Genomic DNA, 57,671 nt, shown 5'->3' with positions numbered 1-57,671 from the left:
CAGCGAAGTAGCGCACTTGCAACATCTGGCCGACTTTTTCTTCAAGCGATAGGGTCCGCATCGTTTGCACAGCCCACGATGTTGGTTCTGCGCTTCTGTTCCGTTTTGAAGATTCTTCTTCACCTATTCCAAAGACGGCTAACAAGCAAGTAGTTAACGCCAAGAAAATTACTTGGCTCCGGAAAGTGTGCCGGAATGTAGATGGGAATCTCGAGTGCTTGTGATCGCTGGCGGAAGGAGCCAGCCTCTGCTTATAGAGAGCGCCAAATTTCGTAATCATGGTTTCATTGATTTCGTAGGAAGGACTTGAGGAAGTCACAAATGAATTACATCGCGAGCAAAGCATTGCCTGCATCAGGGAATATGCTGAGTCGAGTGTTCGATGATGCCTAGGGTTGCAGAATATATGTTCTAATCCGAGAGGATTACATCCTTCCTAGTCATGTCGTTCGCAGTTTGCAGGTTCGCGCGTGTTAAGGTTTCAGGATTAAGGGCCCTGAATTTTCGGGTAAGCGTTGCTGAACTATGCTAGACGGCACAACCGCGCGCTTTTGCTTCGCGCCACATGCGATCTCGGAGCTCTTGCAAGCAGCAGAATTCCGGAATCGGTGGGCGAACCATCAAATCGACTTGCCTTCAAGTTGTTTTGGTTCCGCCGAGTTGAACAATCTCCAGAATGAGAGAGTCGGCCCTCGACGAATAAACCGCAGCAGAATGATCCAAAATATCTGTTAGCGGCTGGGCTTCTTGCCATTGATGAAGTCTTTCCACCGTAAAACGGCCGATCACACCGTCTAGCTGCAAAGCCGACAATATCTGGGTTCCGTTCTGCATAGAAAGGAATAGTTAGGGTTTTAAGGATACGCGAGCGCCATGCTTTCAATCGACTGTTGAAGAGTATCCGCTGCCTTCGACATTGGATAGGGTGTAACGGTCAGGAGAAAAATGTGGTCGTGGGTTTCCGCAACATATCCGAAAACTTTGCTTTGGCTTTTTGGATTCAGTGCCGTCAGCCTATAAGCCGGAGCTTTGCCAAGCCCGATTCTTGCTCGTTAGGTACTCCTTGGGGAGTTTCCACCCGGCCAAGAAAATTGTGCCAATAGGTCGTGTCCCTGGAACTGAAATGAAAGCAATATCGATGTCTTCGTTGCAAAATGGACCCTTACAATTTGGATCAGCCGGGCGGGGCGGCGACGGTGTCAGCCCGAATCTGCTTTGCATTTCGGGCGTGAAGAATTCCCAATGCTCCGGTAAATTGATTCTCATCCCCAACACTGGATTCGTATAGATGTGATCGCCTGAAAGTGCTCCTTTTCCCACATCGCTGCTGTGCATAGCGAGGGTGACTCCAGAAATGAACATCACCAATGAGACCGTCATTCCTACCATACTGTGCAATTTGATGCGCCTGGGCTGGGGATCGGCGTCTCCCCTGAGGTCTATTCAGCGCAAATTTGTCTCTCGGCCAATATCAATGCGTTATGGCACGAATGACATGGTGTCGTAAGGCAGCTGCCAGTGGCGATGCAAGCTGTGTTCATCATCAAGGTCAAAGTGTTCTGAGATTTTTACCTGGAGTGGTGGGCGACGCAAGCCCTGCTACGCACAATGAGGCTTTTCCGTGTTGGTCGAAGCTGAGCGCTTAAGGAGAAACAAGAGTTTCCCTTGAATCTTTCCGGCCAATTCGTGTTCTCCACATCTCAGAAATAGCTGTTTAGCTTGCTCATAGCTCTTAATTGCCTCCAGCAGTTCCCCCAAAGTTTCAGACGCAGAGGCGAGAGATGACATCACCACCGCGCGAACGCGGTCCGATATAGGACTTTCTGCAAAGAGTTCCCTCGCCTTGTTGAGGGAAGTCTTTGCCTCGTGCGGCATGTTAAGGTGCAGCTGGATAAATCCGATCGACGAGAGTTGCTGAACCTGCATCTCAAGGTTGCGGCAGTGCTCATAATGTGAGAATGCCCGCATATAATAATCAAGTGAACCGCGAAGCTCGCCGCTGCGATACAGCACTGTCGCTATAGCGGAGGTCAAGCGTGCAAGGAGCGAAGGATCCTCGAGAGATCTAGCCAAGCCGTAGGCTTCTTGATAATCGGCAACGGCTTCATTCCATCTTTTTAGTTCGTCGTGGACTCGCCCAAGATTTTGCAATGCATTTACTTCGCCACGAATATCGTGCTCCTGCTTTCTAAGAACGAGTTCATCCCGGATAAGCTCGATGCACTTATTGAGATTACCGGCTTCGAACTCCTTGGAGACCATCCGGCTTATCGCATTTGCCTTCCTAATTGATTCGAGCATTTGGGCGCTTTCTTGCTTGTTGCTTCGGCTATTCTCGTTCCTGGCGAACTTAATCAACTCTCCTCCAAACAGATCTCATGCCAGACACCTGGAATACCTTTGAGTCTGTACAATTCGTCTCCACCGAAATAGAAGCCTACATTCGAGACTTTAGCCTTCCTTCCAGAATATCGCAGCTGGTCCGGTTGCAATGGATTGTGATACTTCCAGTTCTTCATGAATTCCAACAGAAATTCCTTATCTTTAACTCGCACCCTACTGCCAACCGGAAACTCGGCTACATTCGGTCCTTTCTTAGCTCCCATTTCGTTACCCCCATCAAAATGGAGTTGGCACGAAGGAACCCGGAGGGATCGGCACAGGATTGTAGAGTTGAAATTGTAGAGACCCCCCGCTGGTGACTGGGCCTCCCTCGGGAATGAACAGATTGGTCTGTGGTGTCTGAAATGTCACAGAAAAATCCCCCTTTCCTGGATTAATCTCCAACAAAGATTGAACATCCATCGGACTCGAACCGGGTGGAATTTGAGATGGTAATGTAACGTAAGACTCAGCATTGATTGCTCCTGACTCTTCTATCAGGGCAGCCGTTCCCTCAGTAGTGTAATGGGTAACAGTAACCATCGTACCGTCCGCGATCGGTGAGACAGCTGTGGTTGCCCCAGCCAAGCCTCCCATCATTCCAAGCCCAAGTCCTGCGACCCCCAATGTAGCGTAGCCAGCTGCATTGCCAGCACCGGCGGCATTAACCCAGGTGCTTCCACAATTGGGACAAGACGGACTGTTATGAAAGATATCAAGGGGAATCGGAGGATCATAAGATGGGGGGGGGCTTGACGATGTGCCACTGCGGGTAGTAGTTCCCCCACCAATAACTTGGCCGTTATAGATAATTGTAGTCGTGGTTGATTCTGTTGGTTGCGGCCCGGGATTTGGGCTGAAGAAATTGCCAACCGCGCCGCTGACAGAATTCCATACATTCGAGAAGAATCCTCCTATGGACCCCCAGAAGCCATGGCTGCCGCCATCGGAAGATGAAGTGTCGTCTCCGGTTGGATCCTCGTTTTCGATCGGATTGTCAAGGGCATAAACATACTTGTTCAGCGATTGAGGATTGGAGAGGTGACCTGACAGCCGATCAGGGCTTGTGAATCTAGCAAACTGGCTGCTCAGCATGCGAGCGTTGGCGTTCTCCAGACCCGACTCATCGTCATGTTCATATCCGGTGAACTTGTAGTGACTTGTTGTGAGCTGCGGATTGTATTCGTAACCAAACGGCAAGTACGTTGCTTGCCAAATTGGGTAGCCGTTGCCGGATGTCATCATCCTGGCAGAGCCCAGATGATCTCCGTGGTAATAAGCCGTGGTTAGAGCCGTATTGCTACCCTGCCCGGAGTAGATGTCGATTTGATGGCCGAGACCTGTCTCCCCGGAAGTTCCGGCAACCGAGCCGATCGGAGAGCTGGATTGCCCGGTGTAGAGGGATCTGACCGTGCCGTCAGAGCTCTCTAGAGCGATTTGCCCGTACATGATGATCCATGAGCTTGTGTCTGATCGTCGTTCAGGTAATAGCCATCCTGGTCCTTCACCGTCCAGCCAGAACTTGTACCGTCACCGAAGGAAAGAATCATTCCTCCCTTTGCACCCGTGAATTGATATTGCCAGAGGTAAAGTTTGTCACCTGAACGAATCGTGTAATTATTCAGAGCACCGGGGTTTCCCCAATAGAAGAAGGCATATTGACCGCTGGAGTTAGCGGTTCCATAGATGCGCAGATTCTGCCAGTAATCATCCGCACGAGCCAGGCGACGATTGCCCAAGAAGATGTAGTCAGACCAGCCCTTAGCCGGGTCATTCTCCGCGATAACATTGCCCCCGACGCGAATGTACTCCGTGTAAGTCGAACCGGTATCCTTGCGGACGCGCACGTTACCGTAATCATATGTATAAGTACCTACGCCCGCATTTACGGACGTTAACTGGTTGGCGGCATTGTAGGCGTATGTATTCATGCCGTCTGAAGTCAGGTTGCCGGCGGCATCATAGGAGAAGCCGCTATCGGCAATCTGATTCTTTGTATTCACGAGGACACTCAGGCCAGGAGCAGTGCCCGCAGTCACATTTTGCTGCAACAGATTGCCGTAGACGTCGTAAACGTAACCAAGTCCCCAATTGGTTTCGTTAGCTGTGGCCAATCGATTTAAAGGATCATATGTAAAAGATTGTGTCCGTGCGGAGCTCAGGTTATCCGCTACGCTCATCACATTGCCATCGTTGTTTCCAGACGCATCCAGGTAACTCAACGAGTGGCTCATGAAAGTTGTTGAAGCGGTTCCCAGCTGTTGGGAGATCATCTGAAGGCGATTGTTGTAGTTGTAAGTTTCGCTCAGTCCCGAGCCGCCATTCAGCGGTAATCCTTTCGCGGCTCCAGTCGGAGCGTAGGTTAGACCTGAGGCGTACGAATAATTTTGCCCCGAACCATGGATAGAAGTTTGGGTGACTGACGAGACTCTTCCCGCATTGGTATAGGCATATGTAATCTGCCGGGTACTCGGATAATTGATCGTAACCAGATTACCGCCCGGACTGTAGGTCAGAGTTGTCGTGAACGCCGCTATCCCGCAATTCGAAGGCAGACACTCTGTTTGACGCACAATGCGTCCAACTGTGTCGTAGCTGAAAATCCTCTCTGATCGGTTGCCGGCTACTGCTACATGGCTCAACCGACCCTTCGTATTACTAAGCGGGACAGTCCACAGTGAGCCCTGATCATATTCATAGGTCACAGTCGGAGTGCCATCGGAATAGCTTTTCTGTTTGATCCGATTCAAGGAATCGTATGCATATGTCGTCGTTATGCCACGCGCATCTGTCTGGCTGCACGGATTGCTGGGATTGCCGCTGCACAGGCTGCTGCCGCTGACGTAGGAAAATGTCGTCGTGCCGCTCTCCGGGATAATGGAAGACGTGACCCTGGAGAGACCGTCATAGACATACGTGCGGCTCTGGGCCTGTTGCGCGATAGCTTTGAGGTTATTCAAGCCGTCATACTTGTAACAGGTGGCTACATTGAGTATTCCTGAAGAGTTTGGCTCATCGACTTCGATTATCTTGCCGAAGCCGCTATACCACGTCAGTCTCTTTTTACCCGCCTCATCGCTCGACAGCACTGGATATCCAATGCCGTAAGTCCCGATGGAGCACAGCTGTGAAACCGAACCTGCAGCGGCTCCGTATGAAACGTTTACAGCGTTGTTATCAGGCCGAATGATTTGGGTGACACGGTCGAGACCGTCGTATATAGAAGTTGTTGTCCCATAAGTCGACTCCGTGGTGCTTCGGTAGGGGTTTGATACTGCTCCAGCACGACCGTTTACGTCGTAGCTCGTGTCTGTCGAGGTAGTCCCCTCGGGATCGCTCACGAGAGAACTGCGGATCTTGCGGGCAACACCGTCAAAAATGGTTTGGTCGTGGCGGCAACTGGTGCAAGCGGTTGACGGTGTTGCATCATTGATGCCAGTGTACGTGTCAGTCTGCGTGGCGGAGGTATAGGAAGTGTCGACCCAACCCCCAGCGGAATCGGTGGTGATCGTCCGACGGTTAAGAGGGTCCAGATAGTGGGAATACGAAGTCGCTCCATTTTGGTCGGTGCTGAACGCGGCGCCACCATTCCCGAAATAGTATCCTGCCGTTTGCGCGCCAATTATGGGAAGCGTAGTCGTTGTGGGATAAGCGTTCGTCACTCCCGAGGGGGCGTAGCCGGGCGGTGGGTTAGCGCCCGTATCCGTATAGAAATTATCCGCATAGCTGTAGGTGGTGATATTGCCGGCCGAATCAGCGCTCTTGGTGACGTGTCCGGTTATGTCATACCAGTATTTCCACGTCAGGTAAGTGCTGCCCGCCACCCACTTCTGGACTGTGGTGACGTTCCCACGCGTGGATCGCGAGATGTCGAAAGCGCTGTCATGCTGAACAACGCCAGGTACATCTGACAATCCGGTGAGATCGTAGCGGTCGTAGGTATAGAGTGTCTGCGCAAGCTGTGTTCCTGCGCCGTTCTTCACAGTAACCGAAGTGGGAAGGTTCAGCATGTTCTTGGACAGGTGAGCGTCGTCACTCACATAGGTGATGTCCGTCTCTCGGTCTGGAGTGGTGCCTGGCGTACCTGTATAGAGGTTCCAATCCTTCACCGCGGTCACAAGCGTGTTCCAGGTAGCGTTATAGGAATATTCGGTTTTCTTTGTGACCGTACCCGTGCTGCTGTTCAGGCTGGTCGTGTGCCGTGACTTCGTGACATATGCAGCGCCGTTGCATCCTGTGCACGTCTTGGAAAGATCGTAATCGTTGGTGACCGTAGCAAGTTGCGCTCCGGAGTGGTCGTAATAGACCGCCTGACTGTTCCAGGCGCCCCCGTTCAGCGTGAAAGTGTATTGAATCGAATCGTTCGAGGGCTTGGTTACAACCACTTTCTGCTGACAATTCTGCGAGCCACCACTGCAGCTAGAGATCACGCTTGGTGTGTAGGACCAAGTGCCGCCGACAGTCGTACGGCTGCTGATCCAGCGGTTTTTTTGGCCGTAAGAATCGACAAAATTCGTGTAGCCGTAGGAGAGCAGCCCTCCTGTCGGCAGAGTCACGGTAGCAAGTTCACCGTAGCTGTCATAAGTAAATTGATAGCTAGTGCCGTTAGGAAGCTGAACCGAGGAGAGGACCTGGATGCTCCCCGAGTATTCCGTCACTCCAGATTGGCTAAACGCGGTGTTAACAGTGATGTTCGAGTAATTCAGCGTGTAGCGATTCGTCGTATTTTGTGATGAGAGCACGTCAAGGAACGTTTGATTGCCAACGACAGTCGTTGTAACTGGAACACGATTCAGAGTATCAATGGCGTCTCCATTGCCCTTCTGGGTGACGTAGTTTCCATTGTTATCGCGCGGCACGTCATAAAGCTGATTGCCGGTGGTGTTAATAACGTATGCCTGGGTGAAATTCGACACCCACATGTGGTATCCGGAAGCGTCACTGGCAAACGCATCATTCGAGGAAACGTCGGCGGAGCAGCCGCTCTTGGTCTCTACCGGGAAAGGAATCTTTGTTCCGTCAGGTGACGTCCACACGAAATTGGTGTAGTCCGTATAGGTGCCTGATTGTCCATTCGTGCAGTTGTAAACGTTGGCGTCGTAGGTTACCGTGCCGGACTTGCGAACGTGCACAAATCTCCATCCGGAATTGGAGTTCATTGGCTGCCAAACCTGCGAAGTCCCGTTGTCGACCGGCATCCACATCCTGCTGTCATAGACCAGCTTTTCGCCGAGGACGATGTTGCCCCGCTGTGGTGGCGAAGCGATTGGAATCTCCAAATGCAGGTTGCCGTTCGAGACGTTGACAAAGCCGAGTTCGACGGGAAGCGAAGTCGTGAATGTCGGCGCCCCGGTGCCATTGACGTAGTCTTGCGCCAAGGTTGATTTAGCGCCAAGCAGGAGAATTCCGAGGGACAGAAGAAGCCGGAAAAATGATTTTGAACGCAGAATTAGCATGACGATACTCTTCATAGGGTGATTCATTTTGGTATTCGATCCGGATTACTGCAGTTGGAAATCGCTATCGGAAAGACCGGTGTCAAACTTGATGTCGGTGATCTGTAATGACCATACTTTTTGGCCGCCGACGTATTCGGAAACGCTGAACGGCACCATGATTCCATTGACCGGGCGGTAGTCCCCAAAGTAGACCGAGTGTGCGACATCTACTGTCATGGAACGCGTGGGATGTGTCTGATCGTGAATACCCACCAGCAGATGTGTACTCGGTTCAAAGTAAAAGTCAGCATCCATCAAACGATTGCCAGAGCCATCAGGGTCCTTTTGAAACAGATTCTTGTGCACTCCGAGATGTTCGAAGCTTGAGTTCTCTATGCTCGACGTGCCTCCGTAAGTCAAGGAAGCAGTGTTGTCGATGCTGAGGGACTGCAAGCGGGCAGCAGGAAAAATCAGATTTCCGAGCGTGATCGCATTATGAAAAGGAATTGATGTGATCTTGCCGTTGGTATCGCGCAAGCTGCCAGAGCCCGCATTCACTGCCCACGAGCGTGTGCCGTTAGCAAGTACAGAGTCAAAGCGCAGTTCGTTAAGGCCTTTTCCGCGGACAGTTGCGCTGCCCTTCTCTTCTGTGCCAGCCCAGTAATAGGTGATATCGCCGGTTGCAGTGAAGTCCTGCACGGCCAGGCTTTGAACACCCCCCATGGCGGCCGCTGCACTGGCAACTAAAGCCGCCGCCTTGGGGTCAGTCACCTGGCTAGGAGCGCTCGTTCCACTTGGCTGAGCCGGAGCAGCCACAGATACAGGCGCCTGAGCAGCTGGTATCCCGATGCCTGAAGACGTTGTGGGCTGAGTTTGAGCAGCGGAGTGAGCCGCAAGGAGGCAAGTGCAAATGAGAAAGGGCAGATAAGGTTTCATGTCTTTGGAAAAATGTTTCTTAGTAAGGACCTGGTCAGAGTAGAGGCTGGACTCGGCGCAAGTAATAGGGAAAAAGCCCCAACTGTCTTGCTAAGCGCTCTTAGTACCATTTGAGGAATACGTAATCATCCCGAAAAGGGAAAGCGCATTAACAGTTTCTGATAAAATTGTCAAATGTGAGTCTCTGGATTAAGGGCTTATCGAAGAGAATTACGAAATTTTCAGCCACCACCGTCAGATCATCGCCGGATTCGCGAAGAGTATCCTCTGCGCTCTAATGGATCTGTATCCACCTTGAAATCCACGAAGGACCATAATGAGACAGATTAATTCGTTTGCAATTCTCTGTTTGTTGACTGTCAGCATTCACATTTCGGCGTTCGCCCAGAGTTATCAGTCAAATTTGACCGCCACCGGCAATTACGTTGCAGGGCAGCAGCTTCCTGACGGCGCGATTCTCTACACCACTGATCAGATAGATCCTTATTTCGGAAACCTTGCGGCAATCGGATGGCTCAAGGACAACTCAACGAACCGGATTCCTGCGGTCGAAGCATGGATGTCCTGGTACATCAATCACTTTAACTGGCCCGACTACAGCGGCATCTACGGCACCGTATACAACTACAACGTAAGCAACGGAATAGAAACTCCCACGCAGAGCTACGATTCCGCGGATGCTTATGCCGCCACTTTCCTCACATTGGCAGAATCGCTTTGGAATACCGGTGACGCAGGCGCGCAGGCCTATTTGAAGAACATTGGTTGGTATGACTTCAATGTGGTCGGTAACGTAGTCACGAATCTGCAGCAAAGCGACGGCCTCGTCGTGGCAAAGCCTGACTACGCGATCAAATACACCATGGATAATGCGGAGGACTATCGAGGATTATCTGATCTTGCGGCTCTCGCGTTGCAGGCATTCGACGATTCCGGCTCGCAAAATTGGTACAACGTTCACGCGTCCGATATCCAAACCGGCATGCAGACGTATCTGAGGGTTCCCGGTGGAAACGTTTATTACGCGTATCTCGGTGCATCGTCTCCGGATTTAACGAAGTGGTATCCGGACACTGTTGCTCAGCTGTGGCCGATCAACAATGGGGTCATCGCACCTGCGAGCGGTCAGGCCAAAAGCATCTATTCGCAGTTCAAGACCGCCTGGCCTACCTGGTATGACCTGTCGTTCAATTCACAGGATTCCTTCCCATGGTGTGCGGTTTCATATGCTGCCTTGCTTGAAGGAGATCGAGCAGGAGTCAACAAATATATTGTGACCATGCAGAACAAGTACGTGAATGTAAATCCTTCCTTTCCATGGCCATTTTATTCGGGGGAAGCCGGCTGGTTTATGCGTACGAATGCAGCACTGGGTAATTTGCCATAACAGCGTCTCAATCCCGTCCCTTCATCCGGACGGGATTTGCTTTTTACTCAGCTCTCTGCCGCAACAGCACACCAAGCACTTTGAGGTTTTCAAGTGTGATACGAGCCACCGAGGCTAGCGCTGGATCTGGAAAACAGATGAAGAAGCGCTACCTTCAAATTTCTTGGGGAAAGACTTTCGCACCGAAGGCCGCATGTATCTAGCGGCCAGAATCGCGGACAAAGACGCGACCACCGCAAAAGTCACGAAAACTTCAGGCGATGTCGTTGACGAGAAAAGTTCTAAAATCGTCCTCTAGGGCCGACCATTCTTTCTCTCGATTTCTCAATTGTTTACGCCGCGCACGCGGCACCGGCGCAATGCGGATCACGTATTTCACCAGCAGTTCCTTCTTGTTCTTCTGACCATTGACGAGCGTTGTGAGTCGCTTCTGCCCAAAAACAACAGCGGTGTAATGGAAGCTATCCGAGCACAATTGACAAAGGCGAAGAAATCATTGCCACCCAAATCGGCAGACCCGAGTGAGGAGTTGAAGCCGGCAATACGATCCGATGCCAAGAACAGACGAGAGGAATTTAACGAAGACGAATTCCTTGGCTTCGCAAGTCCTATCTCTCCGAAACGTTCCCCAACCCTCAGCGCATCGATTGCCCACGTGATTCCGATCTGCAGCGCATGGCCGAACATCCGGTTCCGGAACGGGACAGGAGGTGAGAACATCTTACCGGCTGTTCACCCTGCTTCAATCGCTATATGGAAATTTTGGCTGAATTGAAGGGCAGGAAAGCCGGACAGTGCGGAGCTGTCTTTGAATTCCTCAATGATTAGCTAGCGCCAGCGCTCGGGCGTTTTTGCGCCAGAACAGAATGGCGTAGTTCACATGGTCAGATTTGAGCAATTCTGGCCGAACTTGCTACCAAGTTGCCATCAGCTTTATCTGGCGGATTCGCCTGAGGGTGCTTGAATGCATTCGTAAACCGAACGCGAGCCAGCCAGAAGAACCAGCATTACCAACGGCAGGACACGAAGCACAAAAAGTGGGTTTCTTTGGCTTCTGGAATCCTGCCGAGAGCAAGCATTGCTTCGGATCTGCCCTCGTATCCCATAAACGGAAGCCGATATCTGCATTTGCACTGGCTAGTCTCATGGCTCGATCAAAGAATCGAAATGCTTCCGCGTACCGATGAACGTCGTTGTAGACGGGACGGAGTCCGACTAACTGCGCATCGGTTGTGCGCTCTGTTGTCTTTGCGTCAGTTTGCTCATCGTTGTTGTCGCCTTTCGTGCTGCGCTTCCTTCCGACCATCAGCGCGAAAATCATGATGCCTTTCTCGCCGCGTCTGACTCTGCGCCCAAGCTGATTCTACAAGTACATGCCTGCGACCCGAGTCGCATCCCGTTCTGCATTGTAATGGGAAGAACGTTGCCGAAGCTGTAGTAATGAAACTTCGCCATCGCTGAGAGGTAGGAGGTGAGAACTTCGCTGTGACCCGATTCCAGAGCACCGATGACGACGCCGATGCTGGCATCGATGAGTTCTTTGGTTGTAGTTGTTTTGGCCCCAGCTTCGAATCGGGTGCCATGCTGGCGAAGGTGAATGCCACCAAGGCGATCGACAAAATCCGCTTCAGTTCCTCGGGAAAAACGAACTGGTCATCGCCGGCATACATCGTCTGCTGTCAGCACATCGGGCAGCAGTCGTGGCTTCCACTCGTGAGCGACTCAGCTTCGGCCTGCGTCACGCGGCGACATCAAGGAAGAGTACGTGTGGCCACCGCTTATTTCCGAAATTGTTCGCATCCCCAAGTTAAGGTTGTAATGGCTCACGCGCAGCTTGGCTGACACCAAGCTGCGCGTGAGTGCTCGTCTGGTAAAGCCAGGAACGCAGGTTCTAGGCTCCAGCAAGTCCCTTATTAACCAGAACCTTTACCTCAACCCGACGGTTTTCGGCCCGGCCTGCCTTCTTCTCGTTCGAGGCCTTTGCACCGTACTCGCCCATCGCGCCGGGAGCAACGATGTGCCGAATTGGAATTCCACCCTGCTGCTGCAGCCAGGTTACGACTTGCTTGGCGCGATCTTCACTCAGCTTGGTGTTCATGGCCGCAGTGCCGGTAGCGTCCGCATAACCGACTACTTCGACTATGTAACCGGTGAGTCCCTTCGCCGTTTGCGCCAGCTGATCGAGCTTTGCAGCGTCCGCCTTCGAGACCTTGCTGCTGCCGACTGGGAAATTGACCGTAGCTTCGCCTTTGACGTCAAAGTCTGTTAGAGAATTAAAACGCTTCGTCTGTGCCTCGATGGCGCTGATGTTCTGCTGAATCTGTCCTCTATTAGAAGCAACCCCTTGTTGATTGGCAGCGATATTTTGCGAGTGTGCGCCCAGCTGTTCATCGTGGGCTCCCAGCCTTCCATTGTGCGCGGCGAGGGTGTCCACGTTCTTTGCGACTTGATCCGCCGTTGGAGTCAAGCCGGCCTGGATCATCTGCGATGCTTCCAGATCGTCGCCGTCGGTAACGATCTCATTGGCTACGACGCGGCCCTGGTCATCCGGGGTTCCCTTGACTGACACCTTCAGGCCAGGTATCAGGACGGTGGCGCCCAGTTGTTGTTTGTCGAGGCCGAAGAGGCCTTTTTTGTCTACCGTCTTGGTGGTTTCCGTGAGAACGACGGTGACATCGGTCCCCCCGTCGGTCGCGACGACCAATGTTTCTCCGGTTCGAGTTTTGATAATGCCATTGACGTCATCACCGGCAAACGCGCCTAAGCTTGACACCAAGGACAAAGCCACTGCACCAAACATCAATCTCTTATACATATTTTCTCCATTCTGAAATCTGAATCTTGTCGATTGCTGCGAACTCACTGGACCGCGTCGCCGTGTGTTTCCAATTTCATGGCCAAAACGGATGCCGATACAAAACGGGATCCAGGGCTGAGAATGCATCCAGAGAGTACGGGACGCTACTGTGAGAAATAGCAGTGCAAGGTAGGAATTTGGGAGATGGAATTAATCGGTTCAATTTAGAAGAACGCGTGTTTGTGCCCAGAATGGATGTCGAAGTGACGACCACCTCTAAGGTGCTAAATGTCTGCCGAACGCAAAGTTCAAATGCAATAGCATAAGCGCGGGGCCAGTCGCTCTATTACATATCAATTGGCTGGATTGCCCGATCGTGTTCGCGGTCGTACGGGATAGAGATTTGCTATCGAATACGTCGCTCCCACGAACACGTGCAGACGTGGCGCGCCGGAAGTGAGTCCCGATTCGAAACCGCCGTCAATCACCAGCCGTGGAAAAACGGTGTATGTCAGCGCCCACAGCGTAGAAGCGAACGCAGGGGACGTTTGGTTGAGTTCTGTCTGACCATAGAATTCCCCAGTGAACTGGAGACTGCGGTAGATGAAGTGTGAAAACGCGAGATTCAGTTGCTGGTTCCGATCAAACCCGGACGCATTCGGGCGTCCGATCAGGAATTGGCTGGCGTTGAAGTCCAAATGAAAATGCATGAGGTCTTTTCCCGCCAAAAAAGTAAGTTGGTGATCCACGCGTCCCGTTCCTAAGCCAGCTGCCGTGCTGGCCGATGGTATTTTGACCGCATAGCTGAAGGCCAAAGTGGGCACTCGTTTCGTCTGCCGATGAACTCGGATCTGCGGGCCAAGCCAATTGTCTCCAAAACTCTGGTGTGTGCCACTCGCACCAGTCAGCGACAGGAACGAGGTTGTGCCCCAGCGCAACTCAACGTCGCACAGCATCCCAAACTTCACAAGACCACCAACCGACTTCCTTCGAGAATCTTCTTCAGTCCAGAACCGATCCCAGCCGTACTCTACTTCCAATACGCCGTATTGCGTGATGTCAGCAGGATTCGCGACCGTAGGCCGGTTCGGATTTGCGACGATCGAATCTGCATAGCAACCGGTCTGCGTTCCCAACCATTGCCCAAACGCGAGATTGCTTTCGGCAAGACACACTGCCAGAGTCATAACCGTGCATCGCAAGAAGTAGCACACCCGTTTTTGGCAAACGGCATATTCGATCAAGGCGCCACCGGTCCGGAATCGCCATCGGAGTGATCAGGAGCGAGAAGCTTGGCGCGCTTTTTGCTTGTGAGTGCGCCTTACAGATCAGACGCTTTCCATATTCTCGCTAAGAGGGTCCACCGAAGCCAAGTAGTTCTCCTACTTACTTTCCCGCACGACGCGATTGTGCAGCGGCTGGATGGGCCGCGCGTTGCGCGGATAGATGCTGGCGAACTTCTCAATCTGCGCTTTCGAAAGTGACAGAGGTGTCTCGAGTACGTACCAGCTAACCCCTTCTGTACACGGAGGCGTAGTCAATGAGCCGTCGAACGTGTAGTAGTTGTGGTTTGACGGCAGCAGATCGGCAACATGCACTTCGACGGACTTCCGCTCAAGCTCTTTGTTCTTGGTAGGCGGCAGATTGTTCCACAGTGTGCTGATGAGCGGGTTAGGATCGCCCTCTTCGATCAGCACCGCGACCACCGCAAGCTTGCCCTGACTATTCTTATGTACGAGGTGAGCCACCATTGCGTAGCGTTTGCCAGTGATCTCCTCTTCGCTGGGATGGTGAAAGTGGAACTGCACCAACTCGTAGGTCTTGCCATCGAGACCAATGGTGTTGCCGCGCGCGTAGTTGACCTGGATGGTATGGCCGTTGTCAATAATCTTCAACGGCGAGGCAGAGTAAGCGAAGTGAATCGGCGGAAGCTGCGCGACATTGGGATGGGTGATATCGATCGGCGACTGCGCCTGGCCGGCGCCGCAGGCAGCGAACTCGGGACTGAGATCGCCCCAGTGCTCCGGCCCACGTTCGCCGAAATACGTCCAGCTATGCGCTGGATCAGCGTGGTGGTCCTGCGCCAGCATGACCGTTGCTGCAAGAGAGCAGATCGCAAACAGAAAAACCCCAGCCCACCTTCGCGAGGCTTTCTCCAGGGCAGCCTGTTTCGGAATTTCCGTTTGCGCCCGCATTCACACACCAAACTGACGCTGAGAGCAGACACAGCGAAAGTCCAGAACTCGCGACTCGTATCAAACCGAGAGCTCGCACGGCACGTGACCATCTCGCGAGGCACTACGATAACTGGTGCGCCAGAGCAAATTGCCTGTTTGGTGCGGTTCAATCGTTTGAGATTATGAAATTGCTCAGCTTCCAGGGGTTCTGATAGGTTTCGATCTCGATCTGCTTTGTCTTCTTGTTCACCCTCAGTTTGCATGCCGGCAGCACCGTGCCGGAGCCCTTGCCGTCTGGGGTGAGCACCAGCTCGATCGCTCCGACACTGTAATCCCGGGAGCGCGTCCCGTTGTACAGTTCGCCGAACGCGAGATTGCGGTCGGTGATGAGACGCAATTTGCGCCCCTTGTCGGAGGGCAATTCGATGATGTATTTGACATCATTGCCAACGCCGCCACTGGCGAATCTGACCCGGCCTTTGGGCTTCATGTCCTCGAGAACATCAATAAGTCCATCTTGGCCTGAGCGCTTGAAGGCAGCGATTAACGTCTGCTGATCATCCGCGGTGGAAAACTTCTCGATCAGGATATTCACGTTGTACAGCCTGCCCAATTGCGTGCTCGTTCCCATGGCGGTCGCCTGGATCGTCATGCGTCCCTGAGCCTGGACGATTGTGCCGACGACTATCAATAAAAAGAAGATGGAACCTGTGAGGCCCTTACAGAGCAACCTCTCTATGTCTCGCATCTGTGCTCTCCTTTTGTAATACCGCGCACCGATTTGGCCGAACCAGCCGAAGACCTCAGTCTCAGAAACTACCGATCCTTAATACGCTGGAAAACTGCCAATTAAAACAGGGCCAAGCGAATCCTGCGGGCAACAGGCGTGTCCCGGCAATCCACTGATCCGAACTGTCGGTTGATATTCACGTCATTTGGGGGCAGATCCGCACATGACCTCACCTTGTCCACTGCGGCGCCCCGAAAGGGAGCAATCGGACGATGCGCAGAACGCGCACTGACTAAGTTGCAATGCTCCGAAAACCAGCTTAGATAAGCCACCATTGCGCCGTCGCAGGCGCAGGACCTGGTGATCCACCCCGTCCTGGTAACCAACGGTTGGTTACATTCGTAAGGAACGCCGGTCAGCAACTTGGAATAGTATGCACACTGCTGATTTGTGTCTTCATGCAATGAAATTGCGCATCATAGTGGCGGACGATAACCAGAAAATGTTGGATCAAATTGTGTTGCTGCTGCGAGCTCACTTCGATGTTATCGCTACCGCCACCGACGGCACTGCCGCGCTGGAATGTATCCAGCGCTACAAGCCCGATGTCGCTGTGCTGGATGTCGTAATGCCGCGAATGAATGGAATCGAGCTCACCAGGGAATTGTCCCGGAACGGGCATTCGACACACGTTGTTATCTGTTCTGTCGAGAATGACCGGGAAACGATTGACACCGCGCGCGCAGCGGGGGCTCTGGGCTATGTGTTCAAACCGCGAATGGTACGAGACCTAATTACTGCGGTGAAGTCGGTTGCCGCCGGCCATCCCTTCACGTCGGCTGAGTAAACCTATGCTGTTCGTTTGAGTTTCCGACGACAGGAACTGTCCAATGTGCCACTCCGCCTGTTTGCGGGACTCAAAGAATTCACAAACACGCAAGCAATATCTTAATCTGACGTTAACAAATCTTCTTGGGCCATCTCCCTTTTTGGGAGTATCCTGTCCCTCATTCTTGAGAGATTAGACTTTCAAGAGTTTCACCGGGTTGTCGAGAGTTCTCGGAATGGCAAACCTTGCGCAGTTTTTGTTATCGAACCGCGCTCTTTCACAGAGGGCGGAGGTCAGACCGCGAACTGCGGTTGCCGTTCTCCTGCACCTGCAGGTTCCCTTTCTAGCACTCGCTACGGCACTCGCCTACTACTTCGGAACAAAGCTTGGTTTTCTATTAACGCCCGCAAGCACGCCGATCGGCACGTTGTGGCCGCCGAATGCAATCCTGCTGGCCGTGCTCTTGCTAACTCCGACTCGAATTTGGGTCTTCCTGTTGGTCGGGGTTCTTCCGGCTCACCTCCTCGCGCAATTGGGCGCAGGAGTGCCTCCGGCTGGGGCGATCGGTTGGTTCTGCAGCAATGCAGGCGAAGCTCTGGTTGGAGCAGCCTGCATACGCCGGTTCGGATCGAAACTGCGACCACTCAGTAGTCTGTTTGACACGGTGATCTTTGTGATTTTCGGCGTGTTTGTCGCCCCAATCGCCACGTCGTTCCTGGATGCAGCAGTTGTGGTGCTCACTGGGCAAGGAAGCGGCTACTGGATGCTATGGACCACACGCCTCTCTTCGAACATGATCTCCGAGCTGATATTCGTTCCAATCATCGTGGTGCTTGGTGTGCGTCGGTTGTCATGGGTTCGCGGCCTGAGTTTCGCAAGATTGCTGGAAGCAAGCTTCCTCTTCCTCGGCACAGTGATTGTGAGCCTATTGATCTTCGGGACGCAGAATCTGATAAGTAGTATCCCGGCGCTCATCTCTGCGCCATTGATTTTCCTATTATGGGCGGCGCTGCGGTTTGATTTGAGCGTACTGAGCACGTCACTCTTAGCGGTTGCCTTGATCTCGATCTGGAATGCGATGATCGGGCATGGCCCTCTGCCAAGAGCGTCGATGACCGAGAACGTACTTTTTGTTCACTTCTTTCTCCTGGGGTTCACTTTGCCGTTGGTACTGCTCCAAGGTTTCAAAGTGGAGCAAGGTCGAGCTTTGGCATCGTTAACCGAGACCCGCAAACGCTTGATCAACTTGGAAGACGAACATCGCCAGCGCCTGGGAAGAGAACTCCACGACAACATCGTGCAGCGGCTGGCGTTAATTGCGGTCGAGATTGATCGATTGGGATCGGGTGGGCTTTTGCCGGGTGATGCCGATCTTAAGTCTCTCTACCGAGAAGTTACGCAGGTTTCTGAAGCGACCCGTCAGTTGTCGCACGAAGTACATCCTTTTGTTCTCGAGTATGCCGGTCTTGGGGCAGCGTTAAGGACTTTATTTCAGCGCGTCGTGCAGCAGAGTGGCATTCAGATTGGCTTTACCGAACATGAAGCTAAGAAAATCGGAGAGGATGCTTCGCTTTGCTTATATCGTGTTGCTGAGGAGGCCGTGCAGAACATTGTGAAGCACGGCCGCGCGCGCAACGTGACCATAGATTTGGCAGTAAGTGAGGAACGTGCTGTCCTGCGCATTGGGCATGATGCGATTGATATCGGGAATGAAGAATATCCTGGTCAGGGGATCGGGCTTGCGAACCTACGTGAGCGTGTGACGGTGCTGAATGGTAATTGCAACATCCTCTCTGCGAGCGAGAGGGGAACGATGATTACGGCTACAATTCCGCTTCAAACTGAGGCTCATCTTCAGCAAGAGAACTAGCTCGCAAACCACGGTCGGTTAGCCTTCCTTGTAAGTCAACAACAGCGCCCCGATCAGCATGAAACAGAGTGGCCACATCTGACCGGGAATCCTTGAGTCCGGCCGGGGGAGACGCAGCTCGAGCCACCGCATGCAGCCTGCGAGAACGCCCAGGATCGCTAATGGGGTGTGGCTCAATTCGGCCAATACCTGATCTTTCGAGTTTGCAAAGGCATGAGTGTGTGTAAGGAGTAGCGCCCCTCCAATGACGCACACTGCCGGAAACACTAGTGACGGAAGGAGTGAACGCGTTCTGTTGCGCTGCACCCGCCATTCAAATGCCGCAAATGCAACCACCATCAAGGCTGCCGCGCGATGCTGTAGAACCTCAACTTGATCAAAGCTCTCCCAGAAGCGGTTTGGTCCCAGCGGCCAGTTTTCGGGATCGGCTCTTATGAATATGAAGACTCCAAGAGCGAGAAAGATGAGAGGCCAGTGGTGGGCAATCGGCACTCTGCCTGTCCGTGAGAGAAAAGCAAATAAGCCGATCACGAGGAGCATTAGACCAACCCAATTGTGGTTGTACTCTGACCAGGCGATGTCCGAAGCAGTGTTCGGAGCCGCGACATCAGAACGCGCTATGCCAACATCGGCGATGTGGTCCGCCGCCGCTGTTTTTTCTGATAGGTGCCGTGTCGCAGGAGAGATATCTCTCAGCTCCGGAGTCCTGAGCCTGGGCCATGTTGGTCGCGCGCGCTGGAAGATTGCGCTCAGGCTTACGCGATCAGCTTTGAGATCTACAGCAGGCGGTTGTGATGTCAAAGATGCAGCCGCTAAGAAAGCAGTGATACCGATCACAATTTCCGCTTCTACGCAGCGCTTCAGCCGCGGTGCGAGCTTCACCGGAGACAGGTTTCTGATTCCCCTGTGGTTCATCGCTCCCAACGCTAACAGCGCGGCAAAAAGACATGCCTTGGCTCCAAGCATCACGCCATAGGAGGTTCCATATATCGCAGTCGCACTGTCGACGTATTTCAACGAGGCTGCAACTCCACTTAGGGCGAGCACCGATACACTCAACGTCGCAATATACGAGAATCGTTTGGCGAAGATGAAGGCGATCCCATCCGGCGCCGCCGAGACTGCCATGCGCACGTAAGGCAGCCCTCCTATCCACGCTCCTGCAGCGAGCAGATGCAGCGTGGTGAAGACTATTAGTGAAGCCCGGCTATCTATGCGCGCAGCAGCATGATTGGTCATCACACTCGAGCCGAGTATGAGAACAGCAAGGACCAAAGGTGGCCACATTCTGCGCCGCGAAATGACTGCCGCCTGAACAATCAGCAACCCCGAACACATAGCAATGAACGCAGCAAGTACGAAGTTTGCGCCGATGATGTCAGGAATCGACAGACCTGCGGATTGAATCAAAATACTGCAATTGACAAGTAAGCACAATGCATGTGCCGCTACGAGGAGTAAGCCCGAGATGCGCAGCAGACGAAGACACTTAGTGCGTGCAGCGTCAATTTCTGGAGACCAGACGGATTCCGATGGACTCCTCAGAGCCGACCAAATGAAGATGACTCCACCAAGAATCAGGGATTGGAATACGAGAATAGCAGCGCGCAGAACGACGGCCAGATACGCGTACACGCCCGCCAGCCGGTCGACACTCCACATGGAGTCATTTCACCGCGAATGGGATGTCGCCCTGAGTCATGTGGCCATCAGAAGCAAGTACCTGCCACTTCAAATCGTAATGACCGGGTCCCAAATCGGAGACATCGGCAGCAACCACGTCGGCGGGCTGTTGTTGCTTGACTTGCAAGGCATGCAGTGAACCGCCCGGATAAACAAGAGCCAGTCGCGAGCGGCCGGGATCAATCCGAACGTTGAAGCGGAGCTTTACCGCTACTGAGCTGCCATTTACTATCGAGTTACGGGTGGGAGTAGCCTCAAAGAGAATTGCATGGGCGGATGCTTCGCGAACAGGTACCATCGCAATGAGAGCAGCAGCCATAATTAGTCGACGGAGTTGCATCAAGTCTATCTTCATAAGTAGCGCGTTCAGGCATATTGCTTAACTACTGTCGACGTAGCCACTAGTAGTATTAGCAGTTATCTATCACTCTCTGGCTTGGCGTACTCTCTGGTATTCGCTTCAGGCACATCCTTTTGACTGTTGTACAGATTGCGGTAGTGTGTGAGTTACGATGAGCTGCCATCGCTATAGGTCCGGCAGCCAAGGATGATGCTTGCAGAATGCGTGACGTGAAAGATGCTCAACCGACCTTGGATCGCGATTGTGCTGTCGGCGTCGATAGGCGGGACTGCAACGACTGCCGCGCCAGGAGCACCGCTGAGCGCTCCACTTGGACCCAGAATCTCAACTCCAGACATTGCACTGCCCGGAAGTGGCAACGCAGTAGGAGCAACGCTCTCAAGCGTGGCAGGAAATGATAGCCGATGGTCTTCCGCGCCTTCCGTTTGATGATCCCAATGGATCTCCTCTTGCCGTGGTCACGAGTTATTCCGGCACAGATACTCAGTTCACACGCTCAACTACTTCGGTCGACGAAGGACTGCCATCGTCGACCTCGTTATTCGAAGTTGGGATCCAACACTTCGAGTCGGGTTTGTTCAGGTCCCCCAATCGGACGCGAAGCCTAGGAGAAATTGCTCTACTTTATCGTCAGCGACATGGGTGGTGTTGAAGCAGGAGATTCAAGCTGACAGCTGAGTAGGTTCCAAGTACTTGACGAGAAGAACCTCGTTTCCCTTTTCGCTGTAAATGAGGTCGTCAACGAGGCTTCTGGCCATTAACACGCCGAAGCCGCCACCGCGAAGACCCTGGGCTTCGCGGACGATAGTGTGGCGGAGCGGATCGTCAGGCGGATTCGTTATGGCAGCATGCTGAAGTTCCTCAAGAGAAAACCCGTCTCCGGGATCTTTAACCCGACACAAGACCATGTGCCGCGCGCGAACGTATGAGATCTCAACATACTGAGTAGGATCGAATGTTCCCCCATACTCCATGGCATTAAGCAATATTTCGCGAAATGCTGTCCCGAGTTGATGACTTTCGTCCTCGGGTAAGTCGGTGATTTCGTGCAGAAATTGCAGGAGCCGATCTGCAGTGCCCAAGTCGCATCGCGCTGCAATCCGGATCCACTCTGGGATTGCTTCCAGGACCTCTATGCCGTCGTCCCAGCACGCGTCTTCAGCAGCTCGGCGCAACATCGTTTCCAACGACGTTGCTGAAAAAGGCTTAGAAAAATAGCTGAACGCATATTCGCGCATGCAGGCGATTACATCGGACGACGTTCTCTCAGTCGTGAGGACTATAAGTCGCGTGTGTGGACGCACAACTCTTATCTTTCGCAGCAGTTCCAAATCTGCGAGACCAGGTGTCTCCTCCCCGGTGACCACAACCGCGAAGGGGCGAGCCGCGATCGCTGCGAGAGCCGCCATGTTGTCTGCCGCCCGCTTTACTTCCCATTCCGGCAAGACGCGGGTTAGCACCTCGGACAATTGCGGATCCGACCCAATCGCCAGCGCAGCTTTCCTTTCAACAGTTCGGCAATCATTCCGCACGGAGGTGTTCATGTCGAACAGCCTCGCCGAATTACGAGGTCCGCGAATACTGTCACTATCCGCAGTGTGAATTCCTGCATGCCTGCCGATAACATTCATTCCAGTGCTCAGGTGTGCAAATTCCGATTTTGCAAGCGGCGCCGAGCCACAGCCGCCACTGTTCAAGGGTTTGGACAAATCGGATATTGAGCGTGTTGTTTCTGCCGGAGTACGTCGCAAGTATCCGCGAGGTGCGGTTTTGTCTACTGAAGGAGAAGCCGCTAATCATTTCTTTCTGCTTCTGAGCGGACGTGCTCGATATTTCACTTTGACCGAGGATGGGCGCAGAGTCATTCTCCGCTGGATACTGCCAAGCGATGTCTTTGGCGCAATGACTCTCATGCACGATCCCGACCTATATCTAGTCAGTACAGAGTCAGTAAAGGACAGCGAATTGTTAGTGTGGAGTCGCGCCGACATTCGACGCGTCGTTTTGCGGCACCCACGTTTGCTCGAGAATATGTTGGCGACCGCGTCGGACTATTTGAAGTGGTATGTCACCGCCCATCTGGCCCTGATTTCTCACTCTGCTAAGCAACGGCTCGCACGCGTACTGTTTCACTTGGCGAAAGACATTGGTCAGCCGGTGGAAGATGGCATAGCACTCGACATCACGAATGAGGAATTGGCTGACGCCGCCCACATCACCCGATTCAGCACGAGTCGTTTACTAGGCGACTGGCAACGCAAGGGCATCTTAAGCAAACGCCGCGGCAAACTCGTACTTACCTCTTCAGAACGTCTCTTCGCCCGAATCCCTCGGCAAAGCGCCTTGACAATCTAGATATTAAAGGGCCTACAAAGCTTCCTGATTGCAACAGTGCTCTCGGGCAACGACCGCCATGGTCCTTGCCCTTTACTTTTTAGGCGCTATTCTCTGCAGCCGATTGCACCAGAGCAAGTCATTTGCCGGCTGTTCGGCGCTGTAGCGTCGGCAACCGCGAATGTTGAGATTTATGCAGAGCGCGTGGAAACGCATTGAAGCGAATCTTGGTGGTTGATGACTTTGCGGTTTGGCGGCGTTTTGTCAACACACTTCTCACTGTGACACCGGAGTGGCAGATCCATGGCGAGGCTGCAAGCGGAGCCGAGGCGCTTACAAGGGCTCAGGAGCTGCAGCCCGATCTCGTGCTACTTGATATCAATCTGCCTGACATTAACGGCATCGAGGTCGCTCGCCAACTTCAAGTCATTATTCCAAATGCCAGGATCGTCTTCCTGACGAGCGAGTCTTCCTCCCACCTCGCGAACGCTGCGTTGAGTACAGGAGCTTTGGGATACCTGCTCAAGTCGCAGATCGTTGATGAGCTGTTGCCGGCGCTAGAGTCTGTATTTTCTGGTAAGCGATTTATCAGCAAGGGAATCATGCTGCAGGGTTCGATCTAACCAGAATCTTGGCTTGATGCGCGGCTGGGTTTTCCGAATAACAGGGAATTTTTCAGATTCCGCTTCAAGAATCATCAAAATCTGCCCGAAAACGTTAAATCTTCTTCAGGAGCAGGAGATTAACAGGGATTTTCTCGATTTTGCCGGAACTTTCAGAATTTAGAGGCATTTAGCGATCTTCTGTCCGCGACCCAACAAAATGTCAGGAAATTAGCAGGGATTTGTGTCCTATTTTATAGATGCTTACCGAACTCTTCTCACTGCATGTGAACGGCCGAGTGCTCAGCGCAGATTCTCTCCAGGATTCGGCTATGTCGCCCAGACGGGTAGGCGCCCAGCACGTACGCACACAGAAGGTCTAGATTATGGGCTATCGCGATATCGTCGAAAAGCCGTTCAACGAGGATAGCAGCCTCCGTTTTTCCTCGTGCTAATAGAGTCGGAGCCAGTTCCCCGCAAATGGCGATGCGAGAATGCTCTGTCGGTGCTCCCTTGGCTGCTTTTGCGATCAGGTTGCGGGCAATTGCATCGACGCGAGCTGCTACAGGCGTATCTTCCTTCATAAACGCTGCTAACACTTCGTCGACGTCCGCAATAATCAAGCTGCCCCGTTCCCTGGCGGCGTCTACATCTAGCACTTTCTTCAGTCGCTCAAGAATGGCGGGACGATGTGATTTAGTTGCGACCACGACCACGGAATTGCCGGCATCCGCGGCGGACTTAGCAAACCGAGCGAATCCGTCGATGCAAGACTCATCATTCGGATAGAACACAACTTGATGGTCACGGCTGACCTCAACCTTGTTTCCGGCCGACGTTCCGCTGACATCCTCGCGGGAAGAATGATCAGCCGTCACGGTGTCGATAAAGAGCTGGGCGTCCAGGCTGGGACTGGCAAAATGTTTGCCTTCAAGAACGGCTGCCATGGCCGGCAACAAGTCATTCCCAGCGGACGATTTGACAAGGTAGCCACTGCCACCTGCCCGGATGGCTTCCTTTGCTATGTCGATGGAACGGTGTTCGCTGACAAATAGGATTTTGGAGTTGGGAGAGAGCCTTCGGATGCGGCGAGCGGCTTCGATTCCATTCAGGGCTGGAAGTCCGATGTCCAGTAAGATCAAGTCTGGTTGCAGCTGTTCCGCCTTCTGAAGTGCTTCTAGCCCGTCGGATGCTTCTGCGACGATCTGCAAGTTTGGCTGGTTGGAGACACCCGACCAAATAAAACGGCGCCAGGGTTCGAAATCATCTACGACGAGAATCCGTGTGATGGTTGCGCTCAACGCAGCCCCCTCTTCATTCACAACCCGCATCGCAATGCATAGTTGCTATAGCCCAGGGGAGTGCTCGGATGGACGGGCTACAACCCTGATGGAACTGCCTACATACGGCGTTCACACCTGCTCGGCCAATCAGATGCAGGCACAACCTAAGAATTCGCAGGTGTTAACTTGGAGAACAGCACCTGCTCTTCGACAGAATCATGAGTCTGAAACTTACCATCGCCAATTACTCAAATTCGCTGGTTTGAGCAGGGCCAGCCTCAAAATACTCAACGATGTTTACGCACACCGAAGCCAGCTGCAAGCGCCAAAATCAGACACGCGAGCGAGTGTTCGACGCGGTCCATTGGGCCGTTATTGATCTCTGTTGCACAAGCTCGGCCTTTCAATTCAGCTTCGCATCCACAACAAGAGAATTGTACAAATGAAAACCGTGAGGAGAATCTTGCCGGCGGTCTTGCTCCAGTCGAATTGCTCGTTATCCAAAGTAGCGAATTCACCTTTCGGAGGAAACAAAAACCGCCCTGGCCCTGACTGGGGCAGGCACTCGCGGTAGTCGGTGGAGGAATCCAAATAGTGCAGTACGCTCCGGATGTAGTGATCCGCCTGCCAGTCTGCGGCTTTAGTTCGTTGATGTTGCTTTTGATCGGCCATTCAATCCGAGCGAATTTACGTCTTCGCGTTACTCTGTTGTTTTAATTGAACCCCCCAAGGCGCGCACTGGCAATTTTGACAGTCCCGGCTTCATCTCGCATCACGTAAGTAACACTCTGCGTGGAAATCCAGCGGAAAACCTGCAAGTAATACTCGCAATGGAAAAACGCTGAACTCTCGGATACCCGCCCTTATTCGGGACGCTGCTAGTTCTGCCAGTGGTTGTCCTGCTATGCAGGCATGGATTTTAATTTGTGAATGTTCAGTGCCCTGCAGACGAAATTTGACGGACCAAAATGCCGCTGGCTGCCGCCTTAAAATCAGTGCAATTGATCCCGAATCGGGGTAGAGTTACGTCGATTTTTGGTTGCTGCAAACTAGGTGCAGAAGTTCTGGCTACCGGTATTCGAGGCTGTTTATGAGGCTCCCGCTTGGAATTGTCGCTGCGATCGCAATTATGCACTCACGCCTGCACAGCGAATGCTTAATCAGACAGCGTGTGCGTGCCTGGCGTATGCTCGAGTTGGCGCTAGTCTTGTTGATCGCGAGCGGTCTGCTATGCCCAACCAGCTCCGCTACGCCGATAAGCCAAGTTCGTCGTATTCCGGATGTCATGTTTGGTTCACGTCCAACGTATCGATGGAGGCTCAGGCACAGTGACCTTCCCCTAACGAGCCTTGGATTGTATCGGGGGCCAACAGCTGGGGAATCTTACAAGTCGTACATCATAGGTGGCATTTCGCTGATGCTCTTTCAGACGCTCCTTATTACTCGCCTGGTGTGGGAGCGTTCGCGACGAAGAAAAGCAGAGGCCGAGACTGCCGTTACCTCTGAGCGATTGCGAATGGCGATGGAAGTGGGCGACTCCTGGGTCTGGGATTGGGACTTCAAAAGCGGACGAAGTCGTCGCTTCGGAAATCTGCAAAATCTTTTCGGAATCGCATCACGCGACTCTGTTGGGAGGATCGACGATTTCATGCATCGGATTCACCCCGAAGATCGTGAGTTCGTGTCGAAGACAATTGCTGATGCCAGGCTAACCCGAAGTCCGTATGGCGCCGAATTCCGTGTGGTTCGCGATGATGGAACCGAGCGCTGGGTCAGATCTAGGGGAAAGTTCTGCTACTCAAGCAATGGCGATGCAGAACGAGTGCTGGGTATGGCGATAGACATCACTGAGCTTAAGCACGTCGAACAGAAGTTGCGCGAAAGTGAGGGGCGCTTCCGCTCGGTAGCCAATACCACTCCAGTTCTCATTTGGATGTCGGGCACCGATAAGCTTTGCACTTACCTTAATCATTCCTGGCTTGAGTTCACGGGGCGGCCTCTTCAGGCAGAGTTAGGAAACGGGTGGGCGGAAAGTGTTCACCCTGAAGATCGGCGCGGGTGCATGGAGACTTACACTAGAGCCTTCGATCGGCGTCAGGGCTTCCAAATGGAGTACAGGCTGCTCCGGCATGACGGACAGTATCGATGGATTCTTGATAGCGGCGTACCAAGATTTGATCCCAATGGAACCTTCGAGGGTTACATGGGCTCGTGCCTCGATCTAACCGAGCGCAAACTTGCAGAAGAAGCGCTCTCAAGCGTTAGTCGCAGGCTGATTGAGGCGCAAGAAGAGGAACGCACCCGCATTGCGAGAGAACTTCACGACGACATAAGTCAGCAAATTGCCCTGCTTGCCATTGAACTCGACCACCCAAAGGAGTTCTCCGGTCTAGACCCTGAGGCTCAGAGATATATTGACGACGTTCTGAATCGCATACATTATGTTGGATCACAAATCCAGGCGATCTCTCACCGCCTCCACTCCTCCAAGCTGAAATATCTCGGGCTTGTTGCTGCCTGCAAGAGCTTCTGCACAGAATTGGCGGACCAGCACAAGGTCAAGATTGATTTTGCCGGAGCCGATGTTCCCAATTCGATATCGCCAGAGATCTCGATTTGCCTGTTCAGGATCCTGCAGGAAGGTTTGACTAATGCTGTGAAATACAGCGGTGTCCGGCACTTCCAAGTGAAGCTGTTAGGAACGGCAGAAGAGATCGGCCTAAACGTCCGCGACTCCGGCAAGGGGTTCGATGTCGAAGCCGCGTTGAGCAAGAACGGTATCGGGCTGATTAGCATGCGAGAGCGAGCCGCCCTGGCTCAGGGCACGATATCAATTCAATCTGATCCTGCGTACGGCACCCAAATTGATGTCCGTGTGCCACTTGCTGACGGCAACGTCCATCAAGTGCGCGCAGGAGTGGCTTGAGTGCGATTAATGGCAGATCGCTTAATCAATTCAACTTCCTTCGGAGTTGCCCACTGCTTTCGTTATCGGACCCCGACGCTACTGCCGAACATTGCAGTCGTTTCGCGCGGCAAGGGGTTGTGACACAAACAAGCGACCCGAACACGCTGCCCTTACCGCCGGCACGAGATCACTGTTCATACGTGATTTGATTACGTAGGCGCAAGCGCCCGCTGCGAGAGCGGCTTGTACATAATCCAGACTCTGATGAACAGTTAAAAACAGAATCTTGGCGCTACAGCCGCTCTCTCGAAGACTGCGGGCGACCTCGATTCCGTTCGGCTCTCCCATTGAAATATCGAGCACTATGATATCTGGATGGAGATTTTGTACTTCGCTAAGCACGGTTCTACCGTCGCTCAAGGAAGAAACTACTGTGAACTCTGTGTTCAGAAGCCGACGAGCTAGTTGGAGAATGCTGGAATTATCGTCGGCTAGCAGAATGCAAGGGCGATTCATGAATCCGTCCCTTCCGCTCAGCGGTCGAAGTTGTAGATTGCACCAACCACATTCCGACTGATACTGGCAAGAGAGGAAGGTCGCGTCTAATATCCAGTCACCGAAAGCCACGAATAGGCCCAGTTTACTATTCACAGTCTGCTTTCCGGCCGGCGAATAGCTTATAAGAGTTGAACCAGGTATATCTGATTAGTGGTGGAGCAAGGTTGAAGTGCCGTGATCCGATGCGTGCGGGAGGGTTCCAGGCGTTTTGCAGATGACGCGAGTAAGCTGAGCGAGCGCCTGTGCGGTTCCCGAGTCGCGGAATTTTCCCCTAAATACCGCAACTGCTCGCGTTGCGGCCCGGCTATCCCGCTCAGCTTACGAAATGCTGCTCCATGCCCCAGTCGTTTCGGAACTGTTAATTGCAACAGAATGAAAATCAACTTTCCTTGTGTTCGTTCAGCAAAGCCTGTGATTGATTGCGCTTGTGTCTTGCCTGTGAGCATTGACAGTACGGCATTCTTGACAGCACCTCGAGAAGCAGCTTGTGTGTGATTCTTAGTTGAAATTCAAGCATACGGGAGGCACACATGATTCGCACCGAGATGACGCGATCTTCCGAACCTGTAGCGCGCAAAGCTTGCACGCTTTGGCGCTGCCTCCTCTGCGACTCATTGGTCTGGATCGATTCAGACGTTTGTTTTAGTACAGCAACCTGTCCTCTATGCCGATCTATCGATCTCCACTTCTGCGGTCGTTCCGACAGCATGTCCGAGGATTCGTTCGATAACGCCTGAGGGCCCGCTGTAAATCCTGACAGTTCAGCGATGCAAGCTCTTGATTTTTAATGGGCTTGGATCCGACGCTTAGAGCTTCGCAGCGCCAGCGAGTTGCCAATGCAGTCATCTATGGACTTCGTCTGCCTGCCGACTCAGTTCGTCCCCAAACAGGAACTTACTCAATGAACCCGATACAAAAAATACCGATTGAATACACGGAAACAACGGAGCAAAAGCGGCTCAACCATGCACGTGAGAACGGGGTGCCCTGGAAAAAGTGGGGACCTTACCTCAGCGAGCGCCAGTGGGGCACGGTGCGTGAGGACTACAGTAACGACGGCAATGCCTGGGACTACCTCACTCATGATCAGGCGCGTTCTCGCGCATATCGGTGGGGAGAAGATGGAATTGCCGGGATCTCAGACGATAAACAACAACTGTGCTTTGCCGTTGCTCTTTGGAATGGACGCGATCCCATTCTGAAAGAACGCTTGTTCGGCTTGTCTAACAGTGAAGGTAATCACGGCGAGGACGTTAAGGAATACTATTTTTATCTCGACAGCACGCCAACGCACTCTTATATGAAGTACCTCTATAAGTATCCGCAGCAGGAATTTCCTTACCGCGACTTAGTCGAAACGAATCGTCGCCGATCTCGCGAAGAGTTGGAATACGAACTGCTGGACACAGGTATCTTTGATGACGATCGTTACTTTGATGTTTTCGTTGAATACGCGAAAGAGAGTCCCGAGGATTTGGCTATCCGTATTTCGGTGCACAACCGGGGACCGGAAGATGCAGATATCTACGTAGTTCCGACGCTCTGGTTTCGCAATACCTGGTCATGGGAGGAGGGTACCAATAGACCTTCGCTGCGCCAACTGAATGGCGGAGGAAAGATTTTTGCGGCGCATGCCCAGCTTGGCGATCGAGTCCTACACTGTGAGGGAAACCCTGAGCTGCTGTTTACAGAAAATGAATCCAACGCCGTACGGTTGTGGGGCGGATCAAATGCGTCACCGTATGTCAAAGACGGATTTCATGAGTACTTGATCTCCGGTAAGAGAGAAGCGGTAAATCCGGGCAAGTTCGGCACGAAAGCGGCGGCAGTGTACGCTCTTCGCGTACCAAAAGGGGAAAGTGAGGTCGTCCGGCTAAGGTTGAGCGCTAAGGTAGGTCTCGACGCCATTAGCAGAGTTGATCAGATCTTCGCGGCGCGCATCGCCGATGCGAATGAATTCTACGATCGAATCACCCCACGTTCCTTGAGCAAGGAGGAACGCCTCATCCATCGCCAGGCTTTGGCTGGAATGATGTGGAGTAAGCAGTACTACCACTTTGATCTCGATAGATGGCTAGCCGAACACGAAGCCCATCCCTTAATGGGAGAAAATCATCGCAACGTCCGGAACCGCGACTGGTTCCACATGTTGAACAGCGACATTATCTCTATGCCCGACAAGTGGGAGTATCCGTGGTATGCGGCATGGGATCTCGCCTTTCACACGCTTGCGCTCTCAATGGTAGATTTCGACTTCGCAAAGGAGCAGATGCTGTTGATGTTGCGCACGCTTTATTCGCACCCCAACGGGCAGCTTCCCGCTTACGAGTGGAACTTCAGCGACGTGAATCCTCCGGTACATGCCTGGGCAACATTGTTCCTTTTTAACATCGAAAAGGACCTCGGCCGGGCAGACGTACGCTTCCTGGAACGCTCGTTCCAGGGTCTGATGCTGAATTTCAATTGGTGGATCAACCGAAAAGATCCAGAGGGCAAAAACGTCTTTGCCGGAGGGTTCCTGGGATTGGATAATATCGGAGTCTTCGACCGCAGTGCTCCACTGCCGTCAGGCGGGCACCTCGATCAGGCGGACGGCACCGCATGGATGGCGTTTTATTGTCAGAACATGTTGGAAATCGCGCTCATCCTGATGGATCACGACCCGATGTACGAGGATGTTGCTTTCAGATTTCTGGAGCACTTCCTCTGGATTACATATGCCATGGATCGAATTGGAGCGAGCCATGACGAGATGTGGGACACCACCGAGGGCTTCTTTTACGACGTGCTTCACCTGCCGAATGGGGAATCCATGCGGCTCAAGGTCCGGTCCATGGTCGGATTGCTTCCCCTATGCGCTTCCACGGTGCTCGAACCAAGCGGAGCACTGGCGCGCCATCCACGGTTGGTTGAACTGATTGACATCTTCAAGAAGCGCCATCCCGAACTGCTCAAACATGTTGCCCCTGCCGATGATAAGTTTGTGGGATACGCGGACCGCCGGTTAATTGCGGTCTGCAACAAGCAAAAGATGGAACGCGTTCTGTCGTACCTTCTCGACGAAAACGAGTTCTTCGGTCCGTATGGCATCCGCTCGCTCTCGCGCTACCACGAGAAGAATCCGTTCGTGTTTCATCTAAATGGGCATGAGTACAAGGTCGGATACCTGCCTGCGGAATCGAACAACGGCATGTTCGGCGGCAACTCCAATTGGCGCGGGCCGGTATGGATGCCGGTAAATGCCCTACTGATCCGAGCGCTGCTAAATCTGTATCAATTCTACGGCGAGGACTTCAAAGTTGAGTGCCCTACCGGGTCCGGAACATACATGACGTTATTTGAGGTTGCTCACGAGATCATACACCGACTCTCAAATATCTTTCTTCCTGATGCCAGCGGTAAACGTCCTCTCTATGGCGGCACAAAGAAGTTTCAAGAGGACCCATACTGGAAGGATTACATACTGTTCTACGAGTACTTTCACGGGGATAATGGCGCGGGCCTTGGCGCCAGTCATCAAACCGGCTGGACGGGGATTATAGCTCGGATGCTCGATGTGTCCGCTCGGCTAAGTGCCGCCGATTGGCTCCATACCTCCAAGGGCGAACTGAGCGCTCGGCTGACACGCGAACTGGTTGCAGGATAAGTTGCTTTGGACTCTGACCCGCAGTTTCGAGGCTGCGGGTGTCTTTTGTGGAGATAATAGAACCTTGAATAAGGCCTGACGCTAACGCGCTTTCAGCCCGAGCTTCTAGCCGTCCTTTTTCGATAAATTGCGCAACTGCGGAATTGATCCCTGGAAAAATCGTCTTTCGCTCACGGTGTCCAGAAATCCGCGCGATCAAAGAGATCCATGACGGGATCGGCTACTCGCGCAAAGTGAAGTTCTATTTCCCGATTCATTCAATTCATTGTTTAACTGAATCAGCATCTCGAGGCTAGTCACGTCTGTTCCGGGCAGGCCTCGAAATTTGAGTAGAACGGCTGGAGACTATTTCATAGCGGAGCTAGTACCCTCCAACCCAAAATGGCCACAGCCACGCCGCAGTCCCGAGAGCAACAACATACAGAATTCCCACACTGACAAGCGCTACTCCCGCCACAATGGACGATTGCGAGGATCGTTCGTTCAGCCGTGATTCGCAAGCTTCTGCGATCGCATCTGCTTTCGTCATTACTTAGTATCTCTCGGATATAAAACGATAAGGCCAATCGAGCGGTTCATACCCGTTTGGCTTTTGCCGCTTTGGAAGTGTGACCTTGGCATGCGGAATTTGCTTCCACGGCACCATAGTAAGGAGGTGATTGATGCAATTCAGTCGAGAACGCCGCTTATTGTCGCTTTGCACAACGTACCAGGGCGACTCCGGCGTGTCAGTCGCCGCAAACATCCCATCCCGAGCACGCGAGTAGTCGTACCAGCGACGATGTGACTCAAGATCCATCGGACTGAGTTTCCACTGCCTCATTGGATCTTCGATTCGCCTGAGGAACCTTTTGTGCTGCTCTCTTTCGCTGACCTCAAACCAATATTTGATGACTATGATGCTGTTGTTTTTGAGAAGGGCTTCAAAGGGTGGGCACATTCTTAAAAAGTCATCGTATTGCTTGTCGGTGCAAAACCCCATCACGTGCTCTACCAGAACGCGGTTGTACCAGCTGCGGTCGAAGAGGACAACCTCGCCGGCGGCCGGCATCTCTTTGATGTATCGCTGCGCATACAGCTGCGACCTCTCGCGTTCAGTTGGCGCAGGCAGCGCGACATGTCGGAAGACGCGTGGGCTAACGCGCTCCATGATGCGATGAATCACTCCGCCTTTGCCGGCGGCATCACGGCCTTCGAAAACTACTACAACCTTAGCGCCAGTGGACTTTACCCAGTCCTGCATCTCGACCAGTTTGGTTTGAAGCTTGTGGAGCTCCTGCTCGTACTTGGTTCTTTTTAACTTAGCCGTCTGGTGGTCATGCTTGTGACCATTGCTTCGATCTTTGAGGGGTATAACTGCAGAGGACAGCGCATAGTCGAGATTCATGAAACTAGTGTTGCAATTCGCGCCATCGCCAGAAACTGGCATTTCTGGCAGTTGGTCGTGCTCAGGCGTTGGAAGGGTTCTCTGGAGATGAAACAAGTAGATGAACGCAGAGCAGATCTTTTGCTGAAGTCCCCCGCTACCGGCCCCCGCAAAACGATACCGCGGGGGCCTATGGGGCTTGCGCATACTGCTGGTTGACAGGCGCAAGTAAATCGGTCGGTTACCTATCGAAGTGCTGCCGCTGTTGCTTGCTTTCTTGCCTTTCTAATTACCGTAGGAGCAAGTGCTTTGAGTTGGTCTTCGTCGAGCAGAGTAGTATTGTCGCCGGTGAATGCGCCACCTGCGGGCACCCAGTACAGGATCGCGTTCTTTCCTTCTCCGTCGCCCTTGCGAACTTCAATGCGTGACGCGTCGATTTCCTGGCCTCCTTCACCAGCAGTGAGGTAACTCTTTGCATTGAACGCGCGCAGACCGCCAAGCTGTGACGTCTTGGCTTCTTCGCTCGCGTCAGCAAAGCTGACGATAACAAGCTTGCCATCTGGTTCACGCTTCAACTTGAGGGCAGCGTCATCCAGGGCGGCCTTGCATGCGTTGTCCACACGCCCAGGCTTCTTCCCATTTGAGAAGTCGCATTTGCCAACTTCACTCTGAGCCACAACTGGAGGAGGAGGTGGCGGCGGTGGCGCCTGCACATCGACAGAAGCCAGACAGCTTGAACTCAGGCCGCGTGCATCGGTGACGCCCACATTTACATCAAGCTTGCCGGGCTGCACGCCGGATGTGTCCAAAGTAGCAACGGATGCCCACTCGCCTGCTGTTGCGCCGGCGCTGGTCTGTCCTTCTTGCACCGATCCTGCACTCGCGGAAAACTTTCGCGACTGAATGGGACGACCATCGGGAGTACTGCCCTGAACGTTGATGGTGATTGGCGTTGCCGCACCGGCAACAATACTGCTCGGCGATGCGGAACAGCTCACTACGGGTGGACGCGGTTGCCTCACGGTGAAGGCCACATTGCAGGAAGCGATATTGTTCTGTTTCTGTTTTGGATCAGTCACTCTCGATGTGACCTGGTACGTCCCAGGTTCCGCACCGGCAACGTCGATCTTCGCGGAAGACCCATCGCCAACCACCTTGCCGCCAGTGCTTTCCCACTGATAGGTAAGCGGGTGCTTCGGATTAAAGTCGGCCGTCTCTACCGATACTCCAAGCGGTGGATCATCTGCAAGAGCCTCTAAGTCATGTCCAACACAAGAAGCTGAGGGCACGCCAGGATTCGGAAGGCCGAAGTTGAAATTGAGCCCTCCTAAATAACGAAAGTTGTTCTGATTAGCATTGGATTGCGTAAAGAAGTTCCCGAATCGGGTCAACAAGTAGTCAACCTCAACGGCTCGGAGCGACACTCTGCGATTGATTGGGAAATCAAGTCCGCCGCCGAGCGTCATAGCCCATCCATTGTTTGAAGGTGAACCCGAGACGCCAGTGCATGCTCCTACCACTGGCTGACAGAGCGTCTTAAAGGCATTGCCGTAAACATTACTGTGTGCTGCGCCGGCCAAAGCGTCCACTAAGAGCTGCACGTGCTGGCCGCGAAATTTGAGTTGCGGCCCGAACAAATATGTGAACAGGTTGCCTGAGACCGATCCGTTTGCTCCCGATGGAAGCGCTGCAGTGGCAGGAATATTGAATGTGTTGGTGAAGCCGTTGTACCCCTGAAGATCCATCTTGACGCCAAAATTCTTGGCAAAATTATAAACGAATGCTCCGCCGCCGCCATTCATACTGTGATTCGTAGTAAATTGCTGGGCCGGCGCGAAATGAAGATAGGAGTAGTCCAGGGCGAGCTCTGCCTTTGGATACTCTTGAGCGATCCCGACAATGCCTGTGAGAAGCATCGCTCCGAGCACAAGAAGACTCTTCTTAATAGCAGCTGTCGTTTTGATTCTGAGCATGGAATACTCTCCTACAGCTGGCATCACGGGGCTAGTAAAGAATGTCAGCTTGGTTTTGCAATTGAGAGTCTCAGATAAGGTGAGTGGAATGAATACTGACAAGAGTAACAGCGATTATCCGGTCGCCGCCGAGCGCTGTAACTTGTCCTAGTCGCTATGTTTGATAACATTTTCTAGAGTGACCGAACGGCTGTAACAATAGTGCTCAGCGGCATATTGTTCAGCTACGGCGGGGCCGCCGCGAGCGGCCTCGTCGGCCATTCAGCAGCCCACCCAGAAAGAACTGATGATCCGTAGAGGTACAGGAAGAGAAAAGACCGACAGCGTCAGCGGTCCCAGGACTTGCTGGGCCACACAAATTATCGACAGTGATTGCAGATTCTCGCTGACGTGCTCGGAGTAGCATTTCTATCCAAGCCCGCGCAGGAGCGCGCGAAGATCATGCCAAGCGATCATCTCAACAGAGCTTTACTTAGTAGCCAACCCGATTGCCAGGGACTGATTTAATTCGTTGTTTTAGCTACTTGAGTTCCCGTCGCAGACTTCGGCCATTGATCGTCGGTTGGTCGCCACGACTTATCGGGATCATATAAATCCATCTGCTTGGCGATTTGAAGCGAATCAGGACCCATGTCCTTTTGATATATCGTGCCATCTTGATTGACTATGAATGTCTGCACGCCCGTCACTCGGTATTCAGCCGGCACGGCAACCAATGCGAATCCACCGATCATTACTCCTTGAATAACATAGTCGAGCCGACTTAGTGGTGCTGCTGGGCCTTGTCCCTTAAGAATCTTGAAGTAGTAACCGTGGTATGGGCCCTTGGAGGTGTACCCCTCCTGGATTGCGCGCGCTACTGCCTCACCGATCGGGCCTCCGGAGCTGCCGTCTTCGTTTTTCCAGTACAGGCCATCCTGTTTACCTGGAGAGCTGATGATCTTCTGGGCGTACTGATTGATGTCATCGTGGGCCTGAGCAGCGTATTGATGTTGAGCCTCGACGTAACCGTGACAGACTTGGATTGCGTCCAACTCGTTTGCGCCAACACGCCTGCGAAGGACCTCATCATGGCCTTCCTTGGCATCGAAGTACCACGCTCCATTCTTCTTGGCTAGAGGGATCGGCAACGGCCAAGCGTCATTACCGAGTAAAAGAGTGGCCTGATTTCGGTTTTTCTTGTCGATGGTCACCACATTCTTTTCTTTTGCCTTGGCAGCAAATGCGCTCGCAGCATTCTTATCGCGAACGGGATCGGCGGAAGAAACAAGGTCCTCCCCATCGGGACCGAAAATTGCCAGCAACGCGGGTACGTCATACGATGCTGCCGCTTGGATGAGAGCGTCCACGGCAACCTGAGGCGTAGCAAACGACTTCTGCTGAATGGGCCCGGTAGCTTGTTCTTGAGGTTTAGCGCACAGCGTTGCAGCGCCTAGGCAAAACAGTGAACATATTAGGAGCCTGTATGTGACGACATTCGACATTTTCATTTTCATTCTCATGTGCTTAGACTAATCACTTGACACTGTTTACCTTCTCCGACCACCGCCGCCTCTGCTGCCACCGCCTCCACTTCTACTTCCACCGCCGAAGCTAGAAGCGCCGCGCTGGCTGCTGGCCCGTGCCGAACTACCGCTCATGCCTCCCCCCGAGCCTCCGAAGGCACCCGACGCGCGAGAGCCCGAAGAGGGAGAAACACTTCGATTACCGACGCGATCACCACCCGAACCACCGCTTCTGCTTCCGCGGTCCATGGTCCCCGCCGACGCACCCCGGTCACCGCCACCTCTGAAACTGTTCTGGGCGCCACGGTCCACAGTGCCGGCCTGCGTACGACCACTTGACCGTTGAACATTCTGGCGTGCGTTTGCTTGACGAGTCGCTGCAGAAGATCCTCGAGTAGTGCCGTTATATCTTGAAGCAACTTGGCCGTTCGAGTACGGAGCACCCCCGCGATGTTGCGGGTTGTGCTGCCATGTATTGCCATTCCCCCGATTAACGCTCTGCCGGTTGTAATTGCGATTGGAGTTGTTTACGAAGTTATTGCTGCGATTGACATAAACGTTGTTGTTCCCTCCCCATCCAGCATTCCAGCCGCAACAGCCTCCCCAAGCTGCTCCCATCGCCATACCAACACCGAATGAAATCGCCATTCCCGCTGCGTAGTACCCCGGAGGTGGATACGCGATTGGAGGATACGGATATGCAGGTGTGCCATAAACAACCGTGGGATTGTAGCTAGGCACGTAGACTACTTCGGGAGAAGATGGCTGTATTACGACAACACTTTTACTCTCGATAACCTTCGTCTCTACCTTTTGCTGCTCGTTGGACTTTAGATTGCCGTTATCTTTGGCTTTTACGCGCATTCGTTGAACTGCGTCCATAACGTCGCTTTGTTGTGCCAGAAACGCATTGCCCAAGTCGGTGGTCCACTTGATATTTTCAGAAAGCTGTTTGACTAGATCGGGAAACGCCGCCATGGCCTGAACGCTCGCATCCCAATCTTGTTTTTGCACCGCATCAACGAGAGCTTTGTCTTTAAGATTCTTGTTTTTTCCCAACCACTGTTGAAGTTGAATGATTTCGAGCGGATAAGTAGAGCACGCCAGAGTCTGAGCCAGCAGTGGATCAGGATAGAGAGCGATAGGAGCAACTAAAGAATCAAGTTGTTCATTTGAGATCTTAGCTTGTTCCTGCCCGTTCTCCTGGGCGCGTAGCGAGGTGTCTCCCGGGACCATTAACATTACGCAGACTAAGGTCATCAACTTGCGTATGATTTGCTGTGCTACTTTCATTTCGCTTCTCCTATTCGAGCTCCTCTACCCATCTTTGGGCTGAATGGAGTCCGGCCTTTGGTTAAGCTCGCCTGAGCGTGAGCGAATGAGTTAACTTGAAACTCAAAGCTGCTTCCGCTGGTAGATCAATGTCTCTCTTGCCGGTTGTCGCAGCGCCAATAGTGCCTGCCGCTGCGCCAGTGAGAGCGCCAATCGCCGCTCCCTTTCCACCACCCGCTAACCCTCCAATTGCGGCACCCACGCCGGTGCCTCCAGCAATGACCCCCGCCGTTCGCTTGCCCTTGCCAGTTGAGGTCTGAGCCACTTCTTCGGCTTGAACGTTATAGGGATGGCCATTGATCGTGACAGACTGCAGTGCCAGCCTCAAGACGGCTCCTCCCTTAAAGCGCCCGGCTTTCTTAGCTTCCTTCACGATTCCGGTGATTTCCGATCCGGCTGGAATGACTACTTCTCCATCGACGGTGATAGCAGTCATAAGGGACCCTGTGAACACCCCGCCAGTTTGACTCGTCTTACTTCCCAAGGCGTGATTCGTGCGAATTGTCAGCGTTGTTCCGGCAGGCACGACGAGTGGCTTAGGCGGAGGCGGCGGTGGGGGGGGCGCGATCTCTGGCGCAGGCGCTGCACTGCCGGAGGAGGAAGCTAACTGTGTTGATTCTGAAGTTGCTGTAGAAGTAAGTTCGACCGAAGTCTGATCGTCAACGTTGACAACCCCAGGCTCGTGCTTCGCAATGCTCTCAAGTTGCTCTCGCGCAGCCTGAGTTTTCACTTTACCGGTAAGGGTTACTCTTCCTTTATCCGAATTAACGTAGAGCTCCGACCCTTGCGCAATGGGATCGGCCGAAGCTTTGCCCTGAATCTCCTGCGCGATTTTGTCGTCGTTAGGTTTGCTGGAACACGCCACCAGCAGGCCACCAATGATGACCAAGTAAAGCGATGGTATTCGTGCGCGCATGGGGTTCCTCCCGGGTGACATGTATCGAGGAGCGAAGTGTGTGCAACTCGCCGATTTCATCTGATTAGACCAGGAGAACCAACTGGCAGAAATAGCAGCGAGCGGCAGCGACGCATTCTGGAAAAGGATTCAGGAAGAATCGCTGGTAGCGCGAGATGTTATCCGGGAATGATAAAGTGCCGAATTGCGTACTGTATGAGCTCTGAATTTGTGTTGAGGCGGAGAGTCGCCATGATCCTGTATTTGTGGAACGCGACCGTGCGCGTTGTGAGATTTAATACGCTGGCCGCTTCTTTCATCGAACGACCTTCGGCGAGAAGCTGCAACACTTCGCGCTGCCGCGGGGTGAGAGATTTGCTTCCGTAATCACGTTTGTGGCTTCTTAAAAATTCCGATAGCGCATCTTTCGTGACCTGAGGGGAAATGTATAGGCGACCGTTCAAAGCCTCTTTGACCGCGATGATCAATTCGGGGATGGCTGAGGTTTTGAGGAGATAAGCAGAGGCTCCACGGCGAAAAGCCTCAGCCGCAAGCTCCGGATCAGGGATCATTGTCACGTATACAAGCTTCACTTCGGGGTTTGCCAGCTTGGCTTGCTCCCCGGCATCGAGACCATTTAGAGACTGCATGGCAATGTCGCTAACGATTACATCGGGTTTCAGCACTGCATTAGCGCGAAGCAGCGCCCGCCCATCGGCGACAATTCCCACAACTTCGAACTCAGCTTCCAAGAGATTTTTGCAGGCTTCTGCCACGAGCGTGTGATCGTCGGCGAGCAGTACGCGAGGCCGCGCTGGGGCGGGCGCGGCCTTCGCGGCGTTTGTGGTCATGTTGTCCCTGTAGTCATAAGCCACAGGCTGAGGTGGGTACTGCAGGACTTGCGCGAGCGTTTTTGCAACTGGAGGCTTCACTGTGGCGGCGCGTACCTATCGATTAGGTAACTGCCCCGGCAGGCTTAGTCACGGACGGAAATGCTGGGCAGAACCGTGACAAGACCGTAAGCGTAGTCCAAGGAGAGTGACACTGGCAATCGTAACAGTAAGTTAGTGTCACTCAGATAAGCTAGTCGGTAAGTGGAAGCCTGCCTGTCGTGGCTAATACTCGAAGTACTGGGTGTGACACTCGATAACCATCGCGAGGCACGTTTCAGTCATCTGCAGGCACGGTTTGAAAAGATGATTACGCCCAACGCCATTCTCGAAGTCTGTGCGAATAGAGGCGACCGCGAAGTAAAGTCGCATGCCTCAAGGTAGCTAGGCGCTTCTTCGTTCGGATCCTGCCCGGTCGGAAGCCGCAGGTCGCACAGCCAATTTGCTCACAGATAATGGATCATTAGAGAGAATATTGTTCCTGAGAGCGAACTGCACCAACTCAGCGTTACTTCTGAAATTCAGCACGTCCATGATGCGGTACTTGTGAAATGCAACGGTGCGCGCTGTAAGAGACAAGACCGAACCGACTTCCTTCATAGTCTTTCCCTCAGCTAACAGCTGCAGGACTTCGACCTGACGCGGAGTCAATTTCTTCTCAGCCGTTTTGGGTTTATTGGAACGGATGAATGAGTCTTCGATGAGCGCTTTAATCTTAGGCGTGACGTAAGTCCCGCCTCGCAAAACCTCATGAATGCTTTTTAGCAATTCTGAAGCTGCTGAACTTTTCAACAGATAAGCCGATGCGCCTGTACGAAGTGCCTCAGCTGCGACGTCAGGATCTTCGTTCATAGTTACGTACACGAGTTTTGTTCTTCGCATCCTCTGTTTGAGTTGCTGGCCCGCAGACAAGCCATTTAACAACGGCATGCCGACGTCGACGACAACCACATCTGGCTTCAACTCCAATGCGGCTTCCAGTAAAGCGCGGCCATCGCTTACGGTGGCGATAACATGGTATTGGGGCTCAAGCAGATGTCGAAATGCTTCGGCGATCATCATATGATCGTCCGCGAGCAACACAGTCGGTTTATTCATAATCTCTACCTCCGTAGGGAATTGGGACCGGAGGCTGGGAAGCGTAACACGAAAAACGGCTGCCACAGCGAAGAATGTCTGTTAATTGAAGCAGAGCGATCTTAACAGTAGGGCGCTAAAAACAAATGCTGTCAGTTTGGACAGGGAGAAGAGTTGGTCTGCGGCCTTCGAGTCCCTATACGAAACGCGACAGACAACACATTTGGTATGAGTTCCAAGCCTTCCAAGCTGTCAATCCGAATTGAAAAAACTCACCCTCGAAGTCTGTTCCCGACGAAGTGTTCTGGGAAAAGTAGAACCTATCGGCTTGAGTATTGCTTCCTATACTGCAGGTGCACGGCGACTGAATCTGTGGATTTCGCCATCCGCACCTTAATTCTGTGCGATTTCCCAGTGTGGGAACGCTCGGTCGGATGGTACCCGAGTACATACTGGTTCCTGAGTTCCGTACTGATTGCTGCGGCCGCACCGGCAATATTGTCGCTGTATCCCAGAGAGACTGTGCGTCCACCAGTTACGTCGGTAATCCCAGACAAAAGGCGATTTCCTAACTTTTCTTCGATCGTGCGGAACACAGGCAGGGCATCGACAGGGCGAATCGCGTAGACAGTTACGTCCGATTCTTCGGCAAGAGCCTTAATTTCTCGAAAGTTGAATCGACTATCGTTCTCTCCGCCGTCGGAAATGATCAAAATGGCTCTTCGCGCATAGCGCGCGGATCGCAATTTGTTCAAAGCAAAATAGATCGAATCGAGTAGAGCGGTATAACCAGCAGGTTGTACGAGGGCGAGTTGCGATTGGATGTCGCCGATCCCCTGCGCGGAGTCTGCGAGCAGTAAAGGTGAGCTGGAGACACCAACTGCGAAATATTCGTCTTCAGGGTTTGCGTTCTGGAAGAATTTTTCCAACGCCTCGCGTTCCACAGAGACCCTATTAACCATGCTATTGCTGATATCCAAGACCAAAGCCATCGAGAGGGCGTCATCGTCCAAGGAAAAGAAGTGAATTTTCTGCTTTTCTCCGTCATCGAGGAGTTCAAAGCTGTCCTTGGTGAGACCAGTGACTGGGCGGTTGAGCGTATCTGTAACGACGACCGGCACTAGAACCACGTCGACGTCAACGCGAAGGCGTTCCGGTCGAAGCTTTAAATGGTTAGTGGAGCCCAGGGGGCGGCCGGTGTCCGTCGCGCGCTCAGAAGCTTCCATCGTGCCGGGCCGCGGCACCACGTGCACCTCATCTTCAGACTGCGCGCTAGCCGAAGCGGTAAACGCTAAGGCAGCACCCAGGCAGGCTGACAAAATGTACAGACGGGTATTAAGGATGCTTTGTAGGCAGGGGCCAGCTTCGATCATAGGCGCTCCGGCGTCAATAATCTCAGCGGCATCTACACGTTAGCAGACTCTGCCTCGCAAAATCAAACGCAATTGCGCTAGGCGGCAAAATCGACGCGACAGAGCGTTCGATGGCGAAACTGACAGATCTGATGCCAGCGGGGAAATGCCTTGTTGCGCCACTCATTAATTCAAGCCTGAGTGTCCAGACGTAGCTGCTTAGAGCCTGCCAACCCGCAAATCGCCTCGTCGCTGTCAGCTTTGACAGTTCTACTCACGCCTACGGTTGCCTACATTGCGCGTGGAATGAAACCAAGCTTTTGGCTGGATCGATTGCTGTTGCTTGTCGGCGTTGCGTTATTGGCCGTCTATGTCGGAATCCGTGTTGACGGCTTCATTCATTCGCGCGCACATCAGCGCGGGTCCTCCGTTAACTTCAGCCTGTGGTCTCCGAAACGAATTGAGGAATACCAACAGGCATTATTGTCGGATTCCAGAGCGCCTGTGGCCCTATTGCGAATTCCGAAAATTGGGCTGGAAGTACCTGTTTTGGAGGGAACAGATGAGGTGACATTGAATCGAGGAGTCGGGCACATCGTGGGAACAGCGCGTCCGCTCGAATCCGGCAACATCGGGATCGCAGGACATCGCGACGGATTCTTTCGCGGGCTGAAAGACATTATGCCGGGGGACCTTGTCGAGCTCGAAAGCGGCGATGCGCACGCGTCCTATGCTGTGGATGAGATTGAAATCGTTTTACCAAGTGACAGTTCAGTGCTTCAGCCGCGCAGTAAATCCGCAATAACGCTGGTTACTTGCTATCCCTTTTATTTCGTCGGAAGCGCGCCAAATCGCTTCATCGTACACGCTTCACTTACGCAGGGTATTCCGGCCACAACTGCCCAGGCAGCATCTGAAGCTCCCGCCGTGAGCAACGAGAACAACTAGGAGAAAAATCAATGAAATCGTCATGGAAGACCTCTCTGGGCCGCTTAATCGTTGCGACTGGGATATTTCTGGCATTCACGATTGCGACGAGGGCCCAAGTTAAAACAACCACAAGTACAACGGAAGGAACATCGACCAAGGAATTTAAAGTGGACCGTGCCGTAGTCGAGCACGTCTCTGGCAATGACGTGTGGGTGAAGATGGAAGACGGGCAAGTCCGCCACATCGGACATGTTGCAGAGAATGCCAGGATCTCAGTCGATGGCAGAGAAGTCGGAGTTCATGAGCTCAAGCCCGGAATGAAACTTGAGCGCACAATCGCCACGACGACAACCCCGCGGACGGTCACTACGGTGCAAACCGTCACCGGCAAAGTATGGCATGTGACCCCGCCGAAGACCGTCATTCTTACTATGGAAAACGGAGAGAATCAGCAGTTCACAGTGCCCGATGGTCAGGTATTCAAGATTAACGGAGAAGAAAAGGACGTGTGGCACCTCAAGAAGGGCATGACTGTCTCTGCGACGAAAGTTACTGAAGCTCCCGAAACGGTTGTCGAACATCAGAGAGAGGTAACGGGAACTATGCCGCCTCCGCCGCCACCGTTGCCGAGCGATGCGCCCGTTTTGATTGCTCGCGTAGAAGTTTCTCACGGGCCGAGCACAGTGACCTTGCCGGCCGAATTGCCAAAAACCGGCAGTCCCGTGCCGCTCATCGGTTTGCTTGGCCTGTTATTCTCTGGCGCTTCAATTTGCATGCGATTTGCACGACGCTGACTACGTACTCTCTCCTCGAGCGGTTCGGCATGTCTGTTCGAGACCTCTGCCGAACCTTTTTTTAAACCATTACCTTTGAAGACAATCTCCGCGCGCCAAAAGTCTGCGGGCCGACCAAGTGATTGCTTCAGGCACTCGCAGGTGCGACAGACCTACGAAGTCACTCTGCAGGCGAGTCAATTCCTGAACAGCCTCGTCATCAATACTTCTAGTTGTGTACTGTCGATTTACGAATACTGCAACATTTACTAGTTACGTTCTGCTTGGTCGAACCGCAGAATCCCTATTCGGAGATAAGACAAGGTCATGTCTCAGCAACTGCTTCATGGCCAAGCCGCTCTCTAACCAGAAGGAGATTCTGATGCGGATCCCATCCAAGCTCCAATCTTTCTTCTTCACACACTCTTCTATCAACCTTAAGGTGCTTGTGGGTGGACTTTTGGGCCTCCTGCTTGCAGGGTGTGCTGAAAAGCAAGCAGCGGGTCCGCCGCCGCCTGATGTCCAAGTTGCGGAGGTGGAGCAACGGGATGTTCCCGTTTACGGCGAATGGGTAGCGCAACTGAACGGGCCGATTAATTCCGACATTACGCCCAAGGTGCAAGGCTACCTGCTCAGCCAGGACTATGTGAATGGATCGCTGGTTAAGAAGGGACAACTGCTGTTTCAAGTAGATCCGCGGCCTCTTCAGGCGGCGCTGGATCAGGCCAAAGCAGAAGTGGGCCGGGCCGACTCAACCATGACCAGGGCAAACAACGATGTCACACGCGATACACCATTAGCTGCCCAGAGCGCCATCCCGCAAAAACAGCTGGATGATGACGTTGCGAATGTGAATTCTGCTAAAGCAGGATTGGCGGCAGCGAAGGCGGGGCAAGAGCAGGCTGAGCTCAACCTGGGATGGACAAAGGTCTATTCGCCGGTGGACGGCATCGCCGGAGTTGCAAACTCTCAGATCGGCGACTTAGTCGGAACTACGACGAAAATGGCCACAGTTTCGCAAATCGACCCGATTTGGGCCTACTTCAACATCAGCGAAACTCTGTATCTCAGCTTCGCGCAGCAAATTTCTAAAGTGTTAACCAGGGGAAATGTTAGGACACCCGTATCTGTCGAATATTTGCAGGCGAACGACGCTCCTTATCCGTTTAAGGGAAAGATCATTTTTGTAAACCGCGAAATCACCGCGGGCACGGGAACAATTCAATTGGCGGCTGCATTCGCAAATAAGGACGCGATCCTTCGACCCGGAGGATTTGGGCGCGTGCGCGTGCAAACTACTACTGCCAAGGATGCTTTGTTGATTCCTCAGGCGGCCGTGATTGAGGTGCAATCGCAATACCAGGTCATCGTGGTCGGCTCTGACAATAAGGCCACGATCCGGCCCGTGAAAGTGGGAGATCGCGTCGGCACCAGCTGGATTGTTGCGGCGGGATTGAAGCCGGGCGAACGAGTGGTTGTCGAAGGCATTCAGAGAGTACAGACGTTCGCAGCGCAAGCGCCTCAGCTAGTAAAAGAAGGAGTTCCCGTCAGTCCGAAACCGTACGTGGTCCCCTCGGCCGAAGGCAATTAACCATGGCGAAATTTTTTATCAACCGGCCCATCGTTGCAATCGTGATTGCAATCCTGATGGTTGTGATCGGCATCGTGGCGATGCTCGGCCTGCCAACGGCGCAGTTTCCCAACATCGCCGATCCAATGATCCAGGTGAAGGCCACCTATCCAGGAGCCGACGCGCAGACGATTGCAGAGTCGGTAGCGACGCCGATTGAGCAACAGATGTCTGGCGTCACCGGCATGAATTACATGTATTCATTGAGTGCCAGTTCGGGAGGCGGAAGCAGCCTTTACGTCGACTTCCGACTGGGCACAGATGTCAACACCGACCAGATCCTGTCGCAAATGCGGACAGGACAAGCCAACTCGCAGTTGCCCAGTGAAGTGGTGCAGCAAGGCGTGATTGTGCAGCCCGGTACAACCGCCCCTTTCATGCTGCTCGATCTCTATTCGCCAAATGGTACGTACGACAATATCTTCCTGGCGAATTACGCCACCATTAATTTGCAGTATGCACTCACACGAGTTTCGGGTGTCTCGCAGGTTCAGATCTTCGGCGCCGGCCCTTACGCAATGCGCATTTGGGTGAATCCTGACCGGCTGGCCAGACTCGGAGTGACGGTCTCTGACATCACCAGCGCAGTCAAAGCGCAAAACAAAGTGAATCCGGCTGGGCAGGTTGGTGGAGAGCCGGTTCCGTCGGGCCAGCAATTTACTTACAACGTGCGAGCTCCCGGCCGGCTGCCAACAGTGGAAGAGTTTGGTGAGATCGTGGTCCGTGCTCAGCTCGACGGGTCGCTGCTGCGGTTGAAGGACGTAGCGCGAATCGAATTGGGATCACAATACTATTCCTATCTCGCGCGGTTAGGGGTGGCAGACGAACGTAAGCCAGCCCAGCCCGCTGCGCTCATCGCCTTATATCTAACTCCGGGAAGCAACGCCTTGCAGACGCGAGCCGCCGTCCTCAAGATGATGGGCGAGGCGAAAGGAAGATTTCCGCAAGGACTGAACTACATTGTTGCACTGGATACAACGCTCGCGGTAAGCGAGGGTATTCACGAAATCTACAAGACCTTAGTAGAGGCTCTGGTCCTGGTCATTGTAGTGGTCTACATCTTTCTCCAAGGGGTCAGGGCCACTCTCATTCCACTACTCGCCGTGCCGGTTTCCCTGATCGGAACCTTTGCTGTTTTCCCCATGCTGGGCTTCTCCATCAATACTTTGTCTCTTTTTGGCCTTGTGCTTGCGATTGGACTCGTAGTCGATGACGCCATTGTCGTGGTCGAGGCAGTGGAACACCATATCGAACATGGAATGTCGCCTCATGACGCGACTATCAAAGCCATGGAGGAAGTCTCTGGACCAGTGATCGCCATTGCTTTGATTCTGGCCGCAGTCTTTGTTCCTACAGCATTTGTCCCCGGCATCACGGGCCAGCTTTATAAACAGTTCGCAGTCACGATTGCCGTGTCGGTAATCTTTTCAGCTTTTAACGCGCTGACGCTCAGTCCCGCGCTCTCAGCCATGCTATTGCGTCCGAGAAAACCCGCGCGAGGTCCCCTCGGCGCTTTCTTCCGCTGGTTCAACCGTGTATTCGGGCGCACTACCGATGGGTATGTAAGTTGGTGCGCGCACCTTATTCATAAGGCTGCTTTTGCCTTTCTTCTGCTTGGCTTGCTAACCGTCGGTGCGATGTTCTTTGGCAAGAAGACTCCCAAGAGCTTTCTACCCGACGAAGATCAGGGTTACATCTACGCCGGTCTGCAATTACCCGATGCCTCCTCCCTACAGCGCTCGTCTGAAGCCGCCAAGGAAGTTGAGAAGGCGCTTATGGAGACGCCTGGAGTCGAATACGTCAGTTCCGTTATGGGATACAGCATGTTGAGCGGCGTAAACGCCACCTATAGCTCGTTCTTTTTTGTGTCGCTGAAGCCCTGGGAGGAACGCAAGACTCCGGAAACGAGTTACGACGGTATCAAGGCCCACTTGCAAAGCGTGCTCTCCAAAGTTTCCTCGGGAATTGCGTTCTCGTTTCCGCCACCCGCGATTCCTGGCGTGGGAACCTCAGGAGGAGCAACTTTCCTTCTGGAAGACCGGTCGGGGAGTGGCGTGGACTTTCTTGCAAAGAACGCGAAGCAGTTCGTGGCCGAAGCGCGCAAGCGCCCCGAATTGTCTGGAGTGATGACAACGGCTCTGTTTGGAGTGCCCCAGGTTGGCATAAAAGTTGACAACGCAAAAGCGATGACCCAGCAGATCGAACTCAGCAGCCTGTATGAAACCGTGCAGGCTTTCATGGGCGGTGCGCTGGTCAATTACTTCAATCGTTTCGGTCTGCAATGGCAGGTGTATGTCCAGGCAGATGGTGACTTTCGCGCGAAGGCGGAAAATGTTGGCAAGTTTTATGTCAGGAATGCTGCAGGGGGGATGGTTCCGCTCAGTACGCTCACGACAACGTATCCGCGCAGTGGCGCTGAGTTCATGATGCGTTACAACCTGTTCAACTGTGTACAGATCAATGCTGCAGCAGCGCCTGGCTACAGCTCGGCACAGGCCATGGCTGCGCTGGAGGATGTCTTTCGCAAGTCGATGCCAAACGAGATGGGCTTCGATTACATGGGCATGTCGTACCAGGAGCAAAAGGCGGCGCAGGGAGTTTCGCCGGCTGCGATCTTTGGGATGGCCTTCTTCGTTGTCTTTCTCATAATGGCAGCCCAATACGAGAGCTGGTCACTGCCTTTCAGTGTGCTGCTGGGGACGCCTGTCGCCGTCTTCGGGGCATTCCTGTTCCTGTGGATGCGCGGACTCGAGAACAACGTGTACGCCCAAATCGGGCTGGTCATGCTGATCGGGTTAGGTGCGAAGAATGCCATTTTGATTGTGGAGTTTGCGAAAGTGGAGTTCGACAAAGGAAAGTCTGCAGAGGAAGCGGCGCTGATCGGAGCGAAGCTGCGTCTGCGACCGATCCTAATGACGTCTTTTGCCTTCATTCTTGGCTGCGTGCCGCTATGGAAAGCCGCCGGCGCCGGAGCCATTTCGCGGCAGGTACTCGGCACTGGTGTCATAGGAGGCATGCTCGCAGCTTCAGTTCTGGCCATTTTCCTCATTCCAGTGAGCTTTGATGTGGTTGCGCGACTAGCTCACCGCAACCGCGCTAAGAAACCTGTACCTGTAATCAAAGCAGCGGCGGCCTAGATGATGAGGAGGCAGTTAAGGATGATCAGTAAGAATTGGATCGCACTGGTAATTTTCCTTGCTGGTTGCACCGTCGGCCCGAAATATAAGCGACCGCAAGTTGTAGTTCCCGATGTGTATCGCGGGGTCGCTGCTGATGCCGACAAGACCAGTCCTGCATCGCTGGGAGACGAGAAATGGTGGACGGTTTTTCAGGACGAGCAGTTGCAAGCGCTGATCCGTAGCGCGTTAGCGGAGAACTACGATGTGCGAATCGCTGCCGCGCGTGTGCTCCAGGCTCAGGCAGTGCTAGGCATCCGTCGGGCAGACCAATTTCCGACGATTGTCGGCGGTGCTGCAGCCTCTAACGACCGATTCCAACAAACCAAGAATTTCCCAGTGTTTGAAACCAGCGCTAATAGCGTGAGTCTGTCCATGGCCTGGGAACTGGATTTCTGGGGAAAGTTCCGAAAGGCAACTGAGGCTGCCCGCGCCGCATTGCTGGCTAGCGAATGGAATAAGCGAGCAGTTATGACAACCCTCGTTAGTAGTGTGGCCAGCGCGTACTTTCAACTGCGCGAGTTTGACTTGGAGATGGAGATCTCGAGGCACGCGCTGGCGTCACGGCAAGACTCACTTCGCTTGGTGAAAGTTCGCGCTTCGGGTGGTGTTACTTCAATGCTGGATGTCCGGCAGTCGGAACAATTAGTGTACGAAGCAGCAGCAATCATTCCTGATTTGGAACGACGAATCGAACAGGAAGAAAATTTTATCAGCATTCTAATCGGCAAGAACGCGGAAGCACTTCCTCGCGGGAAGACACTCTTGGAAAACACCTTCCCTCCAACAGTTCCTGCCGGCCTTCCTTCAGCACTCCTGGAGCGACGAGCCGATATCCAAGCGGCCGAAGAATCGCTGGTTGCTGCCAACGCTCGCATCGGAGTTGCAAAGGCAGCGTATTTTCCTCAGATCACGCTAACCGCCACCGCTGGATACCAGAGTTCTGCACTGACCAGTCTTTTCTCAGGCCCCGCGGGAACGTGGAGTTTCGGAGGGCAGTTAGTCCAGCCAATTTTTGAGGCGGGAAGACTTCGCTCGGGAGTGAGATTGGCGGAGGCTCAGAAAGAAGAACTCGTACTGGTTTATCAGCAATCGATCCAGCAGGCATTCCGGGAAATCTCTGATGCACTGGTTGGCTACAGAAAAGACCAGGAGTTTCGGGAACAGCAGGATTTGCTTACCCGATCGGCGCAAGATGCCACTGCTCTATCGCAATCCCGCTATCAAGGTGGCGTTACCAGCTATCTCGAGGTGTTAGATAGCGACACTCGTTTCTTTTCTGCACAGTTGACGTTGGCTCAGGCGCAACTGAATGAGCGTTTGTCCCTTGTGCAGTTATATGGAGCGTTGGGCGGAGGATGGCAACAGTAGCAGCTTTGCGAGTGAGTAAACTCCCCATCGATTCTCATGAAAATTTCCCGCAGTTCGATCTTGTTCGCGATAGTTGCTGCGGCGCTGTTGATCTCCGTCCCAAGCAGTATTTATAGACTGGTACAGAGCGGTGATCCTTATTTATTCACCGAGAAGTTTTTTCAAGACATGCTGGCCCGCTTAACCGGTCCAGGCAAACTTCGCTTCATCGTGCAGCCGATCGTCGCCATCACCATTGGCGTTCTACATGGGAAAAAAGATGTTCATGCGAACCTGCCTCCATTTCTCTGGATGCTTGCTTTCCACCGTTCGCATCGCCAGCATGCGCTGCGAACCGCTGTTGTCGGAGTTCGAGATCTTGTAGCAGTTGCGATTCTCCTCGATATCATTTCTCAGGCGCTGATATTTCACGAAGTACGTCCTGGCGCCGCCCTCGTGGTTGGACCGATCCTCATTTCCGTTCCTTATAGCCTTGCTCGCGAATTGGCAAATCGCATAAGCCGTGCGCTGCGTCCTCGTGCTTCAGCAGCGGGGTCATTTTGAGTCGCTCTAGTGAGCTCCCAGATGCGCCTCAGATTCGCACTCGCTGCAGCGATGATCGTGTCCTCTGTGAGCCCGTCTTTTGCGCAGGACTTGGTTCCACGAGCGTATGTAATAACTCCTGTTCACTCGAATGCAGTCGTTCTGACAAGCTCCTTCTTTAGTGGCGACATTCTGTTCGAGGGCGCCGTCCCAATTACCGACTCTACTGGCAGAATTTATGTGTCAACCATCAGCTTCTATCACGCGCTGAGTTTCTTTGGACGCTCATCAAACGTCACCGCCTCTTTTCCTTATGCCATAGGAAACTTCCGCGGGAAGGTCATTGGCACGGAAACCAACGCGTACCGCTCCGGCCTGGTAGATACGGTTTTTCGCTTCTCCGTGAATCTCAAGGGCGGACCGGCATTGCCGCCACCAAAGTTTCGATCTTGGAAACAGAGAACCTTAATAGGCGCGAGTCTGAAGATAGTTGCTCCCACAGGCCAATACGATCCAACCAAGCTGATCAATCCAGGGGGGAACCGTTGGAGTTTCAAGCCGGAACTCGGGCTTTCCCGGCGTTGGGGTCATTGGATAGTGGATGCATATGGCGGGGTAGCGTTCTTCACGACGAATCACGACTTCTTTTCGCGAAACCAATTTTCCGCCGGCAAAAACACGCAATCTCAGAAACCTGTAGTCGCCTTCGAAGGACATTTGAGTTACGATGTGCGGCCCCGATTATGGGCATCGCTGGATTGCAACTTCTGGCGTGGAGGCAGAACTACTCTGAATGGAATTGAAAGCCCAATCAGCCTGCAGTCAAATTCCAGAATCGGAGGAACGGTTTCGGTACCGATCAACTTCCACCAGTCTCTGAAATTCAGCTATAGCAGAGGTGCATACGTGAGATTCGGCGGCAATTTCCAAAGTGTATCTGTCGGCTGGCAGTATTCGTGGCTGGGCAAACCTGAATAACACCTAATAAAGGATGGACCGGTCACTCATTAATCTGATCTTTTTCAACCGTATGCGAAAGTGGGGCAGGTTGGGACGATCTCTTAGTTCTCCGCGATTATGCGATCTGAGTCCCGACTGTTTCGCAGCCGAGGGGCTCTCGAGGAGTCCTCAGGGGTAGAAGAGGATACAAGGGAAAAGAGATAGAAGACTACCCCAAGACCAATGAGAAGGCCGCCTAATCCCAAAAACACAAGAAAGGTCATAGGACTGTTCCACTGCAGCGTAAGGGCCTCGATCAGCAGGCCGAGGAATATGAGGGCTCCCGCAATCCGTAGGCGCCGTTCGATCTCGGTTATTTGAATTTCGACACTCATTTCGCGTTCCAATACTTCACTTCGTTGAGCTTGGTAGTGTTGTGAATCTGGTCATGGCACCCGGAGGTCAAGCATGACATCCTGTTGCTCTTTATATCGGCCATGATCTGAGGATCGGCATTGTGAGTTGCGCCTTCCTCAAAGGTCCGCGATCCGGCGTGGCAGTGCAGACACTCGCGGTTGTTGTAGGGACGGTAAAGATGGAGCGGAGGCTTGGGATTCCCTAAGTACTGCGCGTAAATGTGATGAAGCCCGCGCCACTTCGCCTTCATGCTGCCGTACATGACGTAATCGCTGTGGCAGGTGTAGCAAGCTTGCTCGCGAGGCACGCGGTTGTTCTGGAACTGGGAAGCGGGAAGCCAGGTTGGATCATCAACCTGCAGGCTGCGCCCGTAGGGCTCCATAAGGTGGCAGGACAGGCAGAAACTAGTCTGTTTAGATCGCTCCATGTGCTGCTCATAACCGAGTGCAGGCCTGGTATTTCTGCGCCTGGTTATGGAATGACGGAATGCCGGGAGCCGCCGAATCCACCGTGAGCGTGTGGCACTCCAGGCAGAGCACATTGACTTGGCTGCGCTTCAGCAGGCGCGGATTCGACGAACCATGGGGGAGTGTGGCAGGAGACGCAGCCTCCGGTCTTCACTGCGCGTGCTCAAAGACGAAAGGTCCCGCCTTGTCTGTATGGCAGCCAAAGCAAACCTGATCCTGTGCAGCGGTCGAACGCAGCCGGCGCGTCATGAACCCGCCATGCGGATTATGACAATTGCTGCACGACATCAGGCCCTCGTCCACGCGATGGTGAACGGGTTTGGAGAACTGTGGTTTGATTTCGAGGTGGCAGCCGTAACACAGCATTGGCTGGGCCATCATCAGAAGAGCACGTTCCACTTTGGGATGGTGTGCCGAATGGCAGTCAATGCAGCCTACGTTATTTTCTAAATGTTCCGACCGGAGGAAGTTGGCGTGCTCCTCTCCGAACTCATGGCAGCTTAGGCAGCGCTTGCTCGATTCTTCGCGCGAGAGTTCTTTAAAGCGGATGATCTTTGTAATATCGCCGCCTGCTTCGGCGTGTGCCTTGCCCGGTCCGTGACAGGCCTCTCATCCCTGATACTGCACGCCACGGTGATTGAGCATTGTCTTCCAGTGTGGGCTGTGATCGTAGGTCTTGCCGATGTCCTCGTGACACGTTTTGCATGTGTCAGTGCCGGCATAAAGCGATGGATCGGCAGGATTGTCGGTGAAATGTTCGCCCTTGGAGGAATCGGAATTCGCTTGGGGCGTCGATTCAGTCTGTTGAGGGGAATTCTGAGACTTGGAGTGCTTGCCGGAAGCGGCAAGCACGAACAGCGGCAGCACGAAGATCAAAACGCAACACGCAGCGTTGGTCAGTTTCATGCCTTCCGCCTTCAGTGTCGTTCCAGTTCCGGAGGCTCAACGCTAGAGACTTTCCAGCGATGTCCTAAGTGAACGCTTGATCTTTGCCAGATTCAGGCCTTTTCGTTCAGAGGCCAGCAAGACTCTGAATACCGAATTGGGCGGCGTGAACGCGGCTAGCCTTGCTGTGGGTTGGCTACTCTACGATGCCCCATTCTCTACGTCTGTTCCTGGATTGCTGCGAACATTGGCTGGAAAGGACTGTCCCGCTACCTAGCCCCCTGATAGAAGCGTTTCGTAAATGGCGCGATGAAGAGCGCTGGCTCCGAAGCTATTGTCCAACTTGTGGCTCTTTACCCAGCATGGCCCAATTAGTCGGCAAGGAACCGGGGCGTCGACGATTCCTTTCATGTGGATGCTGTGGCACACGGTGGCCGTACAAGCGCACGGGATGCCCATTTTGCGATTCCCAGAGTGACCATCGGCTATCAGTTCTCGCCATTGAAGGGAGAAGCACCTCTTCGCATCGATCGCTACGAAACCTGCAGCGGCTATGTGAAAACGTACGACGGAGAGGGACATGAAAATCTGCTTCTGGCTGACTGGACCTCCATTCATCTCGACATCATTGCTCAGGATCGTGGACTGCAACGATTGGCCGCATCGCTATACGGTTTTTGAAATCAGTCTAATTCCTGGATTCAATGAAGAGCACGAGTTATAGCCATCGCAATGCGTAAGCTCCGGCTAGGCGACTGCCTTCCTGGCTTTCTCGGCCCGCTTCGCAGCTTCGTGTGCATCTCGATATCCCCGTGCGATCGACCGAACGCCGCGCCCAATCTCTTCATACGCCTCGTCGTCGAGATTGGCCAATGACACACGTAGTGACCAGTTTGGCGCTTCGAAGCCGCTACCATTGAGCAACACAATTCCACGATCCTCCGCCAAACGAAAAGCAAGGTCCAGCGGATGCACATTCTTCTTGAGATACTCAACCGCTTCTTCGCCGATGTTCTTGCGCGCCCAGAACTCGAAGTCAATTAATCCGTAGTAGGCGTCGTACAACGGATTCGGCGTGACCTCCAAGCCCAGGCCTCCGATCAAAGCCCAGGCACGGCGATGCAAGATCTCCATACATGCCTTTTGATATTTCTTGGAGGTATCCATCAGTTCGGCAAGCGAGAACATACTCATCATTACTTGTTGAGGCAGTGCGAGCCCAGCCGTATGGTTGAGAGCTACGTCGCGACTGTCAGCAACAATCCGATCGATGAACTTGACTTTGCGCGGTTCCAGAGTGAGTGCGCCATAGCGTTTGTCGAGCGCTTTCAGATCGGCTTCAGGAAGCTTCGCAATCATCTTGTCAAAGATGTTGTCTTCGTGGATCGCGATGACCCCGAGCCGCCATCCGGTACAGCCGACATATTTCGAATAGGAGTAGACTCCGATCGTATTGTGCGGCAACTCACCGAGTAGCGATCGGAAGTTTTCGACGAAGGTACCGTACACATCGTCCGTGAGGAGCAAAAGATCGGGACGCTTCGTCTTAACCAACGTTGCGATTTTACCGATGACCTCGCGGCTCAGCGCCATTCCCGTCGGGTTACCTGGATTTACGAGAAAGAACGCTTTGATTTTGGGATCCTCGAGCTTTTTGAGTTCTGCGTCAGTGAACTGAAAACGGTTTTCCTGAGGAGCATGAATGGTGACGAAGTTCAAACCATAGTCCTCGAGATGAGGCAGCTCAAGATAGGGCGTGAAGATGGGTGTGCCCAGTGCAATGGTGTCGCCCGGACGCAGCAGGCGATTCATCTTCAGTGATTTGAAGATGTAACACATCGCCGCGGTCCCGCCCTCGACAGCATACAGATCGAACTTGCCGGTTGGAACCGGATCTCCGCAGACGGCCCACATCAGATACTCGTGCACAATGCGCTCGTTGTGTACGAGCATTCGATCTGGCACCGGATAGTTATCGCCAATGATGGAATCGACGAGCTCATGCACAAAGGCGTCGCGCTCAAATCCGAACTTCTTTACGGCAAATGTCACCATTGATGACAGGAAGGAAGCGCCGGGCATTTCTGCGTGCTTCGCAAGCCATTCGTCAAGCCGGCCGGCGATGCCTTGAGCCTGCGGCATTCCGCCAAGACCTGCCGGGTGCTCCATTACACGTTTGCTCTCCGTGATTGCGAACTGACCTAGCAGAAAATAGCCCTCGCGCGGAGTGGTCGCGATCCAATTCGGGTTGCCGCGGCCGGCATTGAGAAATGCTGATTGAGTTGTACGGGAGGTTTTCTTAGCGAGTTTGATCAGCTCGTCTTTGATCTCGAACGGGCTCAACGTCTCGAACTTGCTGAGGTCCATAAGGTCCATGATTTTCTCCTCGTTGTTATTTGGAAGATCCGAAGGTTAAGAGCACGATCAGCACCATGCCCCAGATTGTGAGGAATGTGTTACCAACTGCGTAGGTCACTGTGTACCCAAGCGCCGGAACCTGGCTCTTCCCCCGATCGCAGACGAGCCCTAGGGAAGCTGTCGTCGTGCGCGCGCCAGAAACGATGCCGAGCAAGATCGCGTCGTGGAACCGGAAGAGGTACTTGCCGATGTACATGCCCAAAACAAGCGGCACTGTTGTGGCAACGGCACCCCACAGAAAGAGACTTATGCCCTGTGTCCGCAAGCCATTCACGAAGCCTGGACCCGCCGAGATGCCGACTATTGCAATAAAGATGTTGAGGCCGACGGAGTTCATGAACCATACGGTCGAGGAGGGTATGCGGCCAAATGTCGGCCGGACCGAGCGCAGCCATCCGCACACAAGTCCGGAGATGAGCGCGCCGCCCGCAGTTGAAAGGGTTATCGGTATGCCTGCTACTTTCCAAACTAGCGCGCCGATCAGTGCGCCGACTGCGATTCCGGCGCCGATGAACGCCACGTCGGCCACATCCGTAGCACGATCAGGAACGCCAATCATCTTGATGGCTGCAGCGGTGTCTTGAGTGCGGCCGGCGATGCTGAGAATGTCGCCACGGAATATCTTCGTGTTCGGCAGGATGGGAATGGACGTAGCGACTGCGCCTCGCGTAATCTTCCGCAGAAAAACGCCGCGAGCACCGGGTTGGTGCGCAATCTCAGCAAGAGTCTTTCCGTCCACCTCTTTCTTAGTTAGACAAACATCGATGCCCTCGACTGGAACGCTCAAGAGTTCAGGATCATCAACTTCTAGTGCAGATTGCCCGCCAATCGCAGTACCTTCGCGCCCTCCTGCAACCGCAGCTAACTTCGCTCGCTCGCCGATAATGTTTACGAGTACTTCACGAGCACCTACAACTGCTATTACATCGCCCTCGCGCAATACTGTGTCTGCAGCTGCTTCCTCAATCACTCCATTTCGACGCAGGCGCAGGACAAAAACGCGCGCGTTGGGAACAAGCGATTCCGCTTCCGCAGCTCGCAAACCGTTGACTCTGCTGTTCGCGAGCACACGGAATGCCCGTACTTCCCATCGGTGCCACGCAGTGCCCGCCCCACCAAGATCCTTCGTTCCGCCATGTTTCTCCTCGTAATCCTTGCAGGCTTTGGCGAGATCGAAACGGAGCAGCGCAGGGCCAAGCAATCCGATGACGATCGCCGAACCGACCGTCCCAAAGATGTAACTCACGGCATAAGCTATTGGCATTGAGTTGAGTAGCGCCTTCGTTTGGTCGGCGCCGAGCCCCAATCGGTTGATTGCGTCGGTTGAGAGTCCCATGGCCGCAGAGATTGTTTGAGAGCCCGAGTAAAGTCCTGCTGCATAGCCAAGGTCATAACCGACTAATTTGACGATTACGATCGGCACCGCCAGGCAGAGCGCACATTGGACAACAGTAAACAGGGCTTGTGGTCCTCCATCTTTCGCGACGCCGCGAACGAACTGTGGCCCGACTCCGTAGCCAACAGCAAACAGAAACATTAAGAACACGGTCGCCTTAAGAGGCGTCGAAATCGTAATTCCGATCTGTCCGATCAGGACACCCGACAACAGCGTGGCAGTGACCGATCCCAGACCGAGGCCGCGGAATTGAAATTTGCCGAAAAAGTAACCCAGCGCGAGTGTGAGAAAGATAGCGATCTCCGGGTATTGACGGAGGGTTGCTGCGAACCAGGAAAACATGTAGTCACCTCTGTATTTCAACCCGCTCCGCGCAGAGGTCGAGAGCAGGAAGCCCAAGAGTCCGCTTGACGAAGCTTTTTTTGACAGGGCTTCG

The 57,671-nt window shown here is 53.3% G+C and carries 52 protein-coding genes (1 of these 52 only partly in view); 17 read left to right on the top strand and 35 right to left on the bottom strand.

What is annotated here, in order from left to right; translation table 11 throughout:
- From DMG62_05765 to DMG62_05730, 8 genes are all read right to left on the bottom strand, one after another.
- Window positions 1-355: the beginning of a hypothetical protein gene (locus DMG62_05765; GenBank protein PYY23954.1), read on the bottom strand. 1,745 nt of this gene lie to the left of the window's left edge; 355 of the gene's 2,100 nt are visible here — the first part of the coding sequence; it begins with the start codon at window positions 353-355; its stop codon lies beyond the left edge, outside the window.
- A gap of 281 nt (window positions 356-636) precedes the next feature.
- Window positions 637-834, bottom strand: a complete 198-nt coding sequence (locus tag DMG62_05760; protein ID PYY23953.1) for a hypothetical protein — start codon at window positions 832-834, stop codon at window positions 637-639.
- Window positions 835-1,014: 180 nt separating this feature from the next.
- The gene (locus DMG62_05755) at window positions 1,015-1,389 is read right to left on the bottom strand and encodes a hypothetical protein (GenBank protein ID PYY23952.1); all 375 of its coding nucleotides are present in this window, start codon (window positions 1,387-1,389) and stop codon (window positions 1,015-1,017) included.
- Between the two features lie 210 nt (window positions 1,390-1,599).
- A complete protein-coding gene (locus DMG62_05750; protein ID PYY23951.1) occupies window positions 1,600-2,358 on the bottom strand; it encodes a hypothetical protein in 759 nt (252 codons plus the stop codon).
- Window positions 2,355-2,606: a hypothetical protein gene (locus tag DMG62_05745; protein ID PYY23950.1), complete on the bottom strand. Its 252-nt coding sequence runs from the start codon at window positions 2,604-2,606 to the stop codon at window positions 2,355-2,357. Before DMG62_05745 ends, DMG62_05750 begins: the two co-directional genes overlap by 4 nt.
- Window positions 2,607-2,619: 13 nt before the next feature.
- Window positions 2,620-3,831 carry a hypothetical protein gene (locus DMG62_05740; GenBank protein PYY23949.1) on the bottom strand — a complete coding sequence of 404 codons (1,212 nt, stop codon included), beginning with the start codon at window positions 3,829-3,831 and terminating at the stop codon, window positions 2,620-2,622.
- On the bottom strand, window positions 3,810-7,865 hold the full coding sequence (locus DMG62_05735; GenBank protein PYY23948.1) for a hypothetical protein: 4,056 nt from the start codon (window positions 7,863-7,865) through the stop codon (window positions 3,810-3,812). Before DMG62_05735 ends, DMG62_05740 begins: the two co-directional genes overlap by 22 nt.
- A gap of 18 nt (window positions 7,866-7,883) precedes the next feature.
- Window positions 7,884-8,636, bottom strand: coding sequence for a hypothetical protein (locus DMG62_05730; GenBank protein PYY23947.1), 753 nt, complete (start codon window positions 8,634-8,636; stop codon window positions 7,884-7,886).
- 436 nt (window positions 8,637-9,072) lie between these two features.
- On the opposite strand from DMG62_05730, the gene DMG62_05725 reads away from it, so the two are divergent.
- Both DMG62_05725 and DMG62_05720 read left to right on the top strand, forming a co-directional pair.
- Entirely contained in the window at window positions 9,073-10,143 is a 1,071-nt protein-coding gene (locus DMG62_05725; protein PYY23946.1) for a hypothetical protein, read from the top strand.
- A gap of 328 nt (window positions 10,144-10,471) precedes the next feature.
- Window positions 10,472-10,918, top strand: coding sequence for a hypothetical protein (locus tag DMG62_05720; protein PYY23945.1), 447 nt, complete (start codon window positions 10,472-10,474; stop codon window positions 10,916-10,918).
- A 138-nt stretch (window positions 10,919-11,056) separates the two neighbouring features.
- Here the strand turns inward: DMG62_05720 and DMG62_05715 are convergent, their stop codons facing one another.
- Complete coding sequence (locus DMG62_05715; GenBank protein PYY23944.1) at window positions 11,057-11,464, bottom strand: hypothetical protein; 408 nt, start codon at window positions 11,462-11,464, stop codon at window positions 11,057-11,059.
- Between the two features lie 164 nt (window positions 11,465-11,628).
- Between DMG62_05715 and DMG62_05710 the strand changes: the two genes are divergently transcribed.
- Window positions 11,629-11,985, top strand: coding sequence for a hypothetical protein (locus DMG62_05710; GenBank protein ID PYY23943.1), 357 nt, complete (start codon window positions 11,629-11,631; stop codon window positions 11,983-11,985).
- Between the two features lie 49 nt (window positions 11,986-12,034).
- Here DMG62_05710 and DMG62_05705 read toward each other — a convergent pair whose 3' ends face one another.
- The 4 genes from DMG62_05705 to DMG62_05690 all read right to left on the bottom strand — a co-directional run bounded on the left by DMG62_05705 (window position 12,035) and on the right by DMG62_05690 (window position 15,865).
- Window positions 12,035-13,087 (bottom strand): OmpA family protein, encoded by a 1,053-nt coding sequence (locus tag DMG62_05705; protein ID PYY23942.1) that lies wholly within the window; start codon window positions 13,085-13,087, stop codon window positions 12,035-12,037.
- 206 nt (window positions 13,088-13,293) lie between these two features.
- Window positions 13,294-14,127: a hypothetical protein gene (locus tag DMG62_05700; GenBank protein PYY23941.1), complete on the bottom strand. Its 834-nt coding sequence runs from the start codon at window positions 14,125-14,127 to the stop codon at window positions 13,294-13,296.
- A gap of 195 nt (window positions 14,128-14,322) precedes the next feature.
- A complete protein-coding gene (locus DMG62_05695; protein PYY24029.1) occupies window positions 14,323-15,030 on the bottom strand; it encodes a carbonate dehydratase in 708 nt (235 codons plus the stop codon).
- Window positions 15,031-15,283: 253 nt separating this feature from the next.
- Window positions 15,284-15,865, bottom strand: a complete 582-nt coding sequence (locus tag DMG62_05690) for a hypothetical protein (protein PYY23940.1) — start codon at window positions 15,863-15,865, stop codon at window positions 15,284-15,286.
- 415 nt (window positions 15,866-16,280) lie between these two features.
- Here DMG62_05690 and DMG62_05685 point away from each other — a divergent pair, with 415 nt between their 5' ends.
- Both DMG62_05685 and DMG62_05680 read left to right on the top strand, forming a co-directional pair.
- Window positions 16,281-16,694 carry a two-component system response regulator gene (locus DMG62_05685; protein PYY23939.1) on the top strand — a complete coding sequence of 138 codons (414 nt, stop codon included), beginning with the start codon at window positions 16,281-16,283 and terminating at the stop codon, window positions 16,692-16,694.
- A 217-nt stretch (window positions 16,695-16,911) separates the two neighbouring features.
- Window positions 16,912-18,546, top strand: coding sequence for a hypothetical protein (locus DMG62_05680; protein ID PYY23938.1), 1,635 nt, complete (start codon window positions 16,912-16,914; stop codon window positions 18,544-18,546).
- An 18-nt stretch (window positions 18,547-18,564) separates the two neighbouring features.
- On the opposite strand, the gene DMG62_05675 is transcribed toward DMG62_05680, so the two are convergent.
- The 4 genes from DMG62_05675 to DMG62_05660 all read right to left on the bottom strand — a co-directional run bounded on the left by DMG62_05675 (window position 18,565) and on the right by DMG62_05660 (window position 22,134).
- The gene (locus DMG62_05675; protein PYY23937.1) at window positions 18,565-20,208 is read right to left on the bottom strand and encodes a copper resistance protein; all 1,644 of its coding nucleotides are present in this window, start codon (window positions 20,206-20,208) and stop codon (window positions 18,565-18,567) included.
- Between the two features lie 4 nt (window positions 20,209-20,212).
- Window positions 20,213-20,584, bottom strand: coding sequence for a copper resistance protein (locus DMG62_05670; protein ID PYY23936.1), 372 nt, complete (start codon window positions 20,582-20,584; stop codon window positions 20,213-20,215).
- 152 nt (window positions 20,585-20,736) lie between these two features.
- Window positions 20,737-20,949, bottom strand: a complete 213-nt coding sequence (locus DMG62_05665; GenBank protein ID PYY23935.1) for a hypothetical protein — start codon at window positions 20,947-20,949, stop codon at window positions 20,737-20,739.
- Window positions 20,950-21,252: 303 nt separating this feature from the next.
- Entirely contained in the window at window positions 21,253-22,134 is an 882-nt protein-coding gene (locus tag DMG62_05660) for a histidine kinase (GenBank protein PYY24028.1), read from the bottom strand.
- 91 nt (window positions 22,135-22,225) lie between these two features.
- On the opposite strand from DMG62_05660, the gene DMG62_05655 reads away from it, so the two are divergent.
- Both DMG62_05655 and DMG62_05650 read left to right on the top strand, forming a co-directional pair.
- Window positions 22,226-22,945, top strand: coding sequence for a hypothetical protein (locus DMG62_05655; GenBank protein PYY23934.1), 720 nt, complete (start codon window positions 22,226-22,228; stop codon window positions 22,943-22,945).
- A gap of 194 nt (window positions 22,946-23,139) precedes the next feature.
- Window positions 23,140-23,547: a hypothetical protein gene (locus tag DMG62_05650; GenBank protein PYY23933.1), complete on the top strand. Its 408-nt coding sequence runs from the start codon at window positions 23,140-23,142 to the stop codon at window positions 23,545-23,547.
- 257 nt (window positions 23,548-23,804) lie between these two features.
- Here DMG62_05650 and DMG62_05645 read toward each other — a convergent pair whose 3' ends face one another.
- Entirely contained in the window at window positions 23,805-24,857 is a 1,053-nt protein-coding gene (locus tag DMG62_05645; GenBank protein ID PYY23932.1) for a hypothetical protein, read from the bottom strand.
- A 360-nt stretch (window positions 24,858-25,217) separates the two neighbouring features.
- Complete coding sequence (locus DMG62_05640) at window positions 25,218-25,481, bottom strand: hypothetical protein (protein PYY23931.1); 264 nt, start codon at window positions 25,479-25,481, stop codon at window positions 25,218-25,220.
- Window positions 25,482-25,899: 418 nt separating this feature from the next.
- Here DMG62_05640 and DMG62_05635 point away from each other — a divergent pair, with 418 nt between their 5' ends.
- The gene (locus DMG62_05635; protein PYY23930.1) at window positions 25,900-27,735 is read left to right on the top strand and encodes a hypothetical protein; all 1,836 of its coding nucleotides are present in this window, start codon (window positions 25,900-25,902) and stop codon (window positions 27,733-27,735) included.
- 78 nt (window positions 27,736-27,813) lie between these two features.
- Here DMG62_05635 and DMG62_05630 read toward each other — a convergent pair whose 3' ends face one another.
- Window positions 27,814-28,233, bottom strand: a complete 420-nt coding sequence (locus DMG62_05630; protein PYY23929.1) for a hypothetical protein — start codon at window positions 28,231-28,233, stop codon at window positions 27,814-27,816.
- Window positions 28,234-29,176: 943 nt separating this feature from the next.
- Here DMG62_05630 and DMG62_05625 point away from each other — a divergent pair.
- Entirely contained in the window at window positions 29,177-31,921 is a 2,745-nt protein-coding gene (locus tag DMG62_05625) for a glucosidase (GenBank protein PYY24027.1), read from the top strand.
- Window positions 31,922-32,453: 532 nt separating this feature from the next.
- Here the strand turns inward: DMG62_05625 and ppk2 are convergent.
- The 8 genes from ppk2 to DMG62_05585 form a co-directional block, all read right to left on the bottom strand.
- Window positions 32,454-33,308 carry a polyphosphate kinase 2 gene (ppk2, locus tag DMG62_05620; protein PYY24026.1) on the bottom strand — a complete coding sequence of 285 codons (855 nt, stop codon included), beginning with the start codon at window positions 33,306-33,308 and terminating at the stop codon, window positions 32,454-32,456.
- A 224-nt stretch (window positions 33,309-33,532) separates the two neighbouring features.
- On the bottom strand, window positions 33,533-35,260 hold the full coding sequence (locus DMG62_05615) for a hypothetical protein (GenBank protein PYY23928.1): 1,728 nt from the start codon (window positions 35,258-35,260) through the stop codon (window positions 33,533-33,535).
- A gap of 503 nt (window positions 35,261-35,763) precedes the next feature.
- Window positions 35,764-36,756, bottom strand: coding sequence for a DUF2950 domain-containing protein (locus DMG62_05610; protein PYY24025.1), 993 nt, complete (start codon window positions 36,754-36,756; stop codon window positions 35,764-35,766).
- 33 nt (window positions 36,757-36,789) lie between these two features.
- On the bottom strand, window positions 36,790-38,025 hold the full coding sequence (locus tag DMG62_05605) for a DUF3300 domain-containing protein (GenBank protein ID PYY24024.1): 1,236 nt from the start codon (window positions 38,023-38,025) through the stop codon (window positions 36,790-36,792).
- Window positions 38,026-38,119: 94 nt separating this feature from the next.
- Window positions 38,120-39,073: a hypothetical protein gene (locus DMG62_05600; protein ID PYY23927.1), complete on the bottom strand. Its 954-nt coding sequence runs from the start codon at window positions 39,071-39,073 to the stop codon at window positions 38,120-38,122.
- 98 nt (window positions 39,074-39,171) lie between these two features.
- On the bottom strand, window positions 39,172-39,843 hold the full coding sequence (locus tag DMG62_05595; protein PYY24023.1) for a DNA-binding response regulator: 672 nt from the start codon (window positions 39,841-39,843) through the stop codon (window positions 39,172-39,174).
- Window positions 39,844-40,266: 423 nt separating this feature from the next.
- Window positions 40,267-40,980: a DNA-binding response regulator gene (locus DMG62_05590; GenBank protein ID PYY23926.1), complete on the bottom strand. Its 714-nt coding sequence runs from the start codon at window positions 40,978-40,980 to the stop codon at window positions 40,267-40,269.
- A 299-nt stretch (window positions 40,981-41,279) separates the two neighbouring features.
- Window positions 41,280-42,332, bottom strand: a complete 1,053-nt coding sequence (locus tag DMG62_05585) for a VWA domain-containing protein (protein PYY23925.1) — start codon at window positions 42,330-42,332, stop codon at window positions 41,280-41,282.
- A gap of 285 nt (window positions 42,333-42,617) precedes the next feature.
- On the opposite strand from DMG62_05585, the gene DMG62_05580 reads away from it, so the two are divergent.
- The 7 genes from DMG62_05580 (at window position 42,618) to DMG62_05550 (ending at window position 51,691) form a co-directional block, all read left to right on the top strand.
- Window positions 42,618-43,259 (top strand): class D sortase, encoded by a 642-nt coding sequence (locus tag DMG62_05580; GenBank protein ID PYY23924.1) that lies wholly within the window; start codon window positions 42,618-42,620, stop codon window positions 43,257-43,259.
- 11 nt (window positions 43,260-43,270) lie between these two features.
- On the top strand, window positions 43,271-44,035 hold the full coding sequence (locus tag DMG62_05575; GenBank protein ID PYY23923.1) for a hypothetical protein: 765 nt from the start codon (window positions 43,271-43,273) through the stop codon (window positions 44,033-44,035).
- A 325-nt stretch (window positions 44,036-44,360) separates the two neighbouring features.
- Entirely contained in the window at window positions 44,361-45,605 is a 1,245-nt protein-coding gene (locus DMG62_05570; GenBank protein PYY23922.1) for an efflux transporter periplasmic adaptor subunit, read from the top strand.
- Window positions 45,606-45,607: 2 nt separating this feature from the next.
- Window positions 45,608-48,781, top strand: coding sequence for a hydrophobe/amphiphile efflux-1 family RND transporter (locus DMG62_05565; GenBank protein PYY23921.1), 3,174 nt, complete (start codon window positions 45,608-45,610; stop codon window positions 48,779-48,781).
- 3 nt (window positions 48,782-48,784) lie between these two features.
- A complete protein-coding gene (locus tag DMG62_05560; protein PYY24022.1) occupies window positions 48,785-50,191 on the top strand; it encodes a transporter in 1,407 nt (468 codons plus the stop codon).
- 36 nt (window positions 50,192-50,227) lie between these two features.
- On the top strand, window positions 50,228-50,734 hold the full coding sequence (locus DMG62_05555; GenBank protein ID PYY23920.1) for a hypothetical protein: 507 nt from the start codon (window positions 50,228-50,230) through the stop codon (window positions 50,732-50,734).
- A 21-nt stretch (window positions 50,735-50,755) separates the two neighbouring features.
- Entirely contained in the window at window positions 50,756-51,691 is a 936-nt protein-coding gene (locus tag DMG62_05550) for a transporter (GenBank protein PYY23919.1), read from the top strand.
- Window positions 51,692-51,774: 83 nt separating this feature from the next.
- On the opposite strand, the gene DMG62_05545 is transcribed toward DMG62_05550, so the two are convergent.
- From DMG62_05545 to DMG62_05525, 5 genes are all read right to left on the bottom strand, one after another.
- Window positions 51,775-52,047 carry a hypothetical protein gene (locus DMG62_05545; GenBank protein ID PYY23918.1) on the bottom strand — a complete coding sequence of 91 codons (273 nt, stop codon included), beginning with the start codon at window positions 52,045-52,047 and terminating at the stop codon, window positions 51,775-51,777.
- A complete protein-coding gene (locus DMG62_05540) occupies window positions 52,044-52,451 on the bottom strand; it encodes a hypothetical protein (protein PYY23917.1) in 408 nt (135 codons plus the stop codon). Before DMG62_05540 ends, DMG62_05545 begins: the two co-directional genes overlap by 4 nt.
- Before the next feature lie 52 nt (window positions 52,452-52,503).
- On the bottom strand, window positions 52,504-52,608 hold the full coding sequence (locus DMG62_05535) for a hypothetical protein (protein ID PYY23916.1): 105 nt from the start codon (window positions 52,606-52,608) through the stop codon (window positions 52,504-52,506).
- A 78-nt stretch (window positions 52,609-52,686) separates the two neighbouring features.
- A complete protein-coding gene (locus DMG62_05530) occupies window positions 52,687-53,097 on the bottom strand; it encodes a hypothetical protein (protein ID PYY23915.1) in 411 nt (136 codons plus the stop codon).
- Window positions 53,098-53,145: 48 nt separating this feature from the next.
- On the bottom strand, window positions 53,146-53,442 hold the full coding sequence (locus DMG62_05525; protein ID PYY23914.1) for a hypothetical protein: 297 nt from the start codon (window positions 53,440-53,442) through the stop codon (window positions 53,146-53,148).
- Window positions 53,443-53,627: 185 nt separating this feature from the next.
- On the opposite strand from DMG62_05525, the gene DMG62_05520 reads away from it, so the two are divergent.
- Window positions 53,628-54,005 (top strand): hypothetical protein, encoded by a 378-nt coding sequence (locus tag DMG62_05520; protein ID PYY23913.1) that lies wholly within the window; start codon window positions 53,628-53,630, stop codon window positions 54,003-54,005.
- A 163-nt stretch (window positions 54,006-54,168) separates the two neighbouring features.
- Here the strand turns inward: DMG62_05520 and DMG62_05515 are convergent, their stop codons facing one another.
- Together DMG62_05515 and aspT are read right to left on the bottom strand one after the other, a co-directional pair.
- Entirely contained in the window at window positions 54,169-55,800 is a 1,632-nt protein-coding gene (locus DMG62_05515) for an aspartate 4-decarboxylase (protein PYY23912.1), read from the bottom strand.
- A gap of 13 nt (window positions 55,801-55,813) precedes the next feature.
- Complete coding sequence (gene aspT / locus DMG62_05510; protein PYY23911.1) at window positions 55,814-57,577, bottom strand: aspartate-alanine antiporter; 1,764 nt, start codon at window positions 57,575-57,577, stop codon at window positions 55,814-55,816.
- Window positions 57,578-57,671 lie beyond the last annotated feature (94 nt).

Source organism: Acidobacteriota bacterium, assembly GCA_003225175.1.
Lineage (GTDB): Bacteria > Acidobacteriota > Terriglobia > Terriglobales > Acidobacteriaceae > Gp1-AA112.
Note: the sequence above shows the minus strand (reverse complement) of the source record. Positions and strands in the feature narration are given on the sequence as shown.

Coding starts and splice junctions, on each gene's coding strand:
- DMG62_05760 (PYY23953.1), bottom strand. CDS start 834: ATGCAGAACGGAACCCAGATATTGTCGGCTTTGCAGCTAGACGGTGTG.
- DMG62_05755 (PYY23952.1), bottom strand. CDS start 1,389: ATGGTAGGAATGACGGTCTCATTGGTGATGTTCATTTCTGGAGTCACC.
- DMG62_05745 (PYY23950.1), bottom strand. CDS start 2,606: ATGGGAGCTAAGAAAGGACCGAATGTAGCCGAGTTTCCGGTTGGCAGT.
- DMG62_05740 (PYY23949.1), bottom strand. CDS start 3,831: ATGTACGGGCAAATCGCTCTAGAGAGCTCTGACGGCACGGTCAGATCC.
- DMG62_05735 (PYY23948.1), bottom strand. CDS start 7,865: ATGAATCACCCTATGAAGAGTATCGTCATGCTAATTCTGCGTTCAAAA.
- DMG62_05725 (PYY23946.1), top strand. CDS start 9,073: ATGAGACAGATTAATTCGTTTGCAATTCTCTGTTTGTTGACTGTCAGC.
- DMG62_05715 (PYY23944.1), bottom strand. CDS start 11,464: ATGATTTTCGCGCTGATGGTCGGAAGGAAGCGCAGCACGAAAGGCGAC.
- DMG62_05705 (PYY23942.1), bottom strand. CDS start 13,087: ATGCATTCTCAGCCCTGGATCCCGTTTTGTATCGGCATCCGTTTTGGC.
- DMG62_05700 (PYY23941.1), bottom strand. CDS start 14,127: ATGACTCTGGCAGTGTGTCTTGCCGAAAGCAATCTCGCGTTTGGGCAA.
- DMG62_05695 (PYY24029.1), bottom strand. CDS start 15,030: ATGCTGGCGCAGGACCACCACGCTGATCCAGCGCATAGCTGGACGTAT.
- DMG62_05690 (PYY23940.1), bottom strand. CDS start 15,865: ATGCGAGACATAGAGAGGTTGCTCTGTAAGGGCCTCACAGGTTCCATC.
- DMG62_05685 (PYY23939.1), top strand. CDS start 16,281: ATGCACACTGCTGATTTGTGTCTTCATGCAATGAAATTGCGCATCATA.
- DMG62_05680 (PYY23938.1), top strand. CDS start 16,912: ATGGCAAACCTTGCGCAGTTTTTGTTATCGAACCGCGCTCTTTCACAG.
- DMG62_05675 (PYY23937.1), bottom strand. CDS start 20,208: ATGTGGAGTGTCGACCGGCTGGCGGGCGTGTACGCGTATCTGGCCGTC.
- DMG62_05670 (PYY23936.1), bottom strand. CDS start 20,584: ATGAAGATAGACTTGATGCAACTCCGTCGACTAATTATGGCTGCTGCT.
- DMG62_05660 (PYY24028.1), bottom strand. CDS start 22,134: ATGAACACCTCCGTGCGGAATGATTGCCGAACTGTTGAAAGGAAAGCT.
- DMG62_05645 (PYY23932.1), bottom strand. CDS start 24,857: ATGCGGGTTGTGAATGAAGAGGGGGCTGCGTTGAGCGCAACCATCACA.
- DMG62_05640 (PYY23931.1), bottom strand. CDS start 25,481: ATGGCCGATCAAAAGCAACATCAACGAACTAAAGCCGCAGACTGGCAG.
- DMG62_05635 (PYY23930.1), top strand. CDS start 25,900: ATGAGGCTCCCGCTTGGAATTGTCGCTGCGATCGCAATTATGCACTCA.
- DMG62_05630 (PYY23929.1), bottom strand. CDS start 28,233: ATGAATCGCCCTTGCATTCTGCTAGCCGACGATAATTCCAGCATTCTC.
- DMG62_05625 (PYY24027.1), top strand. CDS start 29,177: ATGAACCCGATACAAAAAATACCGATTGAATACACGGAAACAACGGAG.
- ppk2 (PYY24026.1), bottom strand. CDS start 33,308: ATGAATCTCGACTATGCGCTGTCCTCTGCAGTTATACCCCTCAAAGAT.
- DMG62_05615 (PYY23928.1), bottom strand. CDS start 35,260: ATGCTCAGAATCAAAACGACAGCTGCTATTAAGAAGAGTCTTCTTGTG.
- DMG62_05610 (PYY24025.1), bottom strand. CDS start 36,756: ATGAAAATGAAAATGTCGAATGTCGTCACATACAGGCTCCTAATATGT.
- DMG62_05605 (PYY24024.1), bottom strand. CDS start 38,025: ATGACCTTAGTCTGCGTAATGTTAATGGTCCCGGGAGACACCTCGCTA.
- DMG62_05600 (PYY23927.1), bottom strand. CDS start 39,073: ATGAAATCGGCGAGTTGCACACACTTCGCTCCTCGATACATGTCACCC.
- DMG62_05595 (PYY24023.1), bottom strand. CDS start 39,843: ATGACCACAAACGCCGCGAAGGCCGCGCCCGCCCCAGCGCGGCCTCGC.
- DMG62_05590 (PYY23926.1), bottom strand. CDS start 40,980: ATGAATAAACCGACTGTGTTGCTCGCGGACGATCATATGATGATCGCC.
- DMG62_05585 (PYY23925.1), bottom strand. CDS start 42,332: ATGATCGAAGCTGGCCCCTGCCTACAAAGCATCCTTAATACCCGTCTG.
- DMG62_05580 (PYY23924.1), top strand. CDS start 42,618: ATGAAACCAAGCTTTTGGCTGGATCGATTGCTGTTGCTTGTCGGCGTT.
- DMG62_05575 (PYY23923.1), top strand. CDS start 43,271: ATGAAATCGTCATGGAAGACCTCTCTGGGCCGCTTAATCGTTGCGACT.
- DMG62_05570 (PYY23922.1), top strand. CDS start 44,361: ATGGCCAAGCCGCTCTCTAACCAGAAGGAGATTCTGATGCGGATCCCA.
- DMG62_05565 (PYY23921.1), top strand. CDS start 45,608: ATGGCGAAATTTTTTATCAACCGGCCCATCGTTGCAATCGTGATTGCA.
- DMG62_05560 (PYY24022.1), top strand. CDS start 48,785: ATGAGGAGGCAGTTAAGGATGATCAGTAAGAATTGGATCGCACTGGTA.
- DMG62_05555 (PYY23920.1), top strand. CDS start 50,228: ATGAAAATTTCCCGCAGTTCGATCTTGTTCGCGATAGTTGCTGCGGCG.
- DMG62_05550 (PYY23919.1), top strand. CDS start 50,756: ATGCGCCTCAGATTCGCACTCGCTGCAGCGATGATCGTGTCCTCTGTG.
- DMG62_05545 (PYY23918.1), bottom strand. CDS start 52,047: ATGAGTGTCGAAATTCAAATAACCGAGATCGAACGGCGCCTACGGATT.
- DMG62_05540 (PYY23917.1), bottom strand. CDS start 52,451: ATGGAGCCCTACGGGCGCAGCCTGCAGGTTGATGATCCAACCTGGCTT.
- DMG62_05525 (PYY23914.1), bottom strand. CDS start 53,442: ATGAAACTGACCAACGCTGCGTGTTGCGTTTTGATCTTCGTGCTGCCG.
- DMG62_05520 (PYY23913.1), top strand. CDS start 53,628: ATGCCCCATTCTCTACGTCTGTTCCTGGATTGCTGCGAACATTGGCTG.
- aspT (PYY23911.1), bottom strand. CDS start 57,577: ATGTTTTCCTGGTTCGCAGCAACCCTCCGTCAATACCCGGAGATCGCT.